At 68.1% G+C, this 48505-nt stretch carries 40 protein-coding genes and 2 pseudogenes; 21 read left to right on the top strand and 21 right to left on the bottom strand.

Annotation, left to right across the window (positions count from 1 at the left end):
• Nucleotides 1-98 precede the first annotated feature (98 nt).
• The 9 genes and pseudogenes from rnc to rsmD form a co-directional block, all read right to left on the bottom strand.
• Nucleotides 99-845 carry a ribonuclease III gene (rnc, locus tag AB0M65_RS18320; RefSeq protein ID WP_364028646.1) on the bottom strand — a complete coding sequence of 249 codons (747 nt, stop codon included), beginning with the start codon at nt 843-845 and terminating at the stop codon, nt 99-101.
• Between the two features lie 17 nt (nt 846-862).
• Nucleotides 863-1045, bottom strand: a complete 183-nt coding sequence (rpmF, locus tag AB0M65_RS18315) for a 50S ribosomal protein L32 (RefSeq protein WP_005160412.1) — start codon at nt 1043-1045, stop codon at nt 863-865.
• A 72-nt stretch (nt 1046-1117) separates the two neighbouring features.
• Nucleotides 1118-1735 (bottom strand): YceD family protein, encoded by a 618-nt coding sequence (locus tag AB0M65_RS18310; protein WP_364028643.1) that lies wholly within the window; start codon nt 1733-1735, stop codon nt 1118-1120.
• Nucleotides 1736-1768: 33 nt separating this feature from the next.
• The gene (locus AB0M65_RS18305; RefSeq protein ID WP_364028641.1) at nt 1769-2494 is read right to left on the bottom strand and encodes a DivIVA domain-containing protein; all 726 of its coding nucleotides are present in this window, start codon (nt 2492-2494) and stop codon (nt 1769-1771) included.
• Between the two features lie 116 nt (nt 2495-2610).
• Entirely contained in the window at nt 2611-3399 is a 789-nt protein-coding gene (locus tag AB0M65_RS18300) for a hypothetical protein (RefSeq protein WP_364028639.1), read from the bottom strand.
• Nucleotides 3399-3932: a SigE family RNA polymerase sigma factor gene (locus AB0M65_RS18295; RefSeq protein WP_364028637.1), complete on the bottom strand. Its 534-nt coding sequence runs from the start codon at nt 3930-3932 to the stop codon at nt 3399-3401. Before AB0M65_RS18295 ends, AB0M65_RS18300 begins: the two co-directional genes overlap by 1 nt.
• A 94-nt stretch (nt 3933-4026) precedes the next feature.
• Nucleotides 4027-4473, bottom strand: a pseudogene (locus AB0M65_RS18290) (ribonuclease domain-containing protein); the annotation flags it as partial.
• A 99-nt stretch (nt 4474-4572) separates the two neighbouring features.
• Nucleotides 4573-5055 carry a pantetheine-phosphate adenylyltransferase gene (gene coaD, locus AB0M65_RS18285; protein ID WP_364028635.1) on the bottom strand — a complete coding sequence of 161 codons (483 nt, stop codon included), beginning with the start codon at nt 5053-5055 and terminating at the stop codon, nt 4573-4575.
• A 54-nt stretch (nt 5056-5109) separates the two neighbouring features.
• Nucleotides 5110-5664 (bottom strand): 16S rRNA (guanine(966)-N(2))-methyltransferase RsmD, encoded by a 555-nt coding sequence (gene rsmD / locus AB0M65_RS18280; protein ID WP_364028633.1) that lies wholly within the window; start codon nt 5662-5664, stop codon nt 5110-5112.
• Nucleotides 5665-5788: 124 nt separating this feature from the next.
• Between rsmD and AB0M65_RS18275 the strand changes: the two genes are divergently transcribed.
• Nucleotides 5789-7903: an AAA family ATPase gene (locus AB0M65_RS18275; protein ID WP_364028631.1), complete on the top strand. Its 2115-nt coding sequence runs from the start codon at nt 5789-5791 to the stop codon at nt 7901-7903.
• A 265-nt stretch (nt 7904-8168) separates the two neighbouring features.
• Here the strand turns inward: AB0M65_RS18275 and AB0M65_RS18270 are convergent, their stop codons facing one another.
• Entirely contained in the window at nt 8169-11960 is a 3792-nt protein-coding gene (locus AB0M65_RS18270; RefSeq protein WP_364028650.1) for a helix-turn-helix domain-containing protein, read from the bottom strand.
• A gap of 195 nt (nt 11961-12155) precedes the next feature.
• Here AB0M65_RS18270 and AB0M65_RS18265 point away from each other — a divergent pair, with 195 nt between their 5' ends.
• The 12 genes from AB0M65_RS18265 to AB0M65_RS18210 all read left to right on the top strand — a co-directional run bounded on the left by AB0M65_RS18265 (nt 12156) and on the right by AB0M65_RS18210 (nt 23461).
• A complete protein-coding gene (locus tag AB0M65_RS18265) occupies nt 12156-13151 on the top strand; it encodes an LLM class flavin-dependent oxidoreductase (protein WP_364028629.1) in 996 nt (331 codons plus the stop codon).
• Between the two features lie 345 nt (nt 13152-13496).
• Nucleotides 13497-14291 carry an ABC transporter permease gene (locus AB0M65_RS18260; protein ID WP_076155564.1) on the top strand — a complete coding sequence of 265 codons (795 nt, stop codon included), beginning with the start codon at nt 13497-13499 and terminating at the stop codon, nt 14289-14291.
• Nucleotides 14291-15142 (top strand): ABC transporter permease, encoded by an 852-nt coding sequence (locus tag AB0M65_RS18255; RefSeq protein WP_364028626.1) that lies wholly within the window; start codon nt 14291-14293, stop codon nt 15140-15142. Before AB0M65_RS18260 ends, AB0M65_RS18255 begins: the two co-directional genes overlap by 1 nt.
• Nucleotides 15139-16413 (top strand): MCE family protein, encoded by a 1275-nt coding sequence (locus tag AB0M65_RS18250; protein WP_364028624.1) that lies wholly within the window; start codon nt 15139-15141, stop codon nt 16411-16413. Before AB0M65_RS18255 ends, AB0M65_RS18250 begins: the two co-directional genes overlap by 4 nt.
• Entirely contained in the window at nt 16410-17417 is a 1008-nt protein-coding gene (locus AB0M65_RS18245) for an MlaD family protein (protein WP_364028622.1), read from the top strand. The genes AB0M65_RS18250 and AB0M65_RS18245 overlap by 4 nt, the downstream gene beginning before the upstream one ends.
• Nucleotides 17414-18403, top strand: a complete 990-nt coding sequence (locus tag AB0M65_RS18240) for an MCE family protein (RefSeq protein WP_364028620.1) — start codon at nt 17414-17416, stop codon at nt 18401-18403. Before AB0M65_RS18245 ends, AB0M65_RS18240 begins: the two co-directional genes overlap by 4 nt.
• Nucleotides 18400-19401, top strand: coding sequence for an MCE family protein (locus AB0M65_RS18235; protein ID WP_364028618.1), 1002 nt, complete (start codon nt 18400-18402; stop codon nt 19399-19401). Before AB0M65_RS18240 ends, AB0M65_RS18235 begins: the two co-directional genes overlap by 4 nt.
• Nucleotides 19398-20453 (top strand): MCE family protein, encoded by a 1056-nt coding sequence (locus tag AB0M65_RS18230; RefSeq protein WP_364028616.1) that lies wholly within the window; start codon nt 19398-19400, stop codon nt 20451-20453. The genes AB0M65_RS18235 and AB0M65_RS18230 overlap by 4 nt, the downstream gene beginning before the upstream one ends.
• On the top strand, nt 20453-21646 hold the full coding sequence (locus AB0M65_RS18225; protein WP_364028614.1) for an MlaD family protein: 1194 nt from the start codon (nt 20453-20455) through the stop codon (nt 21644-21646). Before AB0M65_RS18230 ends, AB0M65_RS18225 begins: the two co-directional genes overlap by 1 nt.
• A complete protein-coding gene (locus AB0M65_RS18220; RefSeq protein WP_364028612.1) occupies nt 21631-22134 on the top strand; it encodes a hypothetical protein in 504 nt (167 codons plus the stop codon). Before AB0M65_RS18225 ends, AB0M65_RS18220 begins: the two co-directional genes overlap by 16 nt.
• The gene (locus tag AB0M65_RS18215) at nt 22131-22739 is read left to right on the top strand and encodes a hypothetical protein (protein WP_364028610.1); all 609 of its coding nucleotides are present in this window, start codon (nt 22131-22133) and stop codon (nt 22737-22739) included. The genes AB0M65_RS18220 and AB0M65_RS18215 overlap by 4 nt, the downstream gene beginning before the upstream one ends.
• A gap of 62 nt (nt 22740-22801) precedes the next feature.
• Nucleotides 22802-23461 (top strand): hypothetical protein, encoded by a 660-nt coding sequence (locus AB0M65_RS18210; protein WP_364028608.1) that lies wholly within the window; start codon nt 22802-22804, stop codon nt 23459-23461.
• Nucleotides 23462-23532: 71 nt separating this feature from the next.
• Here the strand turns inward: AB0M65_RS18210 and AB0M65_RS18205 are convergent, their stop codons facing one another.
• Nucleotides 23533-24450, bottom strand: coding sequence for a hypothetical protein (locus AB0M65_RS18205; RefSeq protein WP_364028606.1), 918 nt, complete (start codon nt 24448-24450; stop codon nt 23533-23535).
• 345 nt (nt 24451-24795) lie between these two features.
• On the opposite strand from AB0M65_RS18205, the gene AB0M65_RS18200 reads away from it, so the two are divergent.
• On the top strand, nt 24796-25422 hold the full coding sequence (locus tag AB0M65_RS18200; RefSeq protein WP_364028604.1) for a DUF6801 domain-containing protein: 627 nt from the start codon (nt 24796-24798) through the stop codon (nt 25420-25422).
• Nucleotides 25423-25493: 71 nt separating this feature from the next.
• Nucleotides 25494-26864: a DUF6801 domain-containing protein gene (locus tag AB0M65_RS18195; protein ID WP_364028602.1), complete on the top strand. Its 1371-nt coding sequence runs from the start codon at nt 25494-25496 to the stop codon at nt 26862-26864.
• Here the strand turns inward: AB0M65_RS18195 and AB0M65_RS18190 are convergent.
• The 3 genes from AB0M65_RS18190 to AB0M65_RS18180 all read right to left on the bottom strand — a co-directional run bounded on the left by AB0M65_RS18190 (nt 26828) and on the right by AB0M65_RS18180 (nt 29925).
• Nucleotides 26828-27394, bottom strand: coding sequence for an ALF repeat-containing protein (locus AB0M65_RS18190; protein WP_364028600.1), 567 nt, complete (start codon nt 27392-27394; stop codon nt 26828-26830). The genes AB0M65_RS18195 and AB0M65_RS18190 overlap by 37 nt on opposite strands.
• A 214-nt stretch (nt 27395-27608) precedes the next feature.
• Entirely contained in the window at nt 27609-28889 is a 1281-nt protein-coding gene (locus AB0M65_RS18185; RefSeq protein ID WP_364028598.1) for a helix-turn-helix domain-containing protein, read from the bottom strand.
• A 241-nt stretch (nt 28890-29130) separates the two neighbouring features.
• Nucleotides 29131-29925 carry an arginase family protein gene (locus tag AB0M65_RS18180; RefSeq protein WP_364028596.1) on the bottom strand — a complete coding sequence of 265 codons (795 nt, stop codon included), beginning with the start codon at nt 29923-29925 and terminating at the stop codon, nt 29131-29133.
• A 112-nt stretch (nt 29926-30037) separates the two neighbouring features.
• Here AB0M65_RS18180 and AB0M65_RS18175 point away from each other — a divergent pair, with 112 nt between their 5' ends.
• Nucleotides 30038-33280 (top strand): SNF2-related protein, encoded by a 3243-nt coding sequence (locus AB0M65_RS18175; protein WP_364028594.1) that lies wholly within the window; start codon nt 30038-30040, stop codon nt 33278-33280.
• A gap of 36 nt (nt 33281-33316) precedes the next feature.
• Here AB0M65_RS18175 and AB0M65_RS18170 read toward each other — a convergent pair.
• Nucleotides 33317-33439: pseudogene (locus AB0M65_RS18170) on the bottom strand (ISAs1 family transposase); the annotation flags it as partial.
• Here AB0M65_RS18170 and AB0M65_RS18165 point away from each other — a divergent pair.
• Together AB0M65_RS18165 and AB0M65_RS18160 are read left to right on the top strand one after the other, a co-directional pair.
• Nucleotides 33389-33634, top strand: coding sequence for a hypothetical protein (locus AB0M65_RS18165; RefSeq protein ID WP_364028592.1), 246 nt, complete (start codon nt 33389-33391; stop codon nt 33632-33634). The pseudogene AB0M65_RS18170 and the gene AB0M65_RS18165 sit on opposite strands and share 51 nt — an antisense overlap.
• A 69-nt stretch (nt 33635-33703) precedes the next feature.
• Complete coding sequence (locus AB0M65_RS18160; protein ID WP_364028590.1) at nt 33704-34960, top strand: DUF222 domain-containing protein; 1257 nt, start codon at nt 33704-33706, stop codon at nt 34958-34960.
• Between the two features lie 224 nt (nt 34961-35184).
• Here AB0M65_RS18160 and AB0M65_RS18155 read toward each other — a convergent pair whose 3' ends face one another.
• The 3 genes from AB0M65_RS18155 to AB0M65_RS18145 form a co-directional block, all read right to left on the bottom strand.
• Nucleotides 35185-38562, bottom strand: a complete 3378-nt coding sequence (locus AB0M65_RS18155) for a pyruvate carboxylase (RefSeq protein ID WP_364028648.1) — start codon at nt 38560-38562, stop codon at nt 35185-35187.
• 87 nt (nt 38563-38649) lie between these two features.
• Nucleotides 38650-39573, bottom strand: coding sequence for a S8 family peptidase (locus AB0M65_RS18150; RefSeq protein WP_364028588.1), 924 nt, complete (start codon nt 39571-39573; stop codon nt 38650-38652).
• 37 nt (nt 39574-39610) lie between these two features.
• The gene (locus tag AB0M65_RS18145) at nt 39611-40795 is read right to left on the bottom strand and encodes an erythromycin esterase family protein (protein ID WP_364028586.1); all 1185 of its coding nucleotides are present in this window, start codon (nt 40793-40795) and stop codon (nt 39611-39613) included.
• Between the two features lie 30 nt (nt 40796-40825).
• Here AB0M65_RS18145 and AB0M65_RS18140 point away from each other — a divergent pair, with 30 nt between their 5' ends.
• Both AB0M65_RS18140 and AB0M65_RS18135 read left to right on the top strand, forming a co-directional pair.
• A complete protein-coding gene (locus tag AB0M65_RS18140; protein WP_364028584.1) occupies nt 40826-41431 on the top strand; it encodes a TetR/AcrR family transcriptional regulator in 606 nt (201 codons plus the stop codon).
• 89 nt (nt 41432-41520) lie between these two features.
• On the top strand, nt 41521-41928 hold the full coding sequence (locus tag AB0M65_RS18135) for a hypothetical protein (protein WP_364028582.1): 408 nt from the start codon (nt 41521-41523) through the stop codon (nt 41926-41928).
• Between the two features lie 48 nt (nt 41929-41976).
• Here the strand turns inward: AB0M65_RS18135 and AB0M65_RS18130 are convergent, their stop codons facing one another.
• From AB0M65_RS18130 to AB0M65_RS18120, 3 genes are all read right to left on the bottom strand, one after another.
• Nucleotides 41977-44055 carry a caspase family protein gene (locus AB0M65_RS18130; RefSeq protein ID WP_364028580.1) on the bottom strand — a complete coding sequence of 693 codons (2079 nt, stop codon included), beginning with the start codon at nt 44053-44055 and terminating at the stop codon, nt 41977-41979.
• A gap of 184 nt (nt 44056-44239) precedes the next feature.
• Nucleotides 44240-46393: an ATP-dependent DNA helicase RecG gene (gene recG / locus AB0M65_RS18125; protein WP_364028578.1), complete on the bottom strand. Its 2154-nt coding sequence runs from the start codon at nt 46391-46393 to the stop codon at nt 44240-44242.
• 4 nt (nt 46394-46397) lie between these two features.
• Entirely contained in the window at nt 46398-47981 is a 1584-nt protein-coding gene (locus AB0M65_RS18120; protein WP_364028576.1) for a DAK2 domain-containing protein, read from the bottom strand.
• Nucleotides 47982-48114: 133 nt separating this feature from the next.
• On the opposite strand from AB0M65_RS18120, the gene rpmB reads away from it, so the two are divergent.
• Nucleotides 48115-48306 (top strand): 50S ribosomal protein L28, encoded by a 192-nt coding sequence (rpmB, locus tag AB0M65_RS18115; protein ID WP_007031450.1) that lies wholly within the window; start codon nt 48115-48117, stop codon nt 48304-48306.
• Nucleotides 48307-48505 lie beyond the last annotated feature (199 nt).

Below are 48505 nucleotides of genomic sequence, written 5' to 3'. Positions count from 1 at the left end.
GTACCGCGCTCAAGCTGAACGGCACTGACGGGCAGGCCACCGCGCCGGAGCGGGGGGGTCGTTCTAACGGCCCAAATCACTCACGACGACCCACGGACTCAGGTGGTCTTCGGAGGCTGTTCGATGTCCAGTTCGCCCGAAAGCTGGCGCCAGGCCGTCTCGGCGGCCTTCTGCTCGGCTTCCTTCTTGGTCGTCCCCGAGCCGTAGCCGAGTTCACGCCCGCCGACGAGCACGGTGGCGGTGAACTCCTTGCGGTGATCGGGGCCGGTGTCCTCGACCTTGTACTCGGGCACGCCGAGACCGGCCGACGCCGTCAGCTCCTGGAGACTGGTCTTCCAGTCCAGACCGGCACCACGCAGTGGCGCTTCGGCGAGCAGGTCGTCGAACAGGTGGTGCACGAGCTGGCGCGCGATTTCGATGCCGTGCTGGAGATACGCGGCGCCGATGACGGCTTCGAGCCCGTCGGCGAGGATGCTCGCCTTGTCCCTGCCGCCGGTGAGCTCTTCGCCCTTGCCCAGCAACAGGTGGGTACCGAGGCCGCCTTCACCGAGGCCGCGCGCGACCCGGGCCAGCGCGTGCATGTTGACCACGCTGGCACGGAGCTTCGCGAGCTGCCCTTCGGCCATCTCGGGATGCGTGTTGTAGAGGTGGTCGGTGACGACCAGCCCCAGCACCGCGTCACCGAGGAACTCCAGCCGCTCGTTGGGCGGCAGCCCACCGTTCTCATAGGCATAAGAACGGTGGGTCAGCGACAGCGTCAGCAGCTCGGATTCAATGGTGATCCCGAGTGCTTCGAGCAGTGGTGCGGGGTTGGCGGGTGGTCCACCGGCCGATTTACCCCCCATGTCGTCAGCTACCCGGCTCAGGCGGGCTCGACGACCTGGCGACCGTTGTGCTGGCCGCAGGCCGGGCACGCGATGTGCTGGAGTTTCGGCTGCTTGCAGGCGCGGTTGGAGCAGGGCACCAGCTGAACCGGAGCCGCCTTCCACTGGCTGCGGCGCGCGCGGGTGTTGGATCGCGACATCTTCCGCTTCGGGACGGCCACGAGTAGATCTCCTTATGACGGTCTGCTCGCGGTCGCGAGCGAACTTGCTTCTCCGGAACGAGCTGGTGCTCGTCAGGCTTGCTTTCCGGGGCCATCGGCCTGGTCATCGCCCGTTTCGTCGCCGAAACGCTTCACCAGTGTGGCCCACCGAGGGTCTATCTTCTCATGCCCGTGTCCGGGCTGGAGATCGGCCCACTTGACGCCGCACTCGATGCACAGACCCTGGCAGTCCTCGGTGCACAGCGGGGCCAGCGGCAACGCCAGCACCACCGCGTCGCGGACCGTCGGTTCGAGGTCGATCCGGTCGTCCACCAGACGGGGGATCTCGTCCTCGTCGGTGGTCTCCTCGGTCGCGGAGCCGGGGTAGGCGAAGAGTTCGGTCAGTTCGACCTCGACGTCCTCGCTGATCGGGTCGAGGCATCGTGCGCAGTGCCCCGTCGCGACGGCGGACGCCGTGCCGCTGACGAGGACGCCTTCGACGACGGACTCGAGCATCAGGTCGAGTTCCAGGCTGGAGCCGACGTCGATGGTGATGACGTCGGGCACACCGAGCGCGGTCTCGACGGGAATGGAGCGGTGGACGGCCTTGCTCAGGCCGGCGTGACGGCCGAGCTCGCGGGTGTCGAGCACCCACGGGCTTCGGTTGTCCAGTTGCGCGGGCCTGGCCTGCGGCGCCTTGTTCTCAGACATCGATGACCAGGGTACGCACGTACCGCCAGTGGTTTACGCCTGGTAGTCGTACAGCGAGGTCCGGCTGTTGCCGGGCAGGTTGACCGGCGACCGCAGGTGGTTGCGCCCGGAGTCGACCGTGCGCAGCGTGGTGGCCAGCAGCTCGGAGAACTCGGCGAGCTTGCCGTCGACGTAGGCGTCGCAGTCGGTCCGCTGCTTGTCGGCCTCGACGTGCGCCTCGTCGACGATGCGGGCGGCCTCGCCGTGCGCGGCCTGGACGACCTCGGTCTGCGAGACGAGCCGGGCCTGCTCGACGCGGCCGTCCTCGATGGCGCGCTCGTAGGCGTCGCGGCCTGCCTGGATCATCCGTTCGGACTCGGCCCGCGAGCGATCGGTGAGGTTCTGGAACTCGGCCTGCCCGGCGGCGACCATGCGCTCGGCCTCGCCGTGCGCGTCACCCATCATCTGCTCGGCGCGGGCGCGGGCGTCGGCGAGGATGCGTTCGGCTTCGGCCTGCGCCTCGGCGACCGTGCTGTCCGCCTCGGTGTTGGCCGTGGAGATCGTCTCGGCCGCCTCGGTGCGGGCGGTCTGGAGCAGCTGGTCACGTTTGTCGAGGACGTCCTGCGCGTCGTCCACCTCGCCGGGCAAGGCGTCGCGGATGTCGTCGAGCAGCTCGAGGGTGTCCCCGCGCGGTACGACGCAACTGGAGGTCATCGGCACGCCGCGGGCTTCCTCCACGATGGTGACGAGCTCGTCGAGCGCCTCGAAAACCCGGTACACGGCACACTCCCTACCTACAGCGATCCCCATTCCCTGCGATCAGTTTGCCCGCATCACCGCCGTTAGGGGTGAAAGCACGCGGTACCGGGCGTGTCCCCACCGGTACCGCGTGCCACCTACCCGAGGGTGAACTCCGGATCCTTGACCAGCCTGATCAGCTGTTCGTCGGCCGGACGCGGGCCACCGTCACCCGCACCGGCGTGCACGCTGACCGAGGTGCCGTCGGCCCGGAAGACGGTCGCGCCGCGACCCGGGTCGACGTCGCCGGGAGGCAGCGACGGGACGGTGCCGGTGACGACGACGGTGCTCCCGTCCGCTTGGGGCAGCTTCACGCAGTCCACCGGTTCCCCGCTGGTCACCCCGGCGATGTCCGCGTCGAGTCCGGTGACGGCCTTCCGGCCTGGTTTACAGCTGTCTTCGAGGGAGAAGCCCAGCTTGGTGGCCTCGGTGCCGCTGATCGTGACGACAAGGGAACGGCCGGGGCCGGAGGCGTCCCGGTAGGCGACCATGGCGATGAGGATGTCCCAGCCGCGCAGCTGGTCCACGGAGCGGACCTGGATGTCCTTCGCCCCCGTCAGCACGTTCGGCAGCACGGCCATCAGATGTCCGGTGATCCCCGCCTTCCGCGCTTCCAGGTTCACCTTCGGCGAGACCGGCGGCAGCACGGTGGACGGCGATGGCCCGGCCGGGACGACCGGCGCGGGCGCGGCGGGCGACACCGCCGGGCCGCCGGGTGCCGCGAACGCCACGGCGGCGGCGATCACGGCGAGCGTCGCGACCCCCGTCAGCGCGACCGCACGCCGGTTTCGCTGTTTCCTCGCCGTCACAGCGATCTTGTCCGGGTCGAAACCGAGCGGGGGCTCGGCCAGTCTGATCCCGCGCAGCTTGTCTTCGAGTCCGTCCATCACTTGCTCCTCCCGGAGACAGCCTCGTCGTGCTGTCTCTGCAGGGCCGCGCGGAGGGCGTCGAGCCCTCGCGCGGCCTGGCTCCTGACCGTCCCTTCCGAACAGCGCAGCGCGACGGCGACCTCCGCGACCGGGAGATCGGCGCAGTAGCGCAGCACGACGGCGGCGCGCTGTTTCGGTGGAACTTCGGCGAGGGCGCGAAGCAGTGAATCCGAGATCCCGAAATCGACACTGTCGGTGCCATCCGCCGGGGCGGCGGGCTCGTCGGGGACGACGCCGTCGCGGTTTTCCTTGCGCCGCCACGGTCGCCGCCGCTCGTCGAGCCAGCAGCGCACCAGGATCTGCCTCGTGTAGTTGTCGACGGGCCCGTTCCGGCTGACCTTCGGCCAGACCCGGTGGAGCTTGATCAGCGCGAGCTGGACCAGGTCTTCCGCGAGATGCCAGTCACCACAGAGCAGGTACGCCGTCCGCCGGAGCGGTAGCGCCTTGTCACTGGCGAACTCCCTGAAACCCACGTCGTCCCCAGACCGCATCGTGCCTCCTCGTCCGTGTTCCGGTGTATCTCACGGACGAGGAGGCACGATGCGTTGCACGGGAAGGATCAGGCGCCGAGGTTCACGAGTTTGAAGCTGTGTCGCCGCACTTCGGGGCCGAAGCACCGTTGACGTCGATCACGGAGAAGGTCTTGTAGTGGTCGCCGGTGTAGAAGTACTCCCCGCCGGTCCCGGTGACGATGCGGCGCGTGCCGCGGTTCGACGAGCCGGGGGTCGGGACCGTGTACTCGTGATAGTAGGACGAAGCACACTTCGGGAGGATGTTCTCCCGGTTCGAGAAGACCGTCCCGTCGTTGTCCGGATACGGGTACGGGCCGCCCTTCTGGATGAGGTTGTACGTCGTCGTCGCCTCGGCCGGGAGTGACGAAAGCGACGTGTGCTTGAACCCGGTGAGATCCCCGCAGGGGTTCTGCTGGACGGAAACAGGGGCGGCCGTGGCCTGTGCGGCACCCACCCCGCCGAAGAAGGTGACTAGCAGAACGAGCAGCGCGGCGGCGATCCGCGATCGTTTGTTGGTCATTTTCGGACCGTAACCCGATCGTGTATTCGCCAGAAGGCGTCGAGATGAACTCTTCACCGCCGCTCAACGCTGACCGACCAACGGCTTCGGCCGTTCGGGTCAATCCCGTTCGGAGCACTTCTCCCCGAGCCGTTTGAACACTATCGGCGGCACCAGGTGCTCGATGTCGCCGCCGAGTGCGAAAACCTCTTTGACCAGCGAACTGGAGACGAAACCGTAGGCCGGGTTGTTCGCCATCAGCAGCGTTTCGAGCCCGGTCAGCTCGCGGTTCATCTGCGCCATCTGGAGTTCGTAGTCGAAGTCGCTGACCGACCGCAGCCCCTTCGCGACCGCGACGATGTCGTTCTCGCGGCAATAGTCGACCAGGAGGCCTTGCCAGGAGTCGATGCGCACGTTCGGCAGCTTCGCGGTGATCTCGCGCAGCATGTCGATCCGCTCCTCGGTGGTGAACAGGCCCTTTTTGCTCTTGTTCACCCCCACCGCGACGACGACCTCGTCGAACAGCTTCGCCGCCCGCTCGATGATGTCGAGATGTCCATTGGTGGCCGGATCGTAGGACCCGGGACAGACCGCACGCCGCATGGCGCGGACGCTACCAAGGAGAGGGCGGCCCTGCGCGTTCATGCGTGCGGCGTCTCACACCTGATATTCCGCCCAGTACAACGCGGTGTCGCCGTAGCGCTTCGTCCGCGTCGGCTCGAAGCCCGGCGGCCAGTCCGGCTCGCCGTCACGTGCGGCGCGTTCGATCACCACGAGCGCGCCGCCGGAGACCCACCGGCCCGCGGCGAGCGCGGCCATGACCTCCCCCAGGCGGGTGGAATCGACAGCGTAGGGCGGATCCGCGAGGACGATGTCGAACGTTTCGGGTGCCGGAGCGGCCACGACGGACTCGACCTGACCGGCCCGGACCGTGCCGCCGAGCCCCAGCGCGGCGACGTTCCCCTTGAGCACTTCGACCGCACGCCGGTCGAACTCGACGAACAGCGCGCCCGCCGCGCCGCGCGACAGCGCCTCCAGCCCGAGCGCGCCCGAGCCGGCGTAGAGGTCGAGAACCCGGGCGCCCTCCAGCTCACCGGCCACCTCCAGCGCGTTGAACAGGGCTTCCCGCACCCGTTCCGAGGTCGGCCTCGTACCCTTCGGCGGGACCTTCAAGCGCCTGCCGCCCGCGGTCCCCGCCACGATCCTGGTCATAGCGGCATCGTGCCTCAACGAGATCCGCCGCGGGCGTTCGACGGGACTTGGTGAACCCGCCGCTCACCTCGCGTAGAGTCGTCCTTCGCCCTCGTGAGGCGATAGAAGCGTTTAGGAGCGTTGCGTGTCCGAACCTCGGGTCAGACGGGCCGAGATCGCCATCGAGCAAGCCCATGTGGACAAGGTCTACACCCGGCTCGCCGAACTGCGAGCCCAGGCTGAGGCCATGCGTACCAAGGGTTATGAGATCGGCCATGGCGCGGGACGCGAGGCGATCTTCGAACAGGCGTCGATGCTGTTCGAACGGGATATGATGGTGTACCACGCCAACCAGACCCTGCAGACCCTCGACGCGGAGTACGAGGGCCTGGTCTTCGGCAGGCTCGATCATCTCGACAACGACCACATCTACGTCGGCCGTCTCGGCATCCGTGACGCCGAGTTCGACAACCTCGTCACCGACTGGCGCGCGCCCGCGGCGGCGGCGTTCTACCAGGCGACCGCCGAGGAGCCGATGGACGTCGTCCGGCGCCGGGTGATCCGGTGCTCCGGGCAGAACGTGCTCGACGTCGACGACGACGTCCTCATCGCGGACGCGGTCCCCGAGACGATGCGGATCGTCGGTGAGGGCGCGCTGATGGCGGCGCTCGGCCGGTCGCGTGGCGAGAAGATGCGCGACATCGTCGCGACCATCCAGAAGGAGCAGGACGAGGTCATCCGCGCGCCGTGGCGTGGTGTCACGGAGATCACCGGCGGCCCCGGCACCGGCAAGACGGCGGTCGCGCTGCACCGCGCGGCGTACTTGCTTTACCGCTACCGCCGCCAGCTCGGCGGCGCGGGGGTACTGGTGATCGGCCCGTCCGGGGTGTTCACCAGCTACATCTCGCGGGTGCTGCCGTCGATGGGTGAGACGAACGTCGAACTGCGCGCACTCGGCGAAGTCCTCGACGGTCTCGAAGCGACCAGGCAGGACGCGGCGCCGCTGGCGGCGATCAAGGGATCGCTGCGGATCCGCAAGATCCTGCTGCGGGCGCTGCGTGACACCCCGCCCGACGCGCCCGAGGACATGAAGATGGTCTACCGCGGCGAGGTGCTGCGGCTGAACGCGCGCGAGCTCGACAAGGTGCGCCGCAAGGTCCACACCGCGGGCGGCCCGCCCAACCGGTCCCGGATCCGGGCGGCCGAGATGCTGCTCGACGCGCTCGCTTCGAAGGCCGAGCAGCACGCGAAGGACGACGGCCGTCAGATCGACAAGGCCGAACTGGTCAGCGAACTCGGCGAACGCATCGAGTTCCACCGGTTCCTCGTCCTCTGGTGGCCGATCCTGTACCCCGCGCAGATCCTGCGCTGGCTCGGCACCGAGAAGCGGCTCGCCGTCGCGGCGAAGGGCCTGCTCAACCGCAACGAGATCAGCCTGCTCGCCGCCGACCTCGCCGACCGTTCGCGTGGCTGGACCATCGCGGACATCGCGTTGCTCGACGAACTGCGTGTCCTGATCGGCCCGCCGCCGAAGCGGCGCCGCGGTCACCAGACGATCGACGTCCACCCGGAGCGCGGCGGGGCCCCGACCCGGCCCGAGCACTACGACGAGTACTCGCACGTGGTCGTCGACGAGTCGCAGGACCTCTCGCCAATGCAGTGGCGGATGGTCGGGCGGCGCGGCAAGTACGCGAGCTGGACCGTCGTCGGCGACCCGGTGCAGAGCTCTTGGCCGGACCCGGCCGAGGCGGCGATGGCGCGTGATCAGGCCTTCGGGCTCAAAACCACGCGACGCCGGTTCACGCTGCGCACCAACTACCGGAACTCGGCCGAGATCTTCGACCTCGCCGCGAAGGTGGTCGCCGGGCACGCCGAGGCCGACGAGCTTCCGCGTGCCGTGCGGCAGACCGGCATCACGCCGGAGGTGCGGCCGGTCGAGGCCGCCGGGCTGGAGGCCGCGACGCAGGCCGCGGTGAAGGAGCTGATGGGTGCCGTCGAAGGCACCGTCGGCGTCATCACGGCCATGGACCGGGTACCCGAGGTCGAGGGCTGGCTCGCCGAACTGTCGGACGAGCGGCTCAAGGTCGTCGGCAGCCTCGACTCCAAGGGCCTCGAATACGACGCCGTCGTCGTGGTCGAGCCGAACGACCTCATCACGGAGTCGACCACCGGGCGGCGGGTGCTGTACGTGGCGCTGACGCGGGCGACGCAGCAACTCACGGTTCTCGCCTCGAACCCGGACTGGATCCCGGCCGCCTGACTGCCTTCGCGATTCGTCCTCTAGTTGCGGTAGTTGCGCGTGCAAGGACCGCAACTAGAGGACTACTTGCGGAAAAAGCTGAAGGGCTCCTTCAGGGCACTGGTGAATGTCCTGAAGGAGCCCTTCAGACCCCCGGTGAGTGAACGATGTTGGGACGCATCGCACGTCCAGGGGCATTTCTAGCGCCTAATCGTTGTTCGGTGTCACAGCGCTTCCACCGAACAACAACGCCGAACAACAACACCGAACAACGAGCCGGCGGTGGTCATGGGCACGGAGGCCGGTAGTCGAGCCCCGGCAGGCGTTGTTCCCACTCGGCCGCCGTGATCCGAGGGTGGACGGCCGCGCAGATGCGTTCGGCGGCCCGTTCGGGGCCGGTTTCCCACAACCGCACGATGCCGTCCGCGACAGCGCCCGCGAGCGTATGCCCGTCGGGGGCGAACGCCACCGCGTAGACCCGGTCGCGGTCCTCGGTCAGACTGGCCGACTCGCGGACCGCCTCCGGATCGGAGACATCCCATAGTCGCACGGAACGGTCGTAGCTGCCGGTCGCGAACGTCGTCCCGTCACCGCTGAACGCCACCGAACTGACGTTGTCGGTATGGCCCGTGAGCAGTGCGGTCTCCCGCGGCGCGGCTGGGTTCGAGACGTCCCAGATCCGCGCGGTGCGGTCGGCGCCGCCGGTGGCGGCGAGTTTGCCGTCGGGGCTGTAGGCCACCGAGAACACCGTGTCGGTGTGTCCCTTCAGCACCGAAAGCTGCTTCGGCTCCTTCACCGCCGAGACTTCCCACAGCCGCGCGGTGTGGTCCCAGCCGCCGGTCAGCAGCGTCCGGCCGTCCGGGGCGAACGCGATCGAATGGACGTCGTCCTCGTGTCCGGTCAGTGTCGCGAGTTCCACCGGTCGGCGCACGTCGGCGACATCCCACAACTTCACCGTGTGGCCGGTGGCGGCGGTCGCGAGCGTGCGGCCGTCGGGGCTGAACGCGACCGCGTCGACCTCGTCCTCCGGCCGGTTGAAAACGCCGGTGTCGATCGGATTCCGCGGATCGGTGACGTCGATCAGCCGCATCGTATGATTCCAGGCGCCGACGGCGAGTGTCCGGCCGTCCGGGCTGAACGCGAGCCCGCAGACGCCGTCGCCGAAGCCGGGGATCTTGCTCAGCTCGCGCGGGTTCCCCCGGTCGCCGACGTCGGTCAGCCGGACCACGCCGTCCTGGCTGCCGGTGGCGAGCAGCTTCCCGCCGGGACTGAACACCGTCCGGCACGCCCCCTTCGCCGGTCCGCTGATCGCGGGCCCCGGCAGATCCCACAGCCGGGCGGTCTGATCGTCGCTCGCGGTGGCCAGCGTCCGGCCGTCGTGGGAGAACACCGCCCAGACGACCGCCGCGGTATGCCCCGTGAGCGCCGGTTTCTCCCGCGGGCTCTTCGGATCGGCGATGTCCCACAGCCGCGCCGCGCGGTCGAAACCGGTCGAGACCAGCGTCGTCCCGTCCGGGCTGAACGCCACGGACCGCACGATGGCCTTGTGCCCGGCCATCGTGCCCAGCGGTACCGGTGCCCTCGGGTCGGCGATGTTCCACAGCCGCGACGTCTGGTCAGCGCCCGCGGTGGCGAGCGTGCGGCCGTCCGGGCTGAACGCGGCCGCGTGGATGACGCCGGTGTGCCCGGTCACCACGCCGAGCGGCGCGGCCTTCGGCGGATCGGCGACGTCCCACAGCCGGACCGTCGCGTCGGTGCCGGTCGAGGCGAGCGTGCGGCCGTCGGGGCTGTACGCGAGCCCGTTGATGTTGCCGGTGTGCCCGGTGAGGGTGGCCTTGAGCACCGGGTTCGCCGGATCACCGACGTCGAAAAGGCGGACGGTGCCCGCGCCGTCGGCGGTGGCGAGTACGGCGGCCGCCGGGCTGAACGCGACCGCGTTGACCCGGCTCGGGTGGGTGATCACCACTCCCTCGCCGGGCCTGGCCGGATCGGCGACGTTCCACAGCCGGGCTGTCTTGTCCCAGCCCGCGGTCGCGACGGCACCGCCGTCGGAGCTGAACGCCACCGAGTTGACGTTGGCGTTGTGCCCGGTCAGCGTCGCCACCGCGATCGGATGATGGGTGTCCTTGACGTCCCAGAGCTTGGCCGTGAAGTCCCAGCTCCCGGTCACCAGCAGCCTGCCGTCACCACGCAGGGCGGCGGAGTTGACGCGGTTGTCGTGCCCGGAGACACGGGTCGAATACGGCGACTCGAACATGCCGAGCACACTGCTGCGGGTTTCCACGCTCGGATCGACGCGGTACGCGGCGAGCGCGAGCTGCGCGGCCAGCGCCGGATTCGTCGCCCTCATCTCGGTGGCCTGCCCGGCGACCTTCTGCGCGAGCGCGCTGTTGCGCTGGGCTGTCGCGGTCTGCTCGGCGCGGACGGCGTACACGGTGGCCGCCGTCGCGAGCACCAGCAGCACGGCCAGCAACGCGACCAGCTGACGCAGCCGCCGGGTCCGGCGGCGGGCGATGGCCTGCTCGTGGTTCTCGATGGCCACACTCGCGTCGAGGAACCGGCGTTCGCGCTGCGACAACGCGGTGTCGTGCTCGCTCGCCCATTCCGTGGCGATGGCCAGCCGCGCACCCCGGTAGAGCCAGCCGTCGTCGCGGCCGACCGATTCCCACGCGTCGGTCGCCTCGGTGACCTGACGGTGCACACGCAGACCCTCGCGGTCCGCGGCGAGCCACTCGCGCAAGCGCGGCCAGCCGCGGATCAGCGCCTCGTGCGCGATCTCGATGCCGTTGTCGTCGAGGGTGACCAGCCGCGAAGACGCCAGCCTGTCCAGTACGACAGCGACGTCCGGATCGTCGGCGTCCACCTCTTCGCGGGTGATGCGGCGTTTGGTGTCTTCGGTGCCTTCGCCGAGCGCGGTCATCCGCAGGAAGATCTGGTTCGCCAGCCGCTGCTGGCGCTCGCTCAGCGCGGTGAACGTGTGCTCGGAGGTCTGCGCGACCGACCGTTCGATCCCGCCGGTGGACTCGTAACCGCTGAGCGTGAGGGTGTTGCCGTGGCGGCGGCGCCAGGTCTCCAGCAGTGCGTGCGAGAGCAGCGGCAGCACACCGGCCTGCCCGGTCGCGTCGGCGACGAGCCGGGAGACGAGCGCGTTCTCGACCCGGTAGCCGGCGTCGATCGCCGGGCGCGAGATGGCCTGCCGCAGCTCCTCGGTGTTCATCGGGCCGACGAGGATCTGCGCGTCCTGCATGGCCTCGACCAGCTCGGGATGCCGTGCGCAATGCGTGTAGAAGTCGGTACGGATGCCGAGTACGACCCTGGTCCGGCTTTCCGGCTCGGTCGTCGCGGTGACCAGCGCGGACAGGAAGCCCGCCCGCTCATCCGCGTCCTGGCAAAGGGTGAAGACCTCTTCGAACTGGTCGACGACCAGCACGACGTCGCCCTCGCGGTCGGCGACCAGCTGACGGGCGGCAAGGCCGAGGTTGCGCGGATGCCCGGTGAATTCGGCGAGCAGCCCACCGGGTGCGAGACCGAGCGCGGCGCCGAACTGGACGGCGAGCTCCTGCAGCGGGCGCGAACCGGGGCTCATCAGGAGGGTGACGGACTCCTTGCCGACGGCGGGCAGCAGCCCGGCCCGGAGCAAGGACGACTTACCCGACCCGGAGGCGCCCAGAACCGCCAGAAAACGTTGTCCCGAAAGTCGCGTGACCAGTTTTTCGACAAGTCGTTCGCGGCCGAAGAATCGGCTCGCGTCATCCGATGCGAATGCGGTCAGGCCGATATAGGGCGCGGATTCCCCATTGGCGGAGACGACCGGCGAATCGCCGGCTCCGTGGCGCGTTCGCTCGGTTACGTCGTGCCACCGGGCTTCCCACTCCGCCTCCGGACCGCCGCAGGCCCGGACGTAGGCCAAAGCCACCGCCAAGCTGGGCATCTTCTTCCCGCCGGCGGCTTCGGAGAGGGTTCCCGCCGAGTAATGGGCACGTCTGCCCAGCTCCCGGTATGTCGGATTGCCCGCCTTCTCCCGCAATCGCCGGAGATCGGCGGCGAACTCCAGCAACGGATCGTCCCCGGGGTCCAGCGGTCGTTCCGGACGCGGCACCCTCAATCCTTTCTTTTCAGTGGTTTTCCCACAGCCGTATTCGGGGGCAACCGTACCTTGCAAACGGGCGGAGTTCGCCCGGTGCGGGCGTCGTGACGCCAATTAATTCCGATCGCTTGACAGGTGCCGGAGATCACGGGAAGGGATCGGGGGTTCGCCGCGTTGTACCGGTGCGTGACCTCTTTGCCTGACATCCCGCTGTCCGTGCTCGACCTCGCGCCCGTCGTGGCGGGGGGCGGTGTCGGTGACGCGCTGCGCAACACCCTCGACCTCGCCCGCCGGACCGAGGACCTCGGTTATCACCGTTACTGGCTCGCCGAGCACCACAACATGCCCGGTATCGCGAGTTCCGCGACCGCCGTGATGATCGGCCAGGTCGCGGCCGCCACCGAACGCATCCGGGTCGGCTCCGGCGGGGTCATGCTGCCGAACCACGCGCCATTGGTGGTCGCCGAGCAGTTCGGCACCCTGGAGGCGTTCCACCCCGGCCGGATCGACCTCGGCATCGGCCGTGCGCCCGGCACCGACCAGCGGACCGCGCTGGCACTGCGCGGACCCGGCGGTCTGACCGCCGAGAACTTCCCGCAGCAGTTCGCGGAACTGCTGGCCTACTTCGAGCATTCGGACCAGCGCGCGGTCAACGCCGTGACCGCCGAAGGCAACAAGCCGCCGGTATGGCTGCTCGGGTCGAGCGGCTTCAGCGCGCGGATGGCGGGCGAACTCGGCCTGCCGTTCTCCTTCGCGCACCACTTCAGCGCCGAAAACACCCTGCCCGCCGTGGCGCTCTACCGCGACGCGTTCAAACCGTCGGACGTCCTGAGCGAGCCGTACGTGATGCTCGGTGTGTCCGTGGTGGCCGCGGAGAGCGACGAGCGCGCCCGCTACCTGTCCGGGCCCAGCGGCCTGACGTTCCTCAGCCTGCGCAAGGGCCGCCCGATCCCGCTGCCGACGCCGGAGGAGGCCGCCGCCTACCCGTACACCGACATCGAGCGGGTGTTCGTCGAGGACCGGTTCACGAGCAGCATCATCGGTTCGCCGGAGACAGTCCACAAGGGACTGGAGACCCTGCTGGCCGACACCGGCGCGAACGAGCTGATGATCACGACCATGGTGCACGACCAGGCGGACCGGGTCCGCTCCTACGAACTGGTGGCGGACCTGGCTCGCTGACGGGTGGGAAGTACAGGAAGGCCCCCTTGCTCGCGCTAGGCGCGGTGAAGGGGGCCTTCCTGTACTTGGGTCCGGCCCCCGCACCCCCGAACACGAAAGAACCGACAAGATCCACGGGGTCCTTTGTCATAAAGGGACAAGAATCCACCGGTTACCAGGACGTGATGTCTTGATCACACCGAAGTTCTTGTCACCAAGCGGGCGCGTGATTAGCGTACCGACCAGTAGGAAACCGCACGGTAATACCCCGTTGACCCATTTCAACGATTCCGCTCCACCATTCGGAGCAAAGGAATTGCTCAACCTGGGGTTTATTCGCCGTGCCTGGAAAACTGGAGGGTCGGCGTGGGCGTCCGGACGAACGCACCCTCATTTCCCGGTGCGGGTGCACTCCGGGAGACCGGCAGGCTCTACTCACTCGGCCTCGATGTCGTCCGCCTGACTTTCCGGCGGCCGTTCCAGGCCCGCGAACTGATCCAGCAGTTCTGGTTCATCGCGAGTGTGTCGATCCTGCCGACGGCGCTGGTCGCGATCCCGTTCGGTGCGGTGATCGCACTGCACATCGGGTCGCTGACCGCGCAGATCGGCGCGCAATCCTTCACCGGCGCGGCGAGTGTGCTGGCGATCATCCAGCAGGCCAGCCCGATCGTGACGGCGCTGCTGATCGCGGGTGCCGGCGGGTCGGCGATGTGCGCGGACCTCGGGTCCCGCACGATCCGCGAGGAGATCGACGCGATGGAGGTGCTCGGGGTCTCCCCGATCCAGCGCCTGATCGTGCCGAGGGTGCTCGCCGCGATGGGCGTCTCCGCATTCCTCAATGGAATGGTCAGCGTGGTCGGCGTCCTCGGCGGTTACTTTTTCAACGTCATCATGCAGAACGGGACACCGGGTGCCTATCTCGCCAGTTTCTCCGCACTGGCACAACTGCCGGACCTCTGGATCAGTGAGATCAAGGCGGTCATCTTCGGTTTCGTCGCGGCGATCGTCGCGTCTTATCGCGGGCTCAATCCCAAAGGCGGCCCGAAAGGCGTCGGTGACGCGGTGAACCAATCCGTGGTGATCACGTTCCTCCTCCTGTTCCTGTTGAACCTGGTGCTGACGACGCTTTACCTGCAGCTCGTCCCGGCGAAGGGCAGCTGATGGCCACGACGACACCCACCCGCGCGACGCGGGCCCGCGAAGCCGTGGACCGCCGGTTCGGGTTCCTGGACACGCTCGGCGACCAGATCCTCTTCTTCCTCAAGGCACTCGCCTGGGTGCCACGCGCACTGCACCGCTATCTCCGCGAGATCACCCGCCTGCTGGCCGAGGTCAGCTTCGGCAGCGGCGCGCTCGCGGTCATCGGCGGCACGATCGGCGTGATGATCGGGATGACCGTGTTCACCGGCACGGTCGTCGGGCTCCAGGGCTACTCGGCGCTGAACCAGGTCGGCACGTCGGCCTTCGCCGGCTTCGTCTCCGCGTACTTCAATACGCGGGAGATCGCGCCGCTCGTCGCGGGCCTGGCGCTTTCGGCCACCGTCGGCTGCGGGTTCACCGCGCAGCTCGGCGCGATGCGGATCTCCGAGGAGATCGACGCGCTGGAAGTGATGGGCATCCCGAGCGTCCCGTACCTGGTGACCACCCGGATCATCGCGGGCTTCCTCGCGGTCATCCCGTTGTACGCCATCGGCCTGCTGACCTCGTATCTCGCCTCGCGTCAGATCACCGTCTGGTTTTACGGCCAGTCCGCGGGCACCTACGACCACTATTTCCTGCTGTTCCTGCCACCCGGCGACGTCCTCTGGTCGTTCGGCAAGGTGCTGGTGTTCAGTGTCGTGATCGTGCTCGCCCATTGCTACTACGGCTTCCGCGCGAGTGGCGGCCCCGCCGGGGTCGGCGTGGCGGTCGGCCGTGGTGTGCGGACCGCGATCGTGGCGGTCAGCGTGCTCGACTTCTTCCTCAGCCTCGCGATCTGGGGCGCGACCACGACGGTGCAGGTGGCCGGATGAGCCGGCGCGGGATGAGCAAGGCCGGGGTCCGGACAGCCGGGGTGTTGTTCCTCGTGGTGATGTCCGCCCTCGTGCTGCTGTCGATCAAGATCTATCAGAAGGACTTCGTCACGTCGGTTCCGGTGACGCTGCAGGCGGACCGGGTCGGCAACCAGTTGCGTGTCGGCGGGCAGGTCAAGGCACGGGGTGTGCTGGTCGGCGAGATCCGCGACGTCCGCGCGACCCCGGCCGGTGCGGAGATCGACCTTGCCATGGAGCCGGGCAAGGTCTCGCAGCTGCCGAAGGACGTTTCCGCCCTGCTCGTCCCGAAGACCCTGTTCGGTGAGCGGTACGTGCAACTGTCCATTCCGGACAGGACGACCGCGCCACCCCTGGCCTCCGGCGACGTCATCAGCCAGGACCGGTCGGCCAACGCGATCGAACTGGAGCGTGTCTTCGACAACTTGTTGCCGCTGCTCAAGGCGGTGCAGCCGCAGAAGCTCGCCACCACGCTCACCACCGTCGCCACCGCGCTGGAGGGCCGGGGCGACCAGATCGGCGACACCCTGGCCACCGCCGCCGACTACCTTCAGAAGTTCAATCCGAACCTGCCGACGCTGAACGACAACATCCGTGACCTCGCCACGGTTTCGAAGCTGTACGGCGACATCGCGCCGGATCTCCTCGACGCGCTCAGTGCCTCGGCTGTCACCCTCGACACCATCCAGGAGAAGCAGGCCGAACTGGCGACGGTGTACCAGCAGGTGACGTCGTCCTCCCAGCAGGTCACGACGTTCCTTATCAACAATCGCGCCAACATCATCGCGCTCGCCGCCGACAGCCGCGCCCCGCTCGAAATCGGCGCGAAGTACTCGCCGAGTTTCGGCTGCACACTGGACGCGCTGGCCAAACTGAAGCCGCAGATGGACAAGGTGCTGGGCGCGGGGACCAAGGAGCCGGGCCTGCACGCGGAAATCACCATCACCCAGCCGCGCGGCAAGTACGTGCCGGGTAAGGACGATCCGGTGTACAACGCCACCGGTGAGCCGCGTTGCTACCCGACGAACGGCCTGATGAGCCAAGGGATCGCGGCGACCGGCAAGGACACCGGCGCGCTGCCGCTGCTGCCGGGCGCGGAAAACGACCTCGGCTTGGCGAACTCCCCGCAGGAACGGGAACTGATCTCCACCCTGGTGGCGCCGTCGATCGGCGTCCCGGCCGCACAGGTGCCCGCCTGGGGCAGCGTGCTGGTCGGCCCGCTCTACCGCGGCACGGAGGTGACCCTGCGATGAGGAACTTCGTGAGCCCGCTGATCAAGGGGCTGATCTTCGTCATCGTCACGACGCTGGCCACGGTGGTGCTGGCGGTGTCCATCACCAACACCGGCCTCGGCGACACCAAGACCTACAGCGCGAAATTCCTCGACGCGACGTCGCTGAACGTCGGCGACGACGTCCGGATCTCCGGCGTCCGGGTCGGCCAGATCGCGGAACTCGAAATCGCCGACCACAGCCTCGCCCGCGTCAAATTCACCCTCGACTCCGAGCGTAGGCTGCCCGCCGACGTGAACGCGGTGATCAAGTACCGCAACATGGTCGGCCAGCGCTACATCGCACTCGAACGCGGCAAGGGCACCACCGCGCTGCTGAAGCCGGGCGCCGAGATCCCGCTGGAGCGCACGACTCCCGCGCTCGACCTGACGGAACTGTTCAACGGCTTCAAACCGCTGTTCCAGGCGTTGTCACCCAAGGACGTCAACCAGCTTTCCGGCGAGATCGTCCAGGTGCTGCAGGGCGAGGGCGGCACGGTGGAAAGCCTGCTGGCCCACACGGGTTCGCTGACCACCACGCTCGCCGGCCGCGACAAGGTGATCGGCGAGGTGATCACGAATCTGGACACCGTGCTGAAGTCCATCAACGGCAAGGGTGACGCACTGTCCACTTTGGTCTCGACGCTGCGGGAGCTGGTCTCCGGCCTCGCCGGAGACCGCACCGAGATCGGCGAAGCCATCTCCGGGCTCGGCGAGCTCACCACCGCCACGGCCGGACTGCTCGAACAAGGCAGGCCGGCGCTCAAGGACAGCATCAACGGCCTCGACTCGCTCTCGGAGCAACTGACGACCGACTCCGGCAAGGCGAACGTCGAGCAGTTCCTCACCGTGCTGCCGAAGAAGCTGAACGAACTGGGCCGGATCGCCTCCTACGGATCGTGGATGAACTTCTACCTGTGCTCGGCCGTACTGCGCAGCGACCCCGCTCGGGGGGTGCCGGCGACGGCGGAGAGGTGCACGTCGTGAAGCCTTTCAAGGAACGGAACCCGATCGTCGTCGGAGTCGTCGGCAGCGCTGTCGCGGCCGGATTGCTGACCGCGACGCTCAATTACCAGAACCTCCCGATCATCGGATCCGGGACCATCTACCAGGCCGAATTCTCCGAAGCGGCCGGGTTGCAGGCCGACGACGAGGTCCGGATCGCCGGGATCAAGGTCGGCGAGGTGAGCGACGTCGAACTGGCCGAGGACCACGTGGTGGTCAGCTTCCGGGTCAAGGACGCGTGGGTCGGTGACAAGACCGCCGCCGAGATCAAGATCAAAACCCTGCTGGGCCGCAAGTTCCTCTCGCTGCGCCCGACCGGCGAGGAGGTGCAGAACCCGAAGCAGGTCATCCCCCGCACCCGGACCGTGACGCCCTACGACGTCACCGAGGCGTTCAACGGGCTGGCCGACACGGCGGGCGCGATCGACACCGATCAGCTCGCCGAGAGTTTCACCACGCTCAGCGACACGTTCAAGAACTCGCCGGAGCACATCCGCAAGGCGCTGGACGGGCTGTCGTCGCTGTCGAAGACGGTGTCCTCACGAGACACCGAACTCGCCAGCCTGCTCTCGAACGCCCACGGCCTCACGACCACGCTCGCGGACTCGAACGACGACTTCGCCAAGCTCCTGTCGGACGGCAACCTCCTGCTGACCGAATTGGACAACCGGCGGCAGGCGATCCACGACCTGCTCACCGGGTCGCAGGATCTCGCCACCCAGCTCTCGGGACTGGTGAAGGACAACAAGGACCAGCTCGGCCGCGCGCTCGGCCGGCTCGGAGAGGTGACCGACATCCTGCAGCGGCAGAACGACAATCTCGCCAAGAGCCTCGACCTCGCCGCACCGTATTTCCGGATGGTGAACAACACGGTCGGCAACGGGCGCTGGGTGGACAGCTACCTGTGCGGGCTCATCCCGGAGAACCGGGATCCCTGCACCCCGCCGATGCCGGGAGGTCGCCGGTGATCAACAGATTCGTCACCCTCGCCCTCGTGCTCGCACTGGTCGTCGTCGGCGGCCTCTGGTGGATCTTCTCCGGCAGCGGGCTCGACCGGGTCACCGTGTACTTCCCGCGTGCGGTCGGTGTCTACAGCGGATCGGACGTCCGGGTGCTCGGCGTCCGGGTCGGCCAGGTCGAATCGGTGACCCCGCAAGGGGAACAGGTCCAGGTCGTACTGACCGTCGACGGCTCGACGCCGATCGCGGCCGACACGAACGTCCTCGTCGTCGCGCCGAGCGTGGTCGCCGACCGGTACGTCCAGTTCACCAAGCTCACCCGCACCGGGAACCGGCTGGACAACGGCGCGGTGATCCCGATGGAACGCACCGGCACCCCGGTGGAACTCGACCAGCTCTACTCCAGCCTCGACACCCTCGCCAAGGCACTCGGGCCCAACGGCGCGAACGCCGACGGCGCGCTCTCGGATCTGCTGCGCACCGGCGCGAAGAACCTGCAGGGCAACGGCAAGCCGTTCAACGAGTCGGTGCGCAACTTCGCCGACCTCGCCAGGACCCTTTCCGGCAACTCGGAGGACCTGTTCGCCACCGTCGACGAGCTGCAGCGGTTCACCTCCATGCTGGCGACCAACGACCGGAACGTCAGCGAGGTCAACAAGCAGCTCGCTTCGGTGACCGGGACGCTGGCGCGGAACAAGGACGAACTCGCCCGCGCGCTCAACGGCCTCGGCGGCGCGCTCGCGGAGATCCAGAAGTTCATCCGCGACAACCGCGCGCTGATCAAGTCCAATGTGGACAAACTGGCGGTGACCACCGGGACACTGGTCGACAAGCGCGCCGCGCTGGCGGAGACACTCGACACGATCCCGCTGGCGGTGTCGAACGTGCTCGAAGCCGTGGACCCGAAGACCGGGAAACTGCAAGGACGCGGCATCCTGCTCGACTACGCCCCGCTCCCGCTGCCGGTCGCCGGCGACACCTACACCGGCCAAGGGGGACGCAGATGACCGCGAAACGGGTGATCGCCGTATTCGCCGCTTGCTGCGTCGCGCTCACCGGCTGCTCGGGCGACTTCAAGGGCGTCTACGACCTCCCGCTGCCCGGCGGCGCGGACATCGGCGACCATCCGTACCGGGTGACCGTGGAGTTCGCCGACGTACTCGACCTGGTCCCGCAGGCCGCGGTCAAGGTGGGTGACGTCCCGGTCGGGCGGGTCGAGACGATCCAGCTCGGCAAAGACGGCTGGACGGCGGAGACCGTCCTGGTCGTCAACGGCGATGTCCTCCTGCCCGCCAACGCCGTCGCCCGGCTGCGCCAGTCCAGCCTTCTCGGCGAGAAGTTCATCGAACTCGCCCCGAGCGCGGCGAAGGCCGAAGGCAGACTCGGCGACAAAGCGGTGATCCGGGTCGCGAGCACGAACCGCAACCCGGAGTTCGAGGAGGTCTTCGGCGCGCTTTCCCTGCTGCTCAACGGCGGCGGGATCGGGCAGTTGCAGACCATCAACCGCGAGCTGTCGAAGGTGATGGACGGCAACGAGGAGGAGATCCGCTCGTTCCTGTCCAGTGTGGAACAACTGGTGTCCAATCTGGACGCGCACCGGACGGAGATCACCTCCGCGCTCGACGGGCTCAACCGGCTGTCGACGACGCTGGCCAACCGGAAGACCCAGGTCGAGAGCGCGCTCACCGACCTCAGCCCCGGCCTCAAAAGCCTGTCGGATCAGCGCACGCAACTGGTCTCGATGCTGCAGGCGCTGGATCAGCTCTCCGGTGTCGGCGTCGACGTGATCAAGCGGAGCCGGGACGACCTGGTCGCCGACCTGACCGCACTCGCGCCGATCCTCAAACGGCTCGCCGACGCCGGCCAGAGCCTGCCCGAGTCGCTGGAGATCCTGCCGACGTTCCCGTTCACCGACGCCGTCCTCGGCGGGATCAAGGGCGACTACCTGAACGTCTACGCCTCGCTCATCCCCGCACCGGGCGTCGAACTCCCACCCAAGGGCGAAGGCACTCCGCCGGGGCTGCCCACGCTGCCGCTGCCGTCGCCAGGAGGTAGCTGATGCTCACCGCGCGCATCCGGATCCAGGTGATCGCGTTCGTCATCATCGCGTTGGCGACGACGGCGTTCGTCGGGGCCAACTACGCGGGGCTCGACCGGCTCTTCGGCGCGAGCGGGTACACCGTGAAACTCGCGCTGACCGACGGCGGCGGCCTGTTCACCAATGGCGAGGTGACCTATCGCGGCGTCGCCGTCGGCCGGGTCGGCGAACTGCGGCTGACCGGCGGCGGTATGGAGGCGGACCTGCTGATCGACGACGACGCGCCGCGAATCCCGGCGAACTCGCGGGCCGTCGTGGCGAACCGGTCCGCGGTCGGCGAGCAGTTCGTCGACCTGCAGCCACGGACCGGCGACGGTCCGTTCCTCGGCGAAGGTTCACTCATCCCGCGTGAGGCGACGAGCGTTCCGCTGCCGGTGCAGCATCTGCTGACCGACCTGGACTCGCTGACCGCGTCCGTGCCGACCGACGACCTGCGGACGGTGGTGGACGAACTCGACAACGCCCTGCGTGGTTCCGGCGCGAACCTGCAGGTGCTGCTCGACACCACCACCGACTTCACCAAACAGGCCGCGACGCATCTGCCGCAGACCGAGAAGCTGCTCACCGACGGCTCGACCGTGCTGCGGACCCAGGTCGACTCGTCGCAGGCGTGGCGCCAATTCAGCAGCAACACCAAGGCGTTCGCCGAGCAGCTGTCCAGTTCGGACGGTGACCTGCGGAAGCTGATCGCGACCGCGCCGGACGCGGCGACCCAGATCTCCGGGCTGCTGCGCGACAACCAGCCGGGCCTGCCGATCCTGCTGGCGAACCTGCTCACGACGTCCCACGTGTTCTCCACGCGTACCGACGGCCTGCGTCAGCTGCTGATCAACACCCCGAAGGCGGTGTCCGCGGTCGACGCGGCGATCGACGACGAATCCGGGAAGGTCGGGCTGGTACTGACGTTCTTCGACCCGATGCCGTGCACCAAGGGCTACGAGGGCACGACGATCCGCAGCAGCGCGGAACTCTCGGCACTGCCGTTCAACACCGGTGCCGCGTGCACGCTGGAAAAGGGTAATCCGAGCTCGGTCCGCGGTTCGCAGAACGCGCCAAAGGGCGGGGTGCCGCCCGCCGCCATCCCCGGCGGCTTCGGCGCCGACGGCCAGCCGACGTCCACCAGCCTCGAGGAGATGTTGTGGCTGCGCAACTGAAGATCGCGATCGCGGTGCTCGCCGCGGCCTGCGCGTTCGCGGGGTGGGCCGGATACAGCTGGTTCACCGCGACGAGTTCCCAGGCGGTGTCCTACGGGGACTCACGGGACGACGCGCTGCGCAACGGGCGCGAACTCGTCGCCCGGCTGACCAGCCTCGACCACCACCGGATCGACCAGGGCATCGCCGACTGGCTCGCCGCGTCGACCGGTCCACTGCACGATCAGCTGGGGAAGACCGACGACGCGACGAAGCAGACGCTCGCCAAGAACGCGACGGTGTCGACCGGCAAGGTGCTCGACGCGGCGATCAGCGAACTGGACGACCACGCGGGAACGGCCAAGATGCTGGCTTCGGTGGAGATCACCATGGCACGCGAAGGCGCCGCGTCGACGACGAAGCGCAACCGGTTCGCCGCCGGGCTGGCCAGGACCGCCGAAGGCTGGAAACTCAGCGCGCTCGACCAGCTTCCGGTGGGTGCGCGATGACCACCACGGCCGACACCGATGCCGAGACCCAGCCCTCGCCCGAACCCGGTCCCGAGACCGCGGCCGAAACCGTCACCGAAGAGACCTCCGACAGGCCGTCCCGGCGGCCGAAGCTGCCACTGATCCTGCTGGTCGCGGCGGCCGTACTGGTCGCGGCGGGAGCCTGGTTCACGCTGGAGGCGAGGTCGATCTCGTCGGCGCCGTCGGCGGCCAACACCGCGCTCACCGACGTCGGCGCGACGGCCGAGGTGAACGCGGCGGTGACGGTGGCGCTCAACAAGGTCTTCTCCTATTCCTATGACCGGACCGACGTCACGGAAAAGGCGGCTTCTTCGGTTTTGCGGGGTAAGGCACTGGAGTCCTACAACCAGTTGTTCGCCCAAGTCAGGGAAAAGGCTCCGGCGCAGAAACTCGTCCTCACGACCCGAGTCTCCTCGGCTGCCGTCCAAGAACTCACCAATGGCCGCGCGCGGCTGCTGGTATTCCTCGATCAAGCGGCGACACGAGCCGACAACAATTCTTCGACAGCGGCCGCCGCGCAGCTTTCGGTCACCGCCGAACGCGAAGGCGACAACTGGGTCATCACCGACCTCATCCCCCGATGACAAACCGGTCATTCCGCATTTAGTCCGCGGTACAAATCAGGAGAGAAAACGAGGAGAAACTTATGTTTGGTCGAACGCGCCCGAAAACCGCCCGCCGCCGTCTCGGCACGGTCGTCGCGCTCACCTCCGCGATCGCCGTGGCAGGCAGCCTCGCCGCCGCCACGCCCGCCTTCGCGGACGACCCGGTGGAGATCCCGGTGTCCTACACCGTCACCGGGAAGGCCGTGGTCAAGAAGACCGGCGGCGCCCTCGACCTCGGCCCCGGCCAGCTCAACGGCGCCCTCGTCATCGACGGTGACAACGTCGGGATCCGAGGCAACCTGTCCCTGCCGCCCTCGACGGCGAACATCTCGCTGGTCTCGGGCGTCTTCAAGATCAAGGCCCGGGTGCGGATCGAGCCGACCGGCCCGGTCACCGGCACGCTGGCCAACGGCGACCTGACCACCCGTTCTCAGGCGAACATGCTGATCGACAACATCGTGGTCGGCTTGTTCTGGCCGGTCATCCCGCTCCCGACGGTGCCGAACGCCTGCAAGACGGTCAAGCCGCTCGATCTGACCCTGATTTCGAAGAACGTGGACCTGTTCGCCGAGACGATCCCGTCGTCGGGAGTGTTCACCATCCCCGACTTCAAGGACTGCTTCATCAACGACCTCGCGCTGGGCGCGTTGATCTCGGGTCCGGGCAACACGATCAACCTGAACATGAAGTCGAACCTGTAGTAGTACGTCCAGCGCCGTGAAGGCCTCCTTGCCCAACTCTCATGGTGGGGAAGGAGGCCTCCACGGCACTGTCAGCAGAACTGCGGCGCGGTCGGGTCCACCAACGCGACCCCAGTGCTTTCACCTGCGGAAACAGCGTAGACCGGAGCGCAGACACCGGAGAACTTCCAGAAATCCGTCGGCGGATCCGACGTGGCGTCCCGGCTCTCCATCTTCACGTTGCTGCCCCAGGCGAAGACGCTGCCATCGGACTTCAGCGCGACGTTGTGGTTGAACCCGGCGTCGATGGCGACGACGCCGGACCGCGCTTCCAGCGGAACCGTTGCCTGGCCGGAGGTGTTGTCGCCCCAGGCGATGACGCCGCCGTTCTTCAACGCGATGCTGTGCCGGAGCCCGGCCGAAACAGCGCTGACCCCGGACGTCGCCGCCGCAGGTACCGTGATCTGGCCTTTTCCGTTGCTTCCCCAGCCGATCACCCCGCCGTTCTTCAGCGCCAGCCCGTGATCGCCACCGGCGGAGATCGCCGTGACGCCCGAGGAAACCGTAGCGGGGACCACGGTTCGCGAACCCCAGCTCAGCACGCCGCCGTTCTTGAGCGCCAGATTGAAGTAAGCGCTGGTAGAGATCGCGGTGACCCCGGAGGTGGCGGCGGCCGGCACGACGTTCTGGCCGTAGAACCCGTTGCCCCAGGCGATGACGCCGCCGTTCTTGAGCGCCAGCTCGTGTGCCCAGCCCGCGGCGATCGCCGACACCCCGGAACTGGCCGCGACCGGGACATCGGTCTGCTGGTAGCTGTTGTTGCCCCAGGCGATCACACCGCCGTCCTTGAGGGCGAGATGGGTGAGCGCACCCGCGGACACCGCGCTTGCGCCGAGCGCCGACGCGGGCACAGAGCCCTGCCCCTGCGCGTAATCATTGCTCCCCCATGGCCGCGGTTCACCGGTGGGCGCGGCGTGGGCGATGCCGGAAAGGGAAACCGTGGCGATCATTACGGCTATCGCACTACTCGTCACGCGCCGTGTCACGGATCGTCGATTGTCTGAAGGCATGCGCGAAATGTTAACCCGGTTCCACCGATCGGCCCCGTCTTTGTCATCCTTGGACAAACTTCATAATCGCATTCAGCGGCCAATGACAAGAAAGAACGGGCTCCTCACCCACTCTGAAACATGTCGACATGAATCCTTGTTACGTACATAACTCGCGGGTAACCTCGGTTTACCCCACCACCGAGATAGCCGCTCAAGTCGAGCATATTTGATCAGAAGAATTCGCCGAAAGGCGCATGGGGAAAGCTGCCCGAGACGTAAACTGGATCAAAGGAGATGACAGGTATGTCCCGTAGACTTGGCAAGTTGTCAGCAGGCGTCGCCACCACCGCCGTCGTGCTCGGCGCGGTCGCCGTGCTCACCGCCGGCACGGCCGCGGCCGCCACCAACTACGCCACCGGCACCGTCGCGTACATGTGCAACTTCCCGGGCATCGGCCAGCAGCAGCTGGACGTGAAGGCGAACTTCACCGGACCGAGCTCGGTCGCTTCGGGTGCCACCTTCACGCCGGCGTCCGTCGGCGGCTCCGCCACCATCAACGCCACCATCAACGCGCTGCTCAACGCCGCCAACTACGACGGCGTCCGCGGCAAGGCCAACATGCCGGTCACGGTCACCAATGCCACACCCGCGTCGGCGACAGTGGCGAACCTGAACGTCCCGACGCAGATCAACCCGTACGTGCCGGGACCGAGGACGTTCAACATCGTCCAGGACGCGGGCACCACCGTACCCACGTTCACCGCCGGCACGCCCGGCTCGGCGACCGCCTCTCTCGGCAACACGATCAACGCACCGCTGGACTTCCACAAGAAGGACGGCACCTGGACCGCCTGGAACTTCAACTGCACGGTGAAAATCACCAACCCGGCGCAGAACCGCGCGTTCAGCCCGGCGATCCCGATCACCTGATGAACCATCCGTGCGGGGCGGGGACGCCTGCCCCGCACGGTCTCCATCGCACGACACGAAAGGAACCCCCTATGGGACAGCAGGTTCGCCGGGCATTCGGGAGGTTTCCCGTTCTGGCGGGCGTCATCCTGCTCGCGGGGGTGAACGGCGCGCTGGCTTCGTCGGCGGCGACCGATCCGTCGGCTCCGCCCGCACCGCCGCTGCAGGGCGCCGATTCCGCGCACAAGAGCCTCGCGAACACCTGCGTCTTCCCGGATCCGGTCGGTGAGCGACTGGTCACAGTGGACACCAAGGCCACCCTGCCGAAGGTCGTCGCCACCGGAAAGCCCGTACAGCTCAAGGACTTCTCCCTCACGTTCACCATCCCCGCGGGCGCACTCGGCGACGTGGCCGAGATCGAAGGCGCCGCCTCCGTCGAGCTCACCGCCACCCGCGCGGACAAGAAGACCCCGGTCCCGGTGACTCTCTCGATCCCGGTGACCAAGGTGCCCGCCACCGGTGACCTGAGCCTGGTCGCGACGGGCAGGGTCCCCGACATCGTGATGACCGTCGAGGGTGAACTCCAGCTGTCGACGGGCGCGCCGTCCCTCGCACTGACCGTCCCGTCGGCCGAAACCCCGCTCAAGCCGATCACCTGCACCCAGGCACCTGGCCAGGACCCGACGCTCGGCAGCGTCGTGCTGCTGCCACTGAAAGGGGCCGAACCAGGGACCAGGAAGCCGGGCGAACAGAAACGGCAGGATGATGTCCTGGCGGCGGACGACCCGCCGGACCCGAACATCATCGTCATCCCGCTGCTCCCGTTCGAACTGATCAACACGGCCACGATCAGCAAGGTCGGCGCGGTCGCGCGGTTGAAGCCCGGGTTCATGTTCAACGCGATCTGGACCGTCTACCTCGACCGGACGACGAGCGAGATCAGCGGCACGGCGCTCCAGCCGCCGAGCAAGCTGAACCTGCTCGGCTTCGGCTTCTTGCCGATCAACGGGACGATGGATCTGCTGCCGACCGACTACCGCACCGGCAACACCCTCATCGACGCCGCCGGGACGGTGATCTCGGAACCCGACGGCAGTTCGACCGCGACAGTCAAGGTCCAAGGCTACGGCCGGTTGAGCAACTTCACCGTCAACGGCGTCGACCTCGACGTCGGGGACAACTGTGTGACAGCCGAGCCGCTCGAACTGAATCTGCGGGGAACGAAGTACGACACGGCATACGGCGGTGTCTTGCGGACCGACCCGAACTCGCCCGACCCGCTGTACCGGGGATTCACCCTGCCCAGGTTCGCCGGCTGCGGCGTGAAGGAGAATCTCGACTCCCTGCTGAGCGGGATGTCCTCCGGCCCTGGGAACCAGGTTTGCTTCGGTGTCAACCAGGTCGGTCTGCCCCGGGCTCCGGAACGTCAATGCCCCGACGCGGAGCCGCCCGCCGGACGTTGACCACGACGAGACCGCGCTTCGTTCATGAAGCGCAGGTCCTCGTCGTCTCCACTGTTCAGGGTGGCGCTCGCGGGTTGACAGGTGGCGTCGACCCTACCGGGAACGACCCGCCATGACGCGTCGGCACCTCCGCCCACGGAGACGAGGGCGGAGGTGAGACCGCGCAGATACCCACCCTGGATCTCCGGACTCTGCGACCGGATTGCCTGAATCAACGACGTGTCTTCGTACTGCCCGAGACGCAGGAACCGTTCGACGTCGTTGTCGGTACCGGCCAGCGCCGCGTTCGCACCCGTGACCAGTGCCGGATGGACCCGGCTCTGCTCCGCCCTGGTCCGCAGTTCGAACAACAGCCGCCGGTCGGCTTGGCCCTTCTTCCTGATCCAGCCGAGCCAGTCCGTCAAGTTCGCCGAATGGATGCCGGTGGTGAGATAAGAGACCAGCGGTGCGGGTTCGCCCGAGCGCAGGGCTCGTTCGGCGGCGGCGCGCACCTCCGTACCTTCCTTCGCGACCTGCCACAGATCCAGCACGAAGTTGACGTCCGGGTTCGACGAGTTGTCCCTCTGTCGGCTTCACCGCCACCACGGCCGCTGGCCGACACCCGGTTGGCGGCCACCGCGCTGGCCGCCAGTTCCGAAGAAGGGGATCTTGCGTTCAAAACCGCCGCCGACGCTCTGTCACTTGTCGGAAATCCGGCGGCGCGGACACTTTTGAGCCGTCTACTGGACGCGGTCGCCGCTCCGCTCAGCCTGGCGTCCACTGTGGACTACGCCGTGGCACCGGAAGCACTTCCGGGATCGCGGGTTCGGTAGCCGACCGTCCGGCGAGAGGTGCGACACCGGCCCGCAGCGCGAGTTCCATCTCGAACCGCGCCCCCGGATCACGCAGGTGCTCCCCGAAGGTCGCCTGCAGCTGCCGCATGCGGTACCGCACGGTTTGCGGGTGCACCTGGAGCCGTTCGGCGATGTCGACGACGTTGCCTTGGCTGTCGAGCCAGGCGCGCAGGGTTTCGAGCAGCCGTTCCTGCTGCTTGCCGGTCATCTCGGCGAGCGGGGCGAACAGGCGGTCGCGCAGCTGGCCGGTCAGTTCGGTGTCGGCGTTCACGAGCAGGGTCGCCAGATGGTCCTCGGCCCGGATCACCCGGCGGCACGGGACGATCCCGCGTTCGGAGAGGTGCAGGGCGTCGCGCGCCCAGCGGAGGGAGTCCGCGACGGAATCCAGCGGACGGCACGGGCCGATCGACAGCCGGTAGTCCGGCAGCGCGGCCTGCAGGGTGGCAAGGCGGGCGCCGGAGATCTCGCCGGGAATGACCAGTCGCGGCTCAGCACAGTCGAGTTCGGCAAGGACGTCCGAATCGACAACGTTGTGCCGCCGGGGTCTGACGGTGTCGTTGACCGGCCGCAGCACCACCGGGGTCGCGCGTTCGGGCACCGTCCAGCCGGTCAGTTGCGCGAGTTCCGCGATCGCCTTCGACGGCGCGGGCGGCGTTTCCAGCACCAGGTGCAGCAGTTTGCGGCGCCACGTGTCCAAGGCACCCGCCGTGCGTGCCTTCGCTTCGAGGTAGCCGTCCAGCGCGACGGACGCGAGTTCGTCCATGAACGCGAGCATGGCGTCGGCCAGCTGCGACATCACCGCGGATGAAAGCCCGCTGCGGCGGCCGACGCGCATGATGCGCCGCCACGAGACCCGGGCGCCGACCCGGTAGGCGGATTGCAGGGTGTCGAGGCTGCGGCCCTCCCGCATCTCGTTCTGCCCGAGCCGGTGATGGACCTCGTGCGACTGTTCCTTCGAGGCGGTGGGATCGGCGATCTGCGCGACGAACAGCGTGATCGCGTACTCGACACCCGCCCGGATCGACTTGCCGTAGGGCCCGTCGAGCGGGCGCGCGTACGCGGGAATTGTTGCCCGGATCTCGTCGACTATCTCGTTCGCGAGACTGCCGAGTTCGGGCCGCAGGATGTCGGCCAGCTTGCGCGGGAGCGCCGCGAGCGGCGCAGCGTGTTCGATTCCGCGCTCCAGCGACATCGCAGCTCCTTTGCTCCGCCCAGTGCAGGGCACCCCACGATCGTCGTGAGGTGACAACGAACACATCGCGAAGTCGCCCGAAAATGTGTCACGTTCCGCAGAAGAAACCGATTTCTTGTCACCGCCGTGACAAAATCACGGGTCCGCCTTGAATTTTGATGACAAATGTCCGGCAAACGCCGCGTGCGGTACGTACGAACGGCCGAAGGCGGAACCGGCTCCACCGATCGGTGACGGAGTGTTACCGCGTTTCGGTGAGCAATTCACCGAGAACCGCCAGCACGGGCTCGAGTGCGCGCACCTCGGTGCCGGCGCATTCGGTGATCCCGGCGCCCACGACATCGAAGCCGCTCAGCCCGCGAAGCATCACCACCAGCCGCTCGATCGTCAACCCGCCCGGCTCCGGATAGTTCAGTCCGCCGAACTCCCCGGGGTCGAGCACGTCGAGGTCGAGATGGAGGTACACCTTGTCCGCGCCGGCCAGCCCGGCGACGATGTCGTGCGTCTCGACGACCAGCCCGCGATCGACGGCGGCCCGCTCGGCGTCGTCGAAGACACGGGTCCCGGCGAGCACGACGCGGCCGGGTTCGACCGGCGGGTTCGCGGCGAAGTCCGGGTCGCCCTCGCCGAGCAGCGAGCGCAGCACCATGCCGTGGAAAGCACCTGAGGGCGACGTCTGGGCGGTGTTGAGATCGGGGTGCGCGTCGAACCACGCGACCCCGAGGCCGGGGCCGAAGCGGTAGCGCGCGACGCCGATCGGGACGAGTTCGACCCCGCAGTCCCCGCCGATGGTCAGCACCGGCCCACCCGGCGCCTCCAGCGCGGCGAGCTGCGCGGCCCGGTTCTCTCCGATGAGGACGGCGCGGTTGGCGACGCCGTCGACCACGGGCGACGTCTCACGGGTCTGGCGGATGTGGTGCACCGGCACGCCCAAGACATGCCCGGCCAGCTCGGCGAGCGCGACACAGCCTTCGGGCAACCGCGGCGCGCGCTCGGTCAGTGCGCCCTGAAACTGAGGTACGGCGTTGATCAGCATCCGCGACAGAGTAGTGCGCCCCAGGAGCCACAGAAACCTCTTGTATCACTGAACCGGATCCCCACCGGCGGGTCGGACGGGGCAGGCGAACGGCGGCCGATATCTTGCCGTGATGCAGCGGGTGGTTCTCAATGGTCAGCCCTCGGACGTCGAGCGGGTCGTCGGGAAAACCTCCTACGCCAGGGGCCGCGCCTACGCGCGAAACGGCCACGTGCTCACCATGGCCTGGGATTCGGAGCTCGGCGTCCTCTCCGGGCAGGTAAGCGGCATGGGCGGGGTCTACCAGACCATGGCGGACTTCGGCGACCGACGCGAGACCTTCGAGGCGGGTAGCTGCACCTGCCCGGTCGGCTACAACTGCAAACACGTCGCGGCGTTGGTCCTGACCGCGATCGGCCCCCGCCCGGTTCGAGAAGACAAGCCGAAGGTACCCGCCTGGGAGTCGGCGCTACAGCCGCTGCTCGGCTCGGCGCCGGACACCGCGCCCGGCACCATACCGATGGCACTCGAGCTGACCTTTATTCCCGGCTCGCGAAACCAGCGCGGCAGGCCGGGACGCACACCGGCGCGGCTTCTTGCCAAGCTGATGCAGCCTGGCAAGAAAAAGGGCTGGGTCAGTGGCAACCTGGCCTGGAATTCCGTCGGTTACCTCGGCTACCAAGGTCTCGACCCCACGCACTCGCGGATCCTCAACGAGTTGTACGCCTTATACCAGGCCGGGGGCTATGGCTATCAGTCCTATCAGGCCAAAACGATCGACCTGTGCTCGTTTCAGAGCGGCAGGCTCTGGCCGGTCCTCGAAGAGGCACACGCCGCCGGGCTACGCCTGATCCACTCGCAAAAACACCTCGGCGATGTCGTCCTCGCCGCCGTCGCCGAGTACTCCTTGGACGCCACCCGGACGACGGCGTCCGGATCACTGGCCATCACGCCGGCCCTCACCGCCGGCGGGCACCCGGTCGACGCCGTTCCGCTCGGTTTCCTCGGTACCGACGGCCACGGCCTGCTGTACACCGAGCGCGCGGACGTCGAGGCGGAACCCGACCCCGCCCGCTGGCCGCTGCGGCTGGCCCGGCTCGCCACGCCCGCGCCTCCGGCACTTCAGCAGCTGGCGCTCGCAGGCGAGCGGATCGCGATTCCAGCCAAGCAGGTGACCAAGTTCCGCGAAAGCTATTACCCTCGGCTGCGCCATATCGCGCCGCTGATCTCGTCCGACGAGTCCTTCACCCCACCGGCGATCTCCGATCCGAAGCTGACACTGAACGCCGCCTACGGGTCGGGACACTCGCTCGACCTCAGCTGGGAATGGATCTACGAGGTCGGGGATGGCCTGCTGCGCACCCCGGTGAACCAGGAAGCACGGCCGGACAGCGGATACCGCGACCTCGCCAAGGAAAAGGAAATCCTGGCCGGGCTCGATCCCGGCTTGGTCTCGAATCAGCCGAGAACGCTGCGAGGTAACGAAACCCTCCGCTTCACCACGGAATCGCTGCCGCTACTCGCGGACCGGCCGGAAATCGACGTCGAGATCAGCGGCGATCCCGCCGACTACCGCGAGGTGAGCGACACGCTGTCGATCGGCGTGTCCACCGAAGAGATCCGCGGTGAGACGGACTGGTTCGACCTCGGCATCTCGATCACCGCCGAAGGCCGCGAAGTCCCGTTCACGGAAGTGTTCCTGGCGCTGGCCGCGGGGCAACCCCATTTGCTGCTGCCCGACGGCGCCTACTTCTCCCTGGAGAAGCCCGAACTGCGAACCTTGCGCACCCTGATCGAAGAAGCGCGGTCCTTACAGGACTCGCCTGGCGACCCGCTGCGGATCAGCCGCTACCAGGTGGGTCTTTGGGATGAACTGGCCTCGCTCGGCGTCGTCGGCCGCCAGGCGAAGAACTGGCAACGCCAGCTCGACGCGTTGCGCTCGATCGACACCGTGGACGTCGTCGAACCGCCGGACACACTCGACGCGACCCTGCGGCCGTACCAGCTCGACGGGTTCCGCTGGCTGGCTTTCCTGTGGAGGTTTCAGCTCGGAGGCATCCTCGCGGACGACATGGGGCTCGGCAAGACACTGCAGTCGCTGGCGCTGATCTGCCACGCCAAGCGGCTGGACCCCGATCTCCCGCCCTTCCTGATCATCGCGCCGACCAGCGTCGTATCGAATTGGGCTGCCGAATCGGCTCGTTTCTCCCCCGGACTGAACGTGGTGGCGATCTCGGACACCGCACGACGCCGGGGGACGGCCCTCGACGAAATCGCCGAGGGCGCGGACCTCGTCGTCACCTCGCATACCTTGTTCCGGCTCGACTTCGACGATTACGCCGCCCTGCCCTGGTCGGGGCTGATCATGGACGAGGCGCAGTTCGCCAAGAACCACCAGTCGCGGATCTACCAGTGCGCGCGACGGCTGCCCGCGCCGGTCAAGCTCGCGATCACCGGCACCCCGATGGAGAACAACCTGATGGAGCTGTGGTCGCTGCTGTCGATCACCGCGCCGGGCCTGTTCCCCAACCCCGCCCGGTTCGCCGAGTTCTACGCGCGCCCGATCGAGAGGGACGGCGACACCGACCTGCTAGCCCAGCTGCGACGACGGATCAAACCACTGATCACCCGCCGCACCAAGGAACAGGTGCTCACCGACCTGCCGGCGAAACAGGAGCAGGTCCTCGAAGTCGAGCTGCCGCCACGGCACCGCAAGATCTATCAGACACATCTGCAACGGGAACGGCAGAAGGTACTCGGCCTGATCGACGACCTCAACCGGAACCGGTTCACCATCCTCCGCTCCCTGACTCTGCTGCGACAGCTGAGCCTGCACGCCGGACTGGTGGACGAGAAGCACCGGAACCTCGCCAGCGCCAAGGTCGACGCCCTCCTCGAACAACTCGGCGACGTCGTGGCCGGCGGGCACCGGGCGCTGGTGTTCAGTCAGTTCACCGGCTTCCTCGACATCGTGCGCGACCGGCTGGACGCCGAAGGTGTCGAGTACTGCTATCTCGACGGCAAGACACGGAAGCGGGCGTCGGTGCTCAAGCGGTTCAAAGAGGGCGCGGCGCCGGTGTTCCTGATCAGTCTCAAGGCGGGCGGGGTCGGACTGAACCTGACCGAGGCGGACTATTGCTTCCTGCTCGACCCGTGGTGGAACCCGGCGACCGAAGCACAGGCCGTCGACCGGACGCATCGCATCGGGCAGACCCGCACCGTGATGGTCTATCGCCTCATCGCCAAGGACACCATCGAAGAAAAGGTGATGGCGCTCAAGGCGAAGAAGGCCGAACTGTTCGCCGGTGTCATGGACGACGGCAACGCGTTCGGCGGCTCACTCGACGCCGACGACATCCGCGGCCTGTTCAGCTGAACGGCTGACGGCGAAAGTCCCTTTCGCACCCGGGACCGCCATGACGCGGGGGGCGTTTCCGGTGCGGACTTGGGAGGTGTCTTCGCGGTAGGTGACGTCGCGGACCCAGTGCAGCCGGTTCTCGATGCACCAGTGGTTGCGGGCCAGATCGGCGATCTGGTGTGGTCCGGCGCGGTCCTCGGTCAGGCTGGTGATGCCCAGTGCGGTCTCGTGGTGGGTGTTGCCGGTGGCGGCGTGCAGGACGCCGACGCTCGCGGCGGTGCCGACACCTCACCGCAGGAAACGCATTTCCGCGAAGCGCGGCTTCGCGCGCGAAGGGCACTACACAACTTTCCGGATTACCCTTTCGAGTGATTCCGACCTCTTCAAAAAGACCTCGTATTCTGCTAGCACACATGTTCGAACGATGCTAACGTTGATGCTGTGACCAGCACCGATGTACCCGAGTCGACTCGCCACGAATGGTGGCGCGTCGACAAACGTGTGCTGTTGTCGCGCACGATAGAAATCGAGAACGCGGTCCGGAAACTCCTGGCCGAGCAATACGAGGTCTATGCGGAAATTCACCGGCGCGGGCTGCGGGGTGTGTCCGGACATGACTCGCTGGCCGGGCTGATCGAGGCAGACCTACGCCTGACCCCCGCTGACGCGAAAGCCCGCGCCGAGCGAGTGCTGGCGCTGCATCCGACACCGGCTTTCACCGGTCAGGATGTGCCAGCCGTCGCCCCGCTGACCGCCGCAGCCGCCGCCGAAGGCACCGTGGGTGGCGCACAGATCGACCCGATCATCCACACGCTGGCCAAGATCCCGGCCACCGTGCCCGAGGAGAAGGTGCGGGACGCGGAGAAGATCCTCGTCGACCTCGCTCTGGTCGCCGGGCCGAAGGAAATCGCCAAGGCCGGACGTAACCTGCTCGCCCGCCTGGATCCCGACGGTAAAGAACCCAAGGATGACGACCCTAAACCGGCCTGCCCTCACTTGAAGTTCGTCCGTCATCGTGATGGCAGCCTCGGTGTGGTCGCCACTGTGGACCAAGAGATCTACGCGCGACTGAAAACCGACCTCGACCCGCTCGCGAAACCCCGCAAAGCTGAGGACGGGGAACGCGATCCGCGAACCCAGGCCGAACGCTACGGCGACGCCTTCGGCGACTACGTGCGCATGAAGACCGCGAGCCCGGATCTACCGGGTCAAGCCGGGGAGTCCACCCACATCCTCATCACCATGTCCTATGAAGACCTGATGCGGGACCTCGGTGAGGCACAGTTGGAGCTGGTCGGGCCACTCAACGCCACCGACGCCCGCATGCTGGCCTGCGACTGCCGGATCCGACCCGTCGTGCTCGGCAAAGCCGGGGAGCCGTTGGATGTGGGGCGCAGTGCCCGCACCGTCACCATCCCCCAGAAATACGCGCTCACCGCCCGCGACAAAGGCTGCGCGTGGCCCGGCTGCGACATGCCCGTCTTCCGCTGCACCGCCCACCATATCGTCGAATGGCGGCACCATGGCGAAAGTAAAATCGACAACCTTGTCCTGCTTTGCGGCCGCCATCATCGGATGATCCACAGCAGCGAGTGGAAAGTCCGCATCGCCCAAGACGGGCTCCCGGAGTTCACCCCGCCCGTCTACCTCGACCCCGCCCAGGCCCCGCGCCGGAACAGCATGCACCTGCGGATCTGAGAGTCGTGAGTGGCGAGTCGAGTGGTAACCCGATGTCAGGTCTCACGACCACCTTGACCAACCATGTTCCCGGCGCCCTTGATCGACGCGTCACCGCCGCCTCAGCAGTATGTGAAAGGCGAGTTCCCTTCGCTGAGCCGCAGGGCGCGTGGAGGATTAGGACGTTCAACGCCCCCAATCCTCCACGCTCAGCGCTGACCAGCAACTCCGCGCCGCCGCCTACGTCACTCCAGGACCAGCAGCAGGTCTCCGCCTTCGACCTGCTGGACGGCGTTGATCGCGCGCCGCGACACCTTGCCGCCGGTGGACGCGGTGATCGACGCCTCCATCTTCATCGCCTCGATGGTCGCGACCGTGGCACCGGCCTCGACCTCGTCGCCCTCGGACACCTGAAGCGTGACCACACCGGCGAACGGCGCGGCGATCTGCTTCGGATCGGACTTGTCGGCCTTCTCCGTCGCCGGGATGTCGGACGCGATCGAGGTGTCGCGCACCTGGATCGGGCGCAGCTGGCCGTTCAGCGTGGACATCACCGTGCGCACGCCGCGTTCGTCCGCCTCACCGATGGCTTCCAGCTCGATCAGCAGCCGGACACCCTGCTCCAGGTCGACCGAGTACTCCTCACCCGGGCGAAGCCCGTAGAAGAAGTCCTTCGACGGCAGCACCGACGTGTCGCCGTACTGCTCGCGGTGCGCTTCGAAGTCCTTCGTGGGCCCGGGGAACAGCAGCCGGTTCAGCGTCTTGCGACGGTCCTCTGCCAGACCCTTGCGGTCCTCTTCGGACAGTTCCTGCACCGGCTTCGGCTCCGCGCGGCCTTCGAGGGCCTTGGTGCGGAACGGTTCCGGCCAGCCTCCGGGAGGGTCGCCCAGTTCGCCACGCAGGAAGCCGATCACCGAATCCGGGATGTCGAACTTGTTCGGCTCCGCCTCGAAGTCCGACGGCGAGACACCCGCGCCGACGAGGTGCAATGCGAGGTCACCGACCACTTTGGACGAAGGCGTGACCTTCACCAGATGCCCGAGGATCCGGTCGGCGGCCGCGTACATCGCCTCGATGTCCTCGAACCGCTCGCCGAGGCCGAGCGCGATCGCCTGTGTGCGCAGGTTCGACAGCTGTCCGCCCGGGATCTCGTGGTGGTACACGCGCCCGGTCGGCGAAGCGAGTCCGGCCTCGAACGGCGCGTAGATCTTGCGCACGCTCTCCCAGTACGGCTCGAGGTCGCCGATGGCCTGCAGGTCGAGCCCGGTCGGCCGCTCCGAGTGGTCGGTGGCGGCGACGAGCGCCGACAGCGACGGCTGCGACGTCGTGCCGGCCATGGACGCGACAGCGCCGTCGACGGCGTCCGCGCCCGCCTGGATCGCGGCGAGGTACGTGGCCAGCTGGCCACCCGCGGTGTCGTGCGTGTGTATATGCACTGGGAGGTCGAACTCCTTGCGCAGCGCGGAAACCAGCCGCGCCGCCGCCGGTGCGCGCAGCAGGCCCGCCATATCCTTGATGGCCAGGACGTGTGCCCCGGCGCCGACGATCTGCTCGGCCAGCCTGAGGTAGTAGTCCAGGGTGTACAGCTTCTCGGCCGGGTCCGAGAGGTCCGAGGTATAGCAGAGCGCGACCTCGGCGACGGCGGAACCGGTCTCACGCACGGCCTCGATCGCCGGGCGCATCTGCTCGACGTCGTTGAGGGCGTCGAAGATCCGGAAGATGTCGATGCCGGTCGCCGTCGCCTCCTCGACGAAGGCGTTGGTCACCTCGGTGGGGTACGGCGTGTAGCCGACGGTGTTGCGGCCGCGCAGCAGCATCTGCAGGCAGATGTTCGGCACCGCTTCCCGCAGCTTCGCGAGCCGCTCCCACGGGTCCTCGGCGAGGAACCGCAACGCGACGTCGTAGGTCGCGCCGCCCCAGCACTCCAGGGAAAGCAGCTGCGGCGTGGTCCGCGCGACGATCGGCGCGACGGCGAGCAGGTCCTTGGTCCGCACGCGGGTGGCGAGCAGGGACTGGTGCGCGTCGCGGAAGGTCGTGTCGGTGACGCCGAGGGTCGGCGACTCCCGCAGCCAGCGTGCGAAACCGTCCGGGCCGAGTTCGGTGAGCTTCTGCTTCGAGCCGGGCGCCGGTTCGAGGTCCTTCGGCAGCTTCGGCAGCTTGACCTGCGGTTCGAGGGTGCGCGGACGCTCGCCGTGCGGCTTGTTGACCGTCTTGTCGGCGAGGTAGGTCAGCAGCCTGGTCCCGCGGTCGGCCGAATGGCGTGCGGTGAGCAGATGCGGGCGCTCCTCGATGAACGACGTCGTGACGCGGCCTTCGCGGAAGTCCGGGTCGTCGAGGACGGCCTGCAGGAACGGGATGTTCGTGGCCACCCCGCGGATCCGGAACTCGGCGACGGCGCGGCGCGCGCGGCCGATGGCGGTCTGGAAGTCGCGGCCGCGGCAGGTGAGCTTCACCAGCAGCGAGTCGAAATGCGCGCTGATCTCGGTGCCGGAGAACGCGGTCCCGCCGTCGAGGCGGATACCGGAACCACCGGGCGAGCGGTACGCGCTGATCATCCCGGTGTCCGGGCGGAAACCGTTGGCGGGATCCTCGGTGGTGATGCGGCACTGCAACGCGGCGCCGCGCAGGTACACCTTGTCCTGCGAGAGCCCGAGGTCGTCGAGCGTCTGGCCGGAGGCGATGCGCAGCTGCGATTGGACGAGGTCGACGTCGGTGACCTCCTCGGTCACCGTGTGTTCGACCTGGATCCGCGGGTTCATCTCGATGAAGACGTGGTTGCCGTCCTTGTCGAGGAGGAACTCGACGGTGCCGGCGTTGCGGTAGCCGATCTGGCGGGCGAACTTGACCGCGTCCGCGCAGATCCGGTCCCGCAGTTCGGACGGCAGGTTCGGCGCGGGCGCCAGCTCGATCACCTTCTGGTGCCGTCGCTGGACCGAGCAGTCTCGTTCGAAGAGGTGGATCACGTTGCCCTCGCCGTCGGCGAGGATCTGGACCTCGATGTGGCGGGGCTCGACGACGGCCTTCTCGATGAACACCGTCGGGTCGCCGAAGGCCGACTCGGCCTCGCGCGCGGCGGCCTCGATGGACTCGCGCAGCTGGGCCGGTTCGCCGACACGGCGCATCCCGCGCCCGCCACCACCGGCGACGGCCTTCACGAAGACCGGGAACCCGATCTTCTCGGCGGCGGCGACCAGCGCGTCGATGTCGGAGGACGGTTCGGAAGAACCCAGCACCGGCACGCCCGCCTCGCGCGCGGCCTTGACCGCGCGGGCCTTGTTCCCGGTCAGTTCGAGGATGTCCGCGCTCGGCCCGACGAAGGTGATGCCTTCTTCTTCGCACGCGCGCGCGAGATCCGGGTTCTCGGAGAGAAAGCCGTAGCCGGGGTAGACGGCGTCCGCGCCCGCCTTCTTGGCGGCCGCGATGATCTCCTCGACCGACAGATAAGCCCGCACCGGATGACCGGGTTCGCCGATCTCATAGGCCTCGTCGGCCTTCAGCCGGTGGAGCGAATTGCGGTCTTCGTGCGGGAACACAGCCACCGTGCCCGCGCCGAGCTCGAATCCGGCGCGGAACGCGCGGATGGCGATCTCACCCCGGTTGGCGACCAGTACCTTGCGGAACATGCCGGTCCTTCCCATCTTCGGATCGGTAGGTGAGGCACGTTACCTGCCTGTCCCGCAAGGCGGGAGTTGTTGCCCAGGTGATGGACGTCATCCCTGCTTGAGTTGCGCGCCAGGACTCTGGAGCAACCGGTTCGCGGTGCCTTCGTGGACGCCGGTCAGGACGTCGGCCGAAGCGGTGTCCACGAGCGCCTTCGCGACGTCCGCGGCCGAGACCTCGGGATGCAGGGCGCGGTACAGCGCGGCCACCCCGGTGACATGCGCCGCGGCCGACGACGTCCCGCTGAGCACCCTGCCGCCGCTGCCCCCGGCGTTGGGTCCCGGCACGTCCACGCCGGGTGCGAACAGGTCGAGGACCTCGCCGTAGTTCGAGGTGGAGCCGACCTGGTCACTGGCGTCCGTCGAACCGACGGTGAGGGCTTCGGCGACCCTGGCGGGTGAGAACTTGCCCGCGTCGGTGGCCTCACCGCCCGCCGGGACGGCGATCGGGACGACCGCGGCAAGCGCGCGGACGGCGGCGTCGAGCCGGTCGTTGGCCGTCCCGCCGATGCCGAGGACGGCGACCGCGGGCTGGTGTGCGTTCTGTGTCACCCAGTCGATACCCGCGATGATCTTGTCCGTGGAGCCTCCACCCTGTGCGTCGATCACCCGCACCGGGACGATCTGCGCGGCCTTCGCGACGCCGAAAGTCCTCGACGCGGCGACACCCGCCAGATACGTGCCGTGGCCGTTGGCGTCGGAGGTGTCCGAGCCGCCGTTGAGGAAGTCCTTACCCGGCTTCACCCGGCCGCCGAAATCCGGATGCGCGGCGTCGACGCCGCTGTCGATCACGTAGACGGTGACGTCCTTGGCATCGGTCTCGTAGTGATAGAGCTGATCGAGGCCGGTTCGCTGGTCGATGCGGTCCAGTCCCCAGTTCGGCGGGTTCTGCTGGACTTCCGTCGCGGAGGCGGGCTGCGCCAGAAGCACCAGGAGGGGCAGCGCGGCCATGACCCGTACCAGTCGAATGATCATTCCTCGGGACTACGCCTGTCACCCGCGAGTGGCAACCTCAACCTCCGGTCGTCACCCGATCGGTCGGGGCTGGTCGGAGGTGTCCGCTGACCGTCGACTCCGGAAGGCAGACGAGTGCGTCGAAGGCGTTGACGACGTCGACGGGGTTGAACATATGCGCGTGACGGATGCTTCGGGGTCCTTCCGTCCCCCGCCTCGTGCGGAGATCCACCAGGCCGGGGCCTTCAGCCTCGACGCTTCCCTCGGCGGGCGCGTCCAGGTCTTGTTCGTACACGGTGAAACCGAGGCGGGCCCCGGGATCCGGCTCGAGGCCGGTGGTCTTGCCCTCGACGGCCGTGAGCGCCAGCGCGAAATAGTCGTCGCCGTACTCGGCGGCCAGATGCGTTCCGGCCGCTGGATAGGTGAGGCCGGGCAGGGGCTCGAACGGCAGGCGTTGCAGGTGTCCGTTGTGGAGCATCAGCACGATCTTCGTGTCGTCGCCGTGCAGTCGCCGGATCAACCGGACGGTGGAGGCCAGGTACGCGTCGCGTGAACCGCTCTGCAGGGCAGGTGCCCCGCCCGCCATCATCGCGGCGATCTCGGTGAGATAGCTGTCGACGCGCAGGGCGCCTTCGACATGGTGTTCCGCGATCGCCTGCGCCTCGGTGAGCCCGTACACCGGACGCAACGAGGTCAGGTGCGCGTGGAGCCTTGCGAGGGCCGCGGTCGCCTTGTCCTTCGCGACGTCGTCGAGTGCGGCGTACTTGGCGGGCGATTCCGCGCTGCTGACCGCGGCGTAGCCCTTGGTCGCCTCGATGGCGGCGTCGACAAGGCTTGTCGCGGGTTCGTCCACAGTGGACAAGTAGGCGCGGACGGCTTCCAGCGCGGGCACGGGTGAACCCGCGGAACTAGGCACGTCAAGACCAAAGTACCGGACGTCGCCGCGTTCGCGAAGCCACGTCAGCATTTCGTGCGCCTCGGGCGACTCGCCGAGGGAGAAGGTGAAGCCGTCACGGCCGATGTCGGCGACGTCACCGGGCGCACCCCGGAGCCAGTCCTCGACGAGCTTCCCCTCGGCGAAGCCGGATTCGAAACCGAGTACGCGGAAGCCGTGGTGCTCGACGAGATGCTGGAGCAAACGCTTGCGCAGCTCCCCGAACTCGTGGAGGTGGTGGTTGTTCTCGCCGATCGCGACGATCTTCGCGTCCCCGACGAGCTCGGCGATCCGTTCGACGTCTGACATACTGGCACCCTAACGCAACAGGAGTAGCAATTGGCAACCTCCGGCACCCAGCGGCCCGGCGGCCGGACCGAGCGGACCCGCCAGGCCGTCCTGCACGCCACCCTCGCCCTGCTGGCCGAACGCGGTTTCGGCGAGCTGACCGTGGACGCGGTCGCCGAACGGTCCGGGGTGCACAAGACCACCGTGTACCGGCGCTGGTCTTCACCGGACGGCCTCGTCGCCGCGGCGTTGCAGATGGGTGCGGAGGACGACTGGAAGGCACCCGACACCGGGTCGTTCGAGGACGATCTGTACGAGGTGGCGGCGGAAGTCGTGCGGTGGTTCACCGAGCCCGCGCTGAAGGAACTGCCGACGGCGTCGGTCTCGGCGGCGTTCCAGTCCCCGCCCGCCGCCGAGGCGTTGCACGACTTCTATCAAGACCGGCACGAACGGATGGCTCCCATCGTGGACCGGGCCGTCGCGCGGGGCGAAGTCCCTCCTGGCACCGACGGCGACGAGGTGATCAGGGCGGTTTGCGGGCCGATGTTTTACCGGCTGCTGATTTCGCGGGAAGGCGCCACGCCGTCCGATGCGCGGAATGCCGCGCGGGCGGTGAGCGTCGCGGCGCGGGAAGGCGCCTTCGTGCCACGCGATTAGTCCGCCATCCGGTTGAGGACAGTTTTGCCGTCAACGCCAACGACTTCCGCGACCAGACTGGACTCTCCGTGCGAAAGAGGGAGCCCGTCATGACCGAAGAAGTCCGGAACAAGCCGCTGGAAATGCCGCGCCAGCTCAAGTTCGTCCGTGGCTTCCTCTGGCTCCAGGCGGTCCTCAACGTCCTCGTCAGCGCACTCGTGACCTCCCTCGCGATCAACGAACTCGACCACGGCAACGAGGAAGCCGGACTTCCGCTGGCCTTGGCGATACTCGGCTTCGTGGTCGCCGTCGTGCTGGTCGCGTGCGCGGTGCGGATCTCCCGCGGTTCGGCCTGGGTGCGGCCGACGGTCATCGCCGTGGAAGGGCTGGTCGTGGTCTTGGGGGCGATCAGCCTGTTCAGTGGTGGGGCGATCACTCAGCTGATCGGGATGGCCATCGCCGTCGCCATCATCGTCACGCTCAACAAACCCGAAGAGCGCGGCTGGTTCACCCGCTGACGAGGTCGATCCGGTAGCGCACTGTCGCGGGCCTGATCATGGCCATCGTCAGGCCTCTGCCGGCTTTCTCAACGCGGCGAAACCGGTGACGACGGCGAGCGCGATCACGGCGCCCAGTGCGATCCCCCAGCCCGCACCGGTCACACTCGAACTGCTCGGCATCGCGAAGTACAGCGCGCAGACCATGACGAAACCGCCCGCCGCGGCGCCGCCGGTGAACGCCACGCGGAACGCGCTGGGCCGGACGAGCGTCCCGGCCGCGGTCGCGATCAGGAGCAGCACCGCGACCACGACGTAGATCGTGGCCTCGTCGGCCCGGCTCGACGAGTACTCGTACAGCTCCCCGGCCTCGATGGCGAGCCCGGTCACGCCGATGATCCCCAGCACCAGCGTCCCCCAGGCGAAGACGTCCTGCGGTTTACCCAGTACGAGCCGGAAACCCCGGTCGCGCCGCATCGCCACCAGCGCGCAGACGGCCGCGCCGATCATCACCAGATCCGCCAGTACCAGCGAACCCAGGCCGAACGGCACCGCCGACAGCAACGCCAGACCGCATTGCAGGCCCGGCCCGACCATCGAACGCGTCCTCTTCCGCAGTGTCGCGGTGCCCGACGCGAGGGCGAAGAGCGCGAGCAGGAAGGCGATCCAGCCACCCGCGGTGAAGAATCCGTCCAGCTTGCCACCGAGCAGGAACGCGACGATCAGCAAATAGAGGCCCGCCGCGATCCCGAGCAGCCCGGCGTTGACCGCCACCGGATCTTCACTGGGTCGCTCGGGTTTCCGGACGTTTTCGCGCGGCGGCGGCGGCACAAGCGCCTGCACCGGGACCGGTTCGGGCTCCGGCAGGGAAACCACCACCGGCTCAGGGACAGGTTCCAAAACCGGCTCCGGAACCACCCGCCCCTCGACCGTCACCACCAGTTCCCCGGTCGGCCCGGTCACCGTGATCCGCCCGTCGAACGGCCCGATTTCCGTGCGGTCCAGCGAGATTTCGGCCCCGTCGGCGACTTCGGTCACCCGCAGCCAAGGATGCGACGACGTGAACCGGCAGACCCTCGCGACCGGCGGACCGTCCAGCCGGAGCCGCGCCACCGCCGTCGTCCCCTTGACGATTTCGCCGAACCGCAGCACCTCGGGCTCGGCCCGCACCCGCGCTTCACGCCGGGCGACGTCGGCCACTTCGGCGATGTGCTGGATGTCGGTCTGCGCCATCGCGGAGAGGACTTCGTACGCGCCGACGGCGACGGAAAGGTTCTCGCTCAGCAGCCGTCGCTGGAGTTCGGTCACCGCGCCGAGCCGGGTGAACATATTCGGATCCTCGCTGGCCGCGCGCAGATCGGCAGGGACCGGCGACGGTTTGATCCGGCGCCGTCTGCTCCTGGCGAGGTACAGCTCGCCTTGCATCTCGATGTCGCGGCTGGGTGTCTGGTTGGGATTCCGCTCGCGGACACTGTCGAACAAATAGTCGTAAAGTTCGCCGAGCGCGATCCAGCCGTCCTCGTCACGGTCGGCGTCTCCGGTCCGTAGCCCGTCGACGAGCGCGGACGTGAATACCGACGGCCGGGCGTGGCCGTCGGCGAGGTGATCGCCCTCGAAGGCGTACTCGATGGAGTTCGACGCGGTGATCACCGCGCGGCCGCGGCCGCCGAAACCGCCGCCGGGGAAGGCGTCGAGGACTCCTGCCTCGCCGGTGGCCCGCACCGCGACGCCTTGGCTGAACGCCCCGCCGTAGCAGCAGTCCAGCAGCAGCACGATACTGCGCGACCGGCTCATCCGCATGCAGCGCTGGACGAAATCGGCGGGCACGGCACTCGACGCGAGCCGCTCCGGCCGGGTGTTGCGGGCGGCGAAGAACAGTTCCCCCGACTCGCTTTTCAAGCCGTGGCAAGAGAAATGCACCAGCAGGACGTCATTGGGTGCGCTGTCGGCGAACAGGTCCTCGACCCGGCTCGCGATCACGTGCGCCGTTTCGTCACGCACCACCTGGACGTCGAACTCGCTGATGTCGCGATCGGCGAGGACTTCGGCGAGCGCTTCGGCGTCGGCCGCCGGGGACCGCAGCGCGCTCAACCCGGGGTTGTCGTATTCGCCGTTGGCGATGATCAAGGCACGCCGTTCGCCGGTCATGACGTCGAATGCCTGCTCACGAAGAGGTCGACGCGCTCGGCATCAGCCCCGTCCTCACCGAGCCGGACCCGCACCGCTGACGTCATCCCCGGCCTCCCTCGCCCGCACAGAACGCGGCTGTGCAGAACAAGGAAAGCCCTCGGCCCGTCCGGCGACAAGGTCCGATCGGGCAGAGATGTTCACGTCAGCTTTTTTCCAGATACTCCACGCGATCTTCGTCGACGAGGTCGGCGATCATATGCGCGAGTCCCAGGTAATTCCCCAATGCCGGGTCCTTTTCGACTATTTCCAACGAACGGGCCCGTGCCTCGGTGATGACGTCCTCGTCCTGCAGCAGTGAAAGCAGTTTCAGGGTCGATTTCTTCCCCGACTGCGCGGCACCGAGGATGTCACCTTCGCGGCGCAGTTCGAGGTCCATTCTGGACAGTTCGAAACCGTCCGTTGTGGACTCGACGGCGGCCAGCCGCTCCCTGGTGGTCGTCCCGTCCAGGGTTTCGGTGACCAGCAGGCACAACCCCGGCACGCTCCCCCGGCCGACGCGGCCACGCAGCTGGTGCAGCTGGCTGATGCCGAACCGGTCGGCGTCCATGATCACCATCGCGGTCGCGTTCGGCACGTTCACGCCGACCTCGATCACCGTGGTCGCCACGAGCACGTCCAGATCACCCTTGGAGAACGCCTGCATCACGGCGTCCTTGTCGTCACTGGGCATCCGGCCGTGCAGGACACCGATCTTGAGGCCCTTCAAAGCGCTCTCGGCGAGATCCGGCGCGACGTCGAGCACCGCGAGCGGCGGCCGCTTGTCGCCCTTGTCCGACGCCGGTTCGTCGCCGATGCGCGGGCAGACGATGTAGGCCTGGTGCCCCTTGCCGCATTCCTCGCGGACCCGCTGCCACGCGCGGTCCAGCCACGCGGGCCGCTCCGCGACCGGCACCACCGACGTCGCGATCGGCGACCGGCCGACCGGCATCTCGCGCAGTGCGGAAATCTCCAGATCGCCGTAGACGGTCATCGCGACCGTCCGCGGGATGGGTGTCGCCGTCATGACGAGCACGTGCGGGCTGGTCTCGTCGGCGCCGCGGGACCGCAACGCGTCCCGCTGCTCGACACCGAACCGGTGCTGCTCGTCGACCACGGCCAGCCCGAGATCCGCGAACGCCACGGTGTCCTGGATCAGCGCGTGCGTGCCGACGATGATCCCGGCCTCGCCGCTGACGGTCTCCAGCAACGCCTTCTTGCGTTCCTTCGCGCCCATCGACCCGGTCAGCAACGTCACCCGGGTGGCGTTCTCCGCGCCGCCGAGCTGACCGGCCTGCCCGAGGTCGCCGAGCATTTCACGCAGGGAACGGGCATGCTGCGCGGCCAGTACCTCCGTCGGCGCGAGCATCGCCGCCTGCCGCCCGGAATCGACGACCTGCAGCATCGCGCGCAACGCCACCACGGTCTTGCCGGAGCCGACCTCGCCCTGCAGCAGCCGGTTCATCGGGTGCTCGGTGGACAGATCCCGCGCGATCTCCTCGCCGATCTCCTCCTGGCCCGAGGTCAGCGCGAACGGAAGCCGCTTGTCGAAGGCGTCGAGGATGCCGTTTTCGGTGCGCGGGGAGGCCTTCGCCGGCCGCGAGACCAGTGAGTGCCGCCGCTGCGCGAAAATCAGCTGCACCGCCATCGCCTCGTCCCATTTGAGCCGACGGCGCGCCGAATTCAACGCCTCCCAGCTCGACGGGCGATGGATGCCGCGCAACGCGCTTTCCAGACTGGGCAGGCCGTACCGGGCCAGCAGTTCGGGCGGCATCGGGTCTTCGTCGACCTCCAGCACGTCCAGCACCTGGCGCACGGCCTTGGCGATCACCCACGTCGGGATCCCTTGCGCCGCCGGGTAGACCGGGATGATCTCGGCGAGGAAATCGTCCATCGCCTCGGGTGCTCGCTCCGCGTCGAACAGTTCGTACTCGGGGTTCGCCAGCTGCAGGACGTCGCGGAAAGCGGTGACCTTGCCCGCGAAGAGGCCGTTCTTGCCGGGGACGAGGTCCTTTTCGCGCCAGGCCTGGTTGAAGAAGGTGCACTGCAGACGGCGTTTGCCGTCGGTGATCACCATTTCGAGCAGGGTGCCGCTGCGCGACTTCATCCGGCGCTTGTTGACCCGTTCGATACGCGCCATCACGGTCGCGTGCTCACCGAGTTCGAGTCCGGCGATGTCGGTGAGCTGGCCGCGTTCGGCGTACCGGCGCGGATAGTGGCGCAGCAGGTCGCTGACCGTCTCGATCTTCAGGCCGTTGGCGAGCGCTTTCGCCGTCGCCGCGCCCACGACCAGCTTGAGGTCCGCGCGCAGGTTGGTCATGCGGTCACTCCACCCCCATCAGCAGCACGGCGTCGGACTGGCCGCCGGCGTAACTCGTCAGCTCGATCTCGGGATGTTCCAGCCGGAGCTGATCGGCGAGCTCACCGGGCAGCCGGACCGGCGAGTCGACCCCGGTCAGCACGGTGACCAGTTCGCCGCCGAGGGCCAGCATCCGGTTCAGCACGCTGACCGCGGCCGCGACCAGGTTCGTCTCCGAGGCGGGCGCGGGCTCGATCAGCACGACCTCGCCATCGACGAGGCCGACGACGTCACCGGCCTGCGCCCTGCCCACCCAGGTTAGCGATTCCTCCCGTGCGATCCGCAGTTCGCCACGCCTGGTCGCCGCGGCCGCTTCGGCCATCGCGACGACGTCGTCGTTGGTGCGGCGGTCCGCGTCGTGCACGGCCAGCGCGGCCAGCACCTGAACGGGTGACACGCACGGGATGACGACGACGTCGCGGTCCGCGGCCATCGCGTGGCCCGCCGCCGCGTCCGCGGCCGCGGTCAGCCGATGGCCGCCAGGGAGCACGGTGACGTGATGCCCGGCGGCCTCGTTGATCAGGCCCAGCATCTCCTCGACCGTCGGCTCGACCCCCTGCGGCACGGACAGCACCGCGACCCCCTCGGCACGCAGGAGTTCCGCCAGCGGTCCGCCGTGGACGACGGCGACCACCGACCGGTCGATACCGCCGCCGACCTCGACCGGGGTGGGTGTGATCAGCGGCTCGACCCGGACCCGGCGCGGGCGGCCGAGGTCGATCCCGGCCTCCAGTGCCGCGCCGATGTCCGCGCAATGCACATGGACGGCGAAGCCGCCCGCGCCGTCACCCGCGACGGTGACGCTGTCGCCGAGGCCGCTGAGCGTCTTGCGGAGTGCGGGGAGGCTGTCCTCTTCGACGCCGTCGAGGAGGTACATGACCTCCCACGCCGTCGGTGCGTCGATCGTGGCGTGGACATGCGCCTCAAGGGGATGTTCCGGCTCGGTGACGCCGCCGGAGATCACCCCGGAAAGGGCGTCGAGGACCGCGACCAGGCCGCGGGCACCGGCGTCGACCACACCCGCGACGGCCAGGACCGGCAGCTGCTTCGGCGTCTCTTCGAGCGCTTCGGCGGCAACGCGCGCGGCCGTCGTGGCCACCTCTTCGAGTGACCCTGTCGCGTCACGGACAGTCGCCGCGACGGTATGGAGCACGGTCAGGATGGTGCCGGCGACCGGGCGGCTCACCGCACCCGTGGCGACCTGGTCGGCCCGCGCGAGCGCGGCCGCGAGCCCCGGCCCGTCGAGGTCCACGGTGGCCGCCGACTCGGCGATCCCGCGCACGACCTGCGACATGATCACCCCCGAATTACCCTTGGCGGCCGCGACCGCGCCCTTGGCGAAGGCCGCCAGCGCCTCCGCGGCCGTGCCCGGCTCGGCCTCCGCGAGCGCGTCACGGGCCGCGGTCATGGTGAACAGCAGGTTGGAGCCGGTGTCGGAGTCCGCGACCGGGTACACGTTGATGCCGTCGATCGCCGGCCGCAGCACCGCCAAGCTGTGCACACAGGCCGCCGACCAAGCCGACACCGCCGCCACGTCCAGCACCCGCACGCCGTAACCTCCTAGCTGTTCCAGCGAGGGTATCGACCCGGTGCCGGAGGGCTCTGAGCCACTGGTTACTATGGTCGAGTTGCCCAGCATGCTGGGCGCATCATTCTTTGTCCCAGATCCAGAGGAGTTCGACGTGGCTGCCGTGTGCGACGTCTGTGGCAAGGGACCGGGCTTTGGCAAGTCGGTCTCGCACTCCCACCGGCGTACCAACCGCCGGTGGAACCCGAACATCCAGACTGTTCACGCCAAGATCGGTCTGTCCCAGCGCAAGCGCCTGAACGCCTGCACCTCGTGCATCAAGGCGGGCAAGGTCGTTCGTGGCTGAGTAGGTTCTTGGGGAATGGCGGGTGCTCTTTCGAGCGCCCGCCATTTTTTATGCCCGGGTCTCGCCGGTGGCCGGTCCTTCAAGGACTCCTTGAGCACCACCAGTCACCACGGCGGCGCGTGAAGGACCCCTTCCCTCGGCTCAGCCGAAGAAACTCGACCTTCACACCTTCCCCAGTACATGAAGGCCCCCTTCCTTG

This window comes from Amycolatopsis sp. NPDC051071, from assembly GCF_040682875.1.
Lineage (GTDB): Bacteria > Actinomycetota > Actinomycetes > Mycobacteriales > Pseudonocardiaceae > Amycolatopsis.
Note: the sequence above shows the minus strand (reverse complement) of the source record. Positions and strands in the feature narration are given on the sequence as shown.

Bases quoted from the DNA above. Each gene is read 5' to 3' on its own strand.
- AB0M65_RS18135 (WP_364028582.1), top strand. From the start codon at position 41,521: ATGACCGAAGAAGTCCGGAACAAGCCGCTGGAAATGCCGCGCCAGCTC.
- coaD (WP_364028635.1), bottom strand. From the start codon at position 5,055: ATGCGGCGTGCGGTCTGTCCCGGGTCCTACGATCCGGCCACCAATGGA.
- AB0M65_RS18300 (WP_364028639.1), bottom strand. From the start codon at position 3,399: ATGGACGGACTCGAAGACAAGCTGCGCGGGATCAGACTGGCCGAGCCC.
- AB0M65_RS18200 (WP_364028604.1), top strand. From the start codon at position 24,796: ATGTCCCGTAGACTTGGCAAGTTGTCAGCAGGCGTCGCCACCACCGCC.
- AB0M65_RS18185 (WP_364028598.1), bottom strand. From the start codon at position 28,889: ATGTCGCTGGAGCGCGGAATCGAACACGCTGCGCCGCTCGCGGCGCTC.
- AB0M65_RS18180 (WP_364028596.1), bottom strand. From the start codon at position 29,925: ATGCTGATCAACGCCGTACCTCAGTTTCAGGGCGCACTGACCGAGCGC.
- AB0M65_RS18230 (WP_364028616.1), top strand. From the start codon at position 19,398: ATGACCGCGAAACGGGTGATCGCCGTATTCGCCGCTTGCTGCGTCGCG.
- rsmD (WP_364028633.1), bottom strand. From the start codon at position 5,664: ATGACCAGGATCGTGGCGGGGACCGCGGGCGGCAGGCGCTTGAAGGTC.
- AB0M65_RS18175 (WP_364028594.1), top strand. From the start codon at position 30,038: ATGCAGCGGGTGGTTCTCAATGGTCAGCCCTCGGACGTCGAGCGGGTC.
- recG (WP_364028578.1), bottom strand. From the start codon at position 46,393: ATGACCAACCTGCGCGCGGACCTCAAGCTGGTCGTGGGCGCGGCGACG.
- AB0M65_RS18205 (WP_364028606.1), bottom strand. From the start codon at position 24,450: ATGATCGCCACGGTTTCCCTTTCCGGCATCGCCCACGCCGCGCCCACC.
- AB0M65_RS18215 (WP_364028610.1), top strand. From the start codon at position 22,131: ATGACCACCACGGCCGACACCGATGCCGAGACCCAGCCCTCGCCCGAA.
- AB0M65_RS18225 (WP_364028614.1), top strand. From the start codon at position 20,453: ATGCTCACCGCGCGCATCCGGATCCAGGTGATCGCGTTCGTCATCATC.
- AB0M65_RS18150 (WP_364028588.1), bottom strand. From the start codon at position 39,573: ATGATCATTCGACTGGTACGGGTCATGGCCGCGCTGCCCCTCCTGGTG.
- AB0M65_RS18155 (WP_364028648.1), bottom strand. From the start codon at position 38,562: ATGTTCCGCAAGGTACTGGTCGCCAACCGGGGTGAGATCGCCATCCGC.
- rnc (WP_364028646.1), bottom strand. From the start codon at position 845: ATGGGGGGTAAATCGGCCGGTGGACCACCCGCCAACCCCGCACCACTG.
- AB0M65_RS18255 (WP_364028626.1), top strand. From the start codon at position 14,291: ATGGCCACGACGACACCCACCCGCGCGACGCGGGCCCGCGAAGCCGTG.
- AB0M65_RS18310 (WP_364028643.1), bottom strand. From the start codon at position 1,735: ATGTCTGAGAACAAGGCGCCGCAGGCCAGGCCCGCGCAACTGGACAAC.
- AB0M65_RS18145 (WP_364028586.1), bottom strand. From the start codon at position 40,795: ATGTCAGACGTCGAACGGATCGCCGAGCTCGTCGGGGACGCGAAGATC.
- AB0M65_RS18195 (WP_364028602.1), top strand. From the start codon at position 25,494: ATGGGACAGCAGGTTCGCCGGGCATTCGGGAGGTTTCCCGTTCTGGCG.
- AB0M65_RS18250 (WP_364028624.1), top strand. From the start codon at position 15,139: ATGAGCCGGCGCGGGATGAGCAAGGCCGGGGTCCGGACAGCCGGGGTG.
- AB0M65_RS18130 (WP_364028580.1), bottom strand. From the start codon at position 44,055: ATGACCGGCGAACGGCGTGCCTTGATCATCGCCAACGGCGAATACGAC.
- AB0M65_RS18245 (WP_364028622.1), top strand. From the start codon at position 16,410: ATGAGGAACTTCGTGAGCCCGCTGATCAAGGGGCTGATCTTCGTCATC.
- AB0M65_RS18210 (WP_364028608.1), top strand. From the start codon at position 22,802: ATGTTTGGTCGAACGCGCCCGAAAACCGCCCGCCGCCGTCTCGGCACG.
- AB0M65_RS18295 (WP_364028637.1), bottom strand. From the start codon at position 3,932: ATGCGGTCTGGGGACGACGTGGGTTTCAGGGAGTTCGCCAGTGACAAG.